At 68.0% G+C, this 45,422-nt stretch carries 38 protein-coding genes; 17 read left to right on the plus strand and 21 right to left on the minus strand.

Translation table 11 applies throughout. The features are described 5' to 3' along the window. Positions 1 to 142 precede the first annotated feature (142 nt). From E0W80_RS16240 to E0W80_RS16255, 4 genes are all read right to left on the minus strand, one after another. Positions 143 to 2,641, minus strand: coding sequence for a hypothetical protein (locus E0W80_RS16240; protein WP_131494068.1), 2,499 nt, complete (start codon positions 2,639 to 2,641; stop codon positions 143 to 145). Then, entirely contained in the window at positions 2,634 to 3,155 is a 522-nt protein-coding gene (locus tag E0W80_RS16245) for a hypothetical protein (protein WP_131494070.1), read from the minus strand. The genes E0W80_RS16240 and E0W80_RS16245 overlap by 8 nt, the downstream gene beginning before the upstream one ends. A gap of 367 nt (positions 3,156 to 3,522) precedes the next feature. Next, positions 3,523 to 4,986: an NAD-dependent succinate-semialdehyde dehydrogenase gene (locus E0W80_RS16250; RefSeq protein ID WP_131494072.1), complete on the minus strand. Its 1,464-nt coding sequence runs from the start codon at positions 4,984 to 4,986 to the stop codon at positions 3,523 to 3,525. 173 nt (positions 4,987 to 5,159) lie between these two features. Continuing rightward, positions 5,160 to 5,792 (minus strand): AmiS/UreI family transporter, encoded by a 633-nt coding sequence (locus tag E0W80_RS16255; protein ID WP_240740572.1) that lies wholly within the window; start codon positions 5,790 to 5,792, stop codon positions 5,160 to 5,162. A gap of 173 nt (positions 5,793 to 5,965) precedes the next feature. Between E0W80_RS16255 and E0W80_RS16260 the strand changes: the two genes are divergently transcribed. Both E0W80_RS16260 and E0W80_RS16265 read left to right on the plus strand, forming a co-directional pair. Further along, positions 5,966 to 7,381 (plus strand): PucR family transcriptional regulator, encoded by a 1,416-nt coding sequence (locus E0W80_RS16260; RefSeq protein ID WP_131494074.1) that lies wholly within the window; start codon positions 5,966 to 5,968, stop codon positions 7,379 to 7,381. Positions 7,382 to 7,711: 330 nt separating this feature from the next. Next, entirely contained in the window at positions 7,712 to 9,049 is a 1,338-nt protein-coding gene (locus tag E0W80_RS16265) for a permease (protein ID WP_131494076.1), read from the plus strand. A 61-nt stretch (positions 9,050 to 9,110) separates the two neighbouring features. Here E0W80_RS16265 and E0W80_RS19435 read toward each other — a convergent pair whose 3' ends face one another. Further along, entirely contained in the window at positions 9,111 to 9,959 is an 849-nt protein-coding gene (locus E0W80_RS19435) for an MFS transporter (RefSeq protein ID WP_276320549.1), read from the minus strand. Between E0W80_RS19435 and E0W80_RS19520 the strand changes: the two genes are divergently transcribed. Together E0W80_RS19520 and E0W80_RS19525 are read left to right on the plus strand one after the other, a co-directional pair. Continuing rightward, positions 9,908 to 10,099 (plus strand): hypothetical protein, encoded by a 192-nt coding sequence (locus E0W80_RS19520; protein WP_276320551.1) that lies wholly within the window; start codon positions 9,908 to 9,910, stop codon positions 10,097 to 10,099. The genes E0W80_RS19435 and E0W80_RS19520 overlap by 52 nt on opposite strands. Before the next feature lie 21 nt (positions 10,100 to 10,120). After that, complete coding sequence (locus E0W80_RS19525) at positions 10,121 to 10,375, plus strand: hypothetical protein (protein ID WP_276320550.1); 255 nt, start codon at positions 10,121 to 10,123, stop codon at positions 10,373 to 10,375. A 293-nt stretch (positions 10,376 to 10,668) separates the two neighbouring features. On the opposite strand, the gene E0W80_RS16275 is transcribed toward E0W80_RS19525, so the two are convergent. Then, complete coding sequence (locus E0W80_RS16275) at positions 10,669 to 11,934, minus strand: Glu/Leu/Phe/Val dehydrogenase (RefSeq protein ID WP_240740573.1); 1,266 nt, start codon at positions 11,932 to 11,934, stop codon at positions 10,669 to 10,671. Next, positions 11,931 to 13,295: a 4-aminobutyrate--2-oxoglutarate transaminase gene (gabT, locus tag E0W80_RS16280; RefSeq protein WP_131494078.1), complete on the minus strand. Its 1,365-nt coding sequence runs from the start codon at positions 13,293 to 13,295 to the stop codon at positions 11,931 to 11,933. Before gabT ends, E0W80_RS16275 begins: the two co-directional genes overlap by 4 nt. Positions 13,296 to 13,418: 123 nt before the next feature. On the opposite strand from gabT, the gene E0W80_RS16285 reads away from it, so the two are divergent. From E0W80_RS16285 to E0W80_RS16300, 4 genes are all read left to right on the plus strand, one after another. After that, positions 13,419 to 14,972 carry a PucR family transcriptional regulator ligand-binding domain-containing protein gene (locus tag E0W80_RS16285; protein ID WP_131494080.1) on the plus strand — a complete coding sequence of 518 codons (1,554 nt, stop codon included), beginning with the start codon at positions 13,419 to 13,421 and terminating at the stop codon, positions 14,970 to 14,972. A 162-nt stretch (positions 14,973 to 15,134) separates the two neighbouring features. After that, entirely contained in the window at positions 15,135 to 17,174 is a 2,040-nt protein-coding gene (locus E0W80_RS16290; protein ID WP_165875495.1) for a hydantoinase/oxoprolinase family protein, read from the plus strand. Between the two features lie 3 nt (positions 17,175 to 17,177). After that, a complete protein-coding gene (locus E0W80_RS16295; protein ID WP_131494083.1) occupies positions 17,178 to 18,932 on the plus strand; it encodes a hydantoinase B/oxoprolinase family protein in 1,755 nt (584 codons plus the stop codon). A gap of 90 nt (positions 18,933 to 19,022) precedes the next feature. After that, complete coding sequence (locus tag E0W80_RS16300; RefSeq protein ID WP_131494085.1) at positions 19,023 to 19,601, plus strand: hypothetical protein; 579 nt, start codon at positions 19,023 to 19,025, stop codon at positions 19,599 to 19,601. 14 nt (positions 19,602 to 19,615) lie between these two features. Here E0W80_RS16300 and E0W80_RS16305 read toward each other — a convergent pair whose 3' ends face one another. Further along, positions 19,616 to 21,412: an ABC transporter substrate-binding protein gene (locus E0W80_RS16305; RefSeq protein WP_131494087.1), complete on the minus strand. Its 1,797-nt coding sequence runs from the start codon at positions 21,410 to 21,412 to the stop codon at positions 19,616 to 19,618. A 196-nt stretch (positions 21,413 to 21,608) separates the two neighbouring features. On the opposite strand from E0W80_RS16305, the gene purU reads away from it, so the two are divergent. From purU to E0W80_RS16325, 4 genes are all read left to right on the plus strand, one after another. Then, complete coding sequence (gene purU / locus E0W80_RS16310; RefSeq protein WP_131494089.1) at positions 21,609 to 22,475, plus strand: formyltetrahydrofolate deformylase; 867 nt, start codon at positions 21,609 to 21,611, stop codon at positions 22,473 to 22,475. A 35-nt stretch (positions 22,476 to 22,510) separates the two neighbouring features. After that, positions 22,511 to 24,973: an FAD-dependent oxidoreductase gene (locus E0W80_RS16315; protein WP_131494090.1), complete on the plus strand. Its 2,463-nt coding sequence runs from the start codon at positions 22,511 to 22,513 to the stop codon at positions 24,971 to 24,973. Positions 24,974 to 25,177: 204 nt separating this feature from the next. Next, positions 25,178 to 26,059, plus strand: a complete 882-nt coding sequence (locus E0W80_RS16320) for a bifunctional methylenetetrahydrofolate dehydrogenase/methenyltetrahydrofolate cyclohydrolase (RefSeq protein WP_131494092.1) — start codon at positions 25,178 to 25,180, stop codon at positions 26,057 to 26,059. Positions 26,060 to 26,096: 37 nt separating this feature from the next. Continuing rightward, positions 26,097 to 26,555 carry a GNAT family N-acetyltransferase gene (locus E0W80_RS16325; protein ID WP_131494094.1) on the plus strand — a complete coding sequence of 153 codons (459 nt, stop codon included), beginning with the start codon at positions 26,097 to 26,099 and terminating at the stop codon, positions 26,553 to 26,555. 59 nt (positions 26,556 to 26,614) lie between these two features. Here the strand turns inward: E0W80_RS16325 and E0W80_RS16330 are convergent, their stop codons facing one another. The 6 genes from E0W80_RS16330 to E0W80_RS16355 all read right to left on the minus strand — a co-directional run bounded on the left by E0W80_RS16330 (position 26,615) and on the right by E0W80_RS16355 (position 34,085). Further along, complete coding sequence (locus E0W80_RS16330) at positions 26,615 to 27,706, minus strand: sugar ABC transporter substrate-binding protein (RefSeq protein ID WP_131494096.1); 1,092 nt, start codon at positions 27,704 to 27,706, stop codon at positions 26,615 to 26,617. Positions 27,707 to 27,785: 79 nt separating this feature from the next. Beyond that, on the minus strand, positions 27,786 to 29,282 hold the full coding sequence (locus tag E0W80_RS16335; RefSeq protein WP_131494098.1) for a sugar ABC transporter ATP-binding protein: 1,497 nt from the start codon (positions 29,280 to 29,282) through the stop codon (positions 27,786 to 27,788). Then, positions 29,279 to 30,256 carry an ABC transporter permease gene (locus E0W80_RS16340; protein ID WP_131494100.1) on the minus strand — a complete coding sequence of 326 codons (978 nt, stop codon included), beginning with the start codon at positions 30,254 to 30,256 and terminating at the stop codon, positions 29,279 to 29,281. Before E0W80_RS16340 ends, E0W80_RS16335 begins: the two co-directional genes overlap by 4 nt. Then, positions 30,256 to 31,572 carry a Zn-dependent hydrolase gene (locus E0W80_RS16345; RefSeq protein ID WP_131494102.1) on the minus strand — a complete coding sequence of 439 codons (1,317 nt, stop codon included), beginning with the start codon at positions 31,570 to 31,572 and terminating at the stop codon, positions 30,256 to 30,258. Before E0W80_RS16345 ends, E0W80_RS16340 begins: the two co-directional genes overlap by 1 nt. Positions 31,573 to 31,575: 3 nt before the next feature. Continuing rightward, on the minus strand, positions 31,576 to 32,499 hold the full coding sequence (locus E0W80_RS16350) for a cyclase family protein (RefSeq protein ID WP_131494104.1): 924 nt from the start codon (positions 32,497 to 32,499) through the stop codon (positions 31,576 to 31,578). Positions 32,500 to 32,555: 56 nt separating this feature from the next. Beyond that, on the minus strand, positions 32,556 to 34,085 hold the full coding sequence (locus E0W80_RS16355; RefSeq protein ID WP_131494106.1) for a GMC family oxidoreductase N-terminal domain-containing protein: 1,530 nt from the start codon (positions 34,083 to 34,085) through the stop codon (positions 32,556 to 32,558). A 150-nt stretch (positions 34,086 to 34,235) separates the two neighbouring features. Here E0W80_RS16355 and E0W80_RS16360 point away from each other — a divergent pair, with 150 nt between their 5' ends. After that, complete coding sequence (locus tag E0W80_RS16360; RefSeq protein ID WP_165875496.1) at positions 34,236 to 35,573, plus strand: PLP-dependent aminotransferase family protein; 1,338 nt, start codon at positions 34,236 to 34,238, stop codon at positions 35,571 to 35,573. 133 nt (positions 35,574 to 35,706) lie between these two features. Continuing rightward, a complete protein-coding gene (locus E0W80_RS16365; RefSeq protein ID WP_131494109.1) occupies positions 35,707 to 35,922 on the plus strand; it encodes a dodecin in 216 nt (71 codons plus the stop codon). Positions 35,923 to 35,940: 18 nt separating this feature from the next. Here E0W80_RS16365 and E0W80_RS16370 read toward each other — a convergent pair whose 3' ends face one another. The 3 genes from E0W80_RS16370 to E0W80_RS16380 are packed head-to-tail and all read right to left on the minus strand — an operon-like array spanning position 35,941 to position 37,310. Continuing rightward, complete coding sequence (locus E0W80_RS16370; protein WP_131494111.1) at positions 35,941 to 36,441, minus strand: HAD domain-containing protein; 501 nt, start codon at positions 36,439 to 36,441, stop codon at positions 35,941 to 35,943. Next, the gene (locus tag E0W80_RS16375) at positions 36,438 to 36,827 is read right to left on the minus strand and encodes a hypothetical protein (RefSeq protein WP_131494113.1); all 390 of its coding nucleotides are present in this window, start codon (positions 36,825 to 36,827) and stop codon (positions 36,438 to 36,440) included. The genes E0W80_RS16370 and E0W80_RS16375 overlap by 4 nt, the downstream gene beginning before the upstream one ends. Before the next feature lie 42 nt (positions 36,828 to 36,869). Continuing rightward, entirely contained in the window at positions 36,870 to 37,310 is a 441-nt protein-coding gene (locus tag E0W80_RS16380) for a hypothetical protein (protein WP_131494115.1), read from the minus strand. A 191-nt stretch (positions 37,311 to 37,501) separates the two neighbouring features. Here E0W80_RS16380 and E0W80_RS16385 point away from each other — a divergent pair, with 191 nt between their 5' ends. From E0W80_RS16385 to E0W80_RS16395, 3 genes are all read left to right on the plus strand, one after another. Next, the gene (locus tag E0W80_RS16385) at positions 37,502 to 37,786 is read left to right on the plus strand and encodes a helix-turn-helix transcriptional regulator (RefSeq protein ID WP_131494117.1); all 285 of its coding nucleotides are present in this window, start codon (positions 37,502 to 37,504) and stop codon (positions 37,784 to 37,786) included. 94 nt (positions 37,787 to 37,880) lie between these two features. Beyond that, complete coding sequence (locus E0W80_RS16390; RefSeq protein ID WP_131494119.1) at positions 37,881 to 39,011, plus strand: XRE family transcriptional regulator; 1,131 nt, start codon at positions 37,881 to 37,883, stop codon at positions 39,009 to 39,011. A 6-nt stretch (positions 39,012 to 39,017) separates the two neighbouring features. Beyond that, positions 39,018 to 39,560, plus strand: a complete 543-nt coding sequence (locus E0W80_RS16395) for a hypothetical protein (protein WP_131494121.1) — start codon at positions 39,018 to 39,020, stop codon at positions 39,558 to 39,560. Between the two features lie 26 nt (positions 39,561 to 39,586). Here E0W80_RS16395 and E0W80_RS16400 read toward each other — a convergent pair whose 3' ends face one another. The 4 genes from E0W80_RS16400 to E0W80_RS16415 are packed head-to-tail and all read right to left on the minus strand — an operon-like array spanning position 39,587 to position 45,325. After that, positions 39,587 to 40,006 (minus strand): hypothetical protein, encoded by a 420-nt coding sequence (locus tag E0W80_RS16400; RefSeq protein ID WP_131494123.1) that lies wholly within the window; start codon positions 40,004 to 40,006, stop codon positions 39,587 to 39,589. Further along, complete coding sequence (locus tag E0W80_RS16405; protein ID WP_131494124.1) at positions 40,003 to 42,096, minus strand: tyrosine-type recombinase/integrase; 2,094 nt, start codon at positions 42,094 to 42,096, stop codon at positions 40,003 to 40,005. Before E0W80_RS16405 ends, E0W80_RS16400 begins: the two co-directional genes overlap by 4 nt. Continuing rightward, positions 42,093 to 43,853 carry a hypothetical protein gene (locus E0W80_RS16410; RefSeq protein ID WP_131494126.1) on the minus strand — a complete coding sequence of 587 codons (1,761 nt, stop codon included), beginning with the start codon at positions 43,851 to 43,853 and terminating at the stop codon, positions 42,093 to 42,095. Before E0W80_RS16410 ends, E0W80_RS16405 begins: the two co-directional genes overlap by 4 nt. Continuing rightward, positions 43,850 to 45,325 carry a site-specific integrase gene (locus E0W80_RS16415; RefSeq protein ID WP_165875497.1) on the minus strand — a complete coding sequence of 492 codons (1,476 nt, stop codon included), beginning with the start codon at positions 45,323 to 45,325 and terminating at the stop codon, positions 43,850 to 43,852. Before E0W80_RS16415 ends, E0W80_RS16410 begins: the two co-directional genes overlap by 4 nt. Positions 45,326 to 45,422 lie beyond the last annotated feature (97 nt).

Genomic DNA, 45,422 nt, shown 5'->3' on the forward strand with positions numbered 1-45,422 from the left:
TACTTTCTCTTCTCGAGAAGGTGTTGTTGTTGCGCTTCACCGCAGGCGCCGAGGGCAGCAGACCCCATTTCGTAGCTCGTGGCGCCATCGAGTCGGGCCGCCGTGGAGCCCCCGATAGTCCCGGAGAGAGCGACCGCGTCGGCTATTCCGCCACGGTCTGCCCTTCGTCGTCGTCAGAGCGGATGAGGTCGTCGACCAGGTCGATCGCGATGTCAGCATTGTCGCCCGCCATCGCCCGCACCGCCTTCTCGTAGGCCTTGCGGACGCGAGCGAGCAGCGCCGGCGGCAGCTCGAGCAACTGGAAGACCGCCTGCGCGAACCCAAGAGACTGTGTGACGCGGTACATCTCGCCCTCGCTATGCAGGTCGCGCCGTCCGCGAGCTTTGCTGGCTGCTTCCAGCCCGAGGAGGACGCTGTATGCCAGCACGGTGCCCGCTGCGTGGGCGTGCCCGCGCCTCAGCCACGTGAGCCCTGGCAGATGGAGCTTCTCTACGAATCCGAACTGGGAACCCGTCTTCTGCGCAGACCGGGCGAACCTGTCCAGCTGGCGGCGGAACCGTGACCAATCCCCGATGTTCGCAAGGCTGTCGAGAGCAAAGGCTTGGTATTCTCCGACCTCCCGCTCTTCAGCGAGGTCGATGCAGCGAAGCCACGCTCGGTACGCCGCTTCGTACTCACCGCGTGCGTATTCGACGCTGGCGTGCACGCTCTCGGCGCGAGCGAGCGCATCGCCGGAGCCGCTTTCCTGCGCAAGACGGTCGGCGATTCCTGCGGCGCTCTCGGCCTCGTCCAGCGCGCCCTCATCAACGAACGTGTTGGCGAGGGAAGCGGCCGCGGACGCGGCGCGCTCGAGATCACCAATCTGCTGTGCAAGCGACGCCGCCACGTCGAAATGCGCTCGCGCGCGTTCCTTTTCTCCTTGCCGCACCAGCGTCTCGCCGAGATTCCCCTCGACAAGGCACTGCAGAACGCGGTCGTGCAGCGACTTGGAAACCTCGAGGGCACGCTGCAGTCTCTCGGCTGCCGCATCGAGGTCTCCGGATTCTGCGGCCACGATCGCAGAGTCGTTCAGGACGTTGCCCAGTGAAGAAAGCTCGCCATTTGCCTCCGCGTGGTCAAGCGCTTCGTCAAAGAGCCGCATCGCGGACTCGTACTGCAGTCGTGCTCCGAGAGCGCCTGCATCTCGTGCGAGAGCCCAGATCTGCTCCGCGGCGTCAGCGCTCGCGAGCTTGGCCGCATCGACCAGTTGCTGTTCGGCCTTCGCGGAATCCGACGGTGCCGTGCTCAGCAGGAGCCATGCGCTGTTTCGCAGCAGCTCGGCCGCGTAAGTGGGCTCTGTCTGGCGAAAGCGCTCTGCGTCAGTCGTGAACGCGGCAGCCCCACGCTGCTGCTCCCCGGTCCGGTTCCACAAGATCCGAAGGTTGCGCACGACTTGTTCGGCCCACTCGAGGTCTCCGAGGTTCTCGAGTTGCGCACGTGCCTGGTGCAAGCTCGACTCGGCTTGCGCCATCTGCGCGGCGAAAGACGGATTCGGCTCGCCGTCGTCAGTGCTGAGGGTGGACTCAAGTGCAGCCGCCCCGCGGTCCGCCTGAGCCCGCGCCGCCATGAGCGCGTCGACGGGGGCGGCGTCCTCGATTACCGCGTCGAACGTCGCGATCGCTTCCTCGAAGCGCGCTAGCCGGGCGAGGGCGAGGGCGCGCGATGCCTCGCTCTCGCGCCAGCCTGGACTGTCGTCGACTGCGAGGGCCTGTTCGGACGCGATTTCCCACCAGTGGACCGCACGGCGGTCAGCGCCGCGTCCTTCGGCCATGAGAGCGAGGTTGACGGCGGCAATGCGCGCCTGTGGGTGATCAGCGCGGCGCTGCGCACTTCTCAGTGCCTTGGTCAGGAGCGGATATGCTGCGCGCTCATCGCCGTCGTCGAGACTCAGCAACGCGAACTCGAGGTCGATGCTCGTCGTGAGATGCCCATCACGCCCGTAGCGCACCGCCCGTGCCTGCTCCAGCAGGTCGCGGGCGCTCGCCACGTCCCCGTGCCGATTTCGCGCCTTCGCGAGATTGACAAGCGCAAGGGCTTCTCCGCGCGGGTGTGAGAGCCGCCGGAACGTGTCCAGCGCCCGAACCATCGCGACTGCGGCTTCATCGTCTTTCTCGCCGACCTGATCACCGGCGACGCCGGCGTGCAGAGTCGCGAAGGCGGCCTCGACGCCTGCATCGTTATCCGTGTAGGCCCTCGCGGCGCGCGCGAACAGGTCTCGGGCCTGTTCGTAGCGGCCTTCATGAACCGCGACCCGGGCCGACGCGTCGACCGCCGCGGCCCACAGCAATGTACGTCCCTGCTGCTTGAGCCCTTCCGCCAGGACGCCGATGTACCGTCGCTCGTCTGTGAATGCCGCGACCGCCTCAGGGTCTGACAGAGGCCCAGCCGCGATTCGAGAGAAGGCGGCCACGATGATCGACCGCGCGACACTCAAATAGCCGCCGTCGAGCAGTGCATCCACTTCGTCCAGGACGGAAACAAGGCCTCCGTCACCGTCCGCGAGAAGCGCCTTCCCGAAGTTCTCGCCAAGCTTCTGGAACGCCCTCGAAAGCACCTCATCATCGGACGCCGCGGCGCCGGCAGGCTTGTCGTTGTCAGACATGGCGTTGCCTCGTCTCCCGGCGTCTCATCAACTGCACTTCGCGCATCGCCCGCACCGCCGTCATATTCAGTGCGTCGTGGAGCAAGGACTCCAGCTCGTTCGCGTTCTTGAAGTTTCTCGTCACAACAGACCCGCGTTCTCGGCGGATGAACTCCCGCACCTCCGACGGAAGCTCATCGAAGTCGCCCCGGATGAGAATGTAACGCTCCGCCTGCGCTTCCTTCGCCGCTTGATACTCCTGGTAGATCACGTCGCTCAGGGGACCAGCCACGATAAGCAGGAGCCCATCGCTTGTTCCCGCGAACTGGGCGCACTCCTTCACCGAGTGAAGAACGCCAATGGGCGCGTCCCGCTCCCACCACCAGGCCGTGTGCGTCGGCCGCCGTTCGATCACCGCAGCAGCCCTTTGGCGCTCCTCATCCAATGACCCATCCATCTTCGAACTCACGAAGATGCGCACGCTGCGATGATCGCGGCCATAGCAAATCTCATCATCGAGGCTTTCCGTCGACAAACGACCCCCTCACGACGAGCAACGGCAACTCGGTCGGACTCCCCGCCTCACCGCTACTGGCGACGCAGGGTGCCCGACGACATTTCAAGGTATTGACGCGCATCGGGGCGCGTCACCGCACGGCCCGCCATTTGTTCATCCTATTGAGTCACCTCAGCCTCCGCGGATCAGCCGAGCCGTCGCTGGTGCGCCTCGTGTCGCAATGCCGATCAGGCTCGTGCCCTCCGCGCACAAGACGCCCCATCCCATCGGCATCTCACGCGGGGCGACGACCCCACAATCCCGCTGGCAACCGCCATCTGACCCCCCGAGCCCATCCTCAGGTGAATTGCTCAACGTCTGACAACGGCGCCGCCGAGTACACACTTCACGCGTTCGGAACCAGCGTGTACTTCGTGGAGAGGTACTCGTGGATGCCCTCGGCGCCGCCCTCGCGGCCGACGCCGGACTGCTTCACGCCGCCGAACGGGGCGGCGGCGTTCGAGATGACGCCCGCGTTCAGGCCCATCATGCCCGTCTCGAGACGCTCGATCATGCGGTGCCCGCGCTGCAGGTCCTCCGTGTAGACGTACGAGACCAGGCCGTACTCGGTGTCGTTGGCGAGGCGCACCGCCTCGTCCTCGGTCGAGAACGTGGCGATCGCGAGCACCGGGCCGAAGATCTCCTCGCGCAGGATCGCGCTGCCCGGCCGCACGCCGGTGACGACGGTCGGCTGATAGAAGGTGCCGGGGCCGTCGAGCTTCTCGCCGCCCGCGACGATCGTCGCACCGCGCTCGGTCGCGTCGGAGACCAGCTCGGCAGCCTTGGCGACGGCGTCGGCGTCGATGAGGGGCCCGATCTCGACGCCCTCCTCGGTGCCGCGGCCGATCTTCATCTTCTGGACCCGCTCGGTGATCCGGTTCGCGAACTCCTCGGCGACCGACTCGTGCACGATGAACCGGTTCGCCGCCGTGCACGCCTGGCCGATGTTGCGGAACTTCGCGAGCATGGCGCCGGTGACGGCCTTGTCGAGGTCGGCGTCCTCGAACACGACGAACGGGGCGTTTCCGCCGAGTTCCATCGACACCCGCAGCACGCCGTCCGCGGCCTGGGCGATGAGCTTGCGGCCCACCTCCGTCGATCCGGTGAACGACAGCTTGCGCAGGCGCGGATCGGCGATGATCGGCGCCGACAAGGAGGCGGCAGCGCTTGTCGGCACCACGTTGACGACACCCGCGGGCAGGCCCGCCTCGACGAGCAGCCGCGTGAAGAACAACGTCGTCAGCGGCGTCAATTCAGCCGGCTTGATCACGACCGTGCAGCCCGCGGCCAGGGCGGGAGCGATCTTGCGCGTGACCATCGCGAGGGGGAAGTTCCACGGCGTGATGAAGAACGACGGCCCGACGGGGCGCTGCGACACGATGATGCGGCCGGTGCCCTCGGGGTTCGCGCCGTAGCGGCCCGAGATGCGCACGGCCTCCTCGCTGAACCAGCGGTTGAACTCGTTGCCGTAGGTGACCTCGCCCTTGGCCTCGGCGAGGGGCTTGCCCATCTCGAGGGTCATCAGCAGGGCGATGTCGTCGGCGCGCTCGCGCACGATGTCGAACACGCGACGCAGGATGTCGCTGCGCACCCGCGGCGGCGTCGCCGCCCACTCCTCCTGTACGGCGGCCGCGGCGTCGAGCGCCTTCACGCCGTCCTCCGCGGTGGCGTCGGCCACGTGCGCGATGACTTCGTTCGTCGAGGGATCGCGTACCTCGAAGGTCCTGCCCGACGAGGAGTCGGCCCATTCCCCGCTGATGAACAGCCGGGTCTCGACCTCGGCCAGCAGTGCCTTCTCGCGTTCGTTCATGTGGTTCTCCGGTCAGGTTGAGCGGCGCTAGACAGCCAGGGGGTCATCCGATCCAGACATGACCGTAGAACCCCATCAGCGGGTGGCGGAATCGTACTGAAGGAGGAATCGTGGTGAAGATTCATCCTGAGGAATAGCCAACACAGAGCGCAGTCGACGGGTCACGGCGCAGCTCATGCGGCGGCGGGGTGTGCCGCGTCATCAGGTCGCTTCGCTCGCCCGAGAACCCAGGACACGAGCAGCAGGATGAGGCCGACGCCGAGCGCGATACTGCCGGTGAGCGGGGTGTCGGGGAAGCCTCCCGCCAGTTCGAGGAATCCCGGCACGCCAACGGTGAAGATGCCGAGCAGGAGCGTGAACCATCCGCTGAAGCGATCGATCCCCTTGGTCTGGATCGCGAGCATCAGGAAGAACAGGAACCACAGCGCGCCCCAGAAGAGCCAGAGGACCGCGTAGACGAATCCGCCCGACAGGAACTCGAGCAGGCTGAACACCACGGCGCAGGTCGTCACGAAGAGGGAGAACCAGCCGAGGCCCTCACCGCTCGCGCCCGTGAGCGCGTTGAGCCCGACATAGAGATAGGTGAAGCCGAAGAGGTAGACGGACGACGCGCTGAGGATGGCGTCGGTGTCGCCAGCAGCCTGGATGAGCGCCACGGTCGGGAAGATGACCTGCATGCTGCCGACGAGCAGATTGAACGGGGCTGCGGCCCTGCCGGATACGACGCCCAGCAGCACGAGCCCGTTGATGATGAGCGCGGCGGCCGAGTAGAGGAGCCCGACGTTGCTCACGGGTTCCCCCGACATCCGTGGACGCGAACGGGGTGATCCACCATGGACGGGCCTCCTCAGCATCGGCGTCAGCAGCGATCGGACGGCCAGCGTCTCGGCACCGTCCACCATGCGGCAACTGGACACCGATACGAATCGAACCGCACCATTCGTACGCTCGTCTGAAAGATGATCGCTACGATGCGTGCATGACCGACTCGCAGGGGATCCTCACCGTCGACGACATCCTCTCGACGGTGAGCCTCGACGTCCGCCTTCTCGCCGGCCGCGACGGCCTGGCGCGAGAGGTCCTCTGGGCGCACAGCTGCGAGCTGCCGGATCCGGCGCGCTGGCTCGGCCCCCATGAGCTGCTCATGACCGTCGGCCTGTGCGTGCCGCTGGATGCGGACGAGCAGGTCGCGTTCATCCGCAGCCTGGATGACGGCGGCCTGGCGGGGCTGATCGTCGGCGACCATGAGGAGACCGCGCCCCCGCTGACCGATGCGATGCTCGCGGAGGCGGATGAGCGTGGCTTCCCGGTGCTGCTCGCCGCGCCGCACACCCCGTATGCGGTCGTCGCGCGCCACGTGGCTGCCGCCAATACGTCGTCGCAGACGCTGATGGTCCTCAAGCTCAGCAAGCTGTACCACCTCGCCGCGAACGCCGACGACGACGTCGACCGGCTCGCAGGGGATCTCGCCACGCTGCTGGGCGTCGGGATCCGCATCGAAGAGCCCACGACCGGCGTCACCGTCATCGATGCGGGTATCCCCGGTGGCGGACGTGAGAACGACGCCGCTCGCAGCTACCCGCTGCGGGGCGCGCACCCGGCGAGCCTGATCATCACCGAGCATCCCAGGGAGGAGCTCGACAGCTTCCTGCTGGTGCACCTGATGAAGGTCCTCGAAGTCGCGGTGGGGAGGATCCTGCACGCGGCCGAGCGCCGGCGCGAGTCGAGCGAGCAGGCGATGAGGTCGCTGCTCAGCGGCGTCACCCCGCGCAATCTCGACATCCTGCTCGCGCCGCATCACGCATCGGACGGCTATCAGGTCGCCGCATTCTCGTCGACGGAGGCGGACCGTGTCGCCCGCACCGCAGCGCTGCGCGGGCTGCCCGTCGTCGTGGGCGCCGGCAGCACGGGCCACCTCGTGCTCGTCCCGATCGAGGCCGTCCCCGAGATCCGGGCGCTGGCCGAGACCGGCGACGTCAGATTCGGCGTCTCCTCGACGTTCACCAGCTACGCGGACGTGCGCGTCGCCGCGGACGAGGCGGCGAAGACCCTCGCCGGCGCGCATCTCTCGGATCGTTCGTGGGTCGAGTTCGAAGGAGCGCGGATCTCCGTGCTCACACGCTCTCGGAGGGAGGCGGAGGAGATCGTCGCCGGCGTGCTGGGCGGCCTGCTCGAGGAGTCGGCGTCCGCGACCAACCTGCGTGAGACCCTCTTCGCCTACCTCCGTCACGACCGCAGCTGGCAGGTCACCGCTCATGAGCTCGGCATCCACCGTCAGACCCTGTCGTATCGCCTGAAGCGCATCGAGGAGGTCACCGGGCTCAGCACCAGCAAGTCGGCGGACCTCTCCGCCCTCTGGGTGGCGTATCAGGCCTGGGAGTCGCTGCGCGGATGACGGATCGCGCCGCGAAGCACGTCGCCGCGGGCGTGATCGTGGGCACGTGACCGGGAACGGGCGGTGACGAGACCGTAACGAGGCCTTTACGTTTCGTACGTAGTTCGACCGATGTCGCCGCATTCGACGTGGCCCTAGCTTGCCTCCAAGCGCTCAGAGCTACCCGGCCGGGAGAAGGGCTCGAACCCCGGTATGAGCGTGGACCCGCACTCATCCATCGACGGAGATGAGCGTTCGCATCGGTGCCGAGACCCGTGGCACCTCTGCCGACGTGCGCGCTTCACAGGGATGCCACACGCACCTCTCCGTCTCCTGTCCCAAGGAGTTTCAGTGAGCTATTCGGACTACGTTCTCCCCGCCACACAACGCGTCGGCAGATGGTCTCTCGCCATGGCATGGTGGGCGCTGTTCTCCGCGATGTTCTGGCTGTACATCGCGGTCGCCTCGGCGAACCTCGTCGGCGTCACCGACACGATCATCGGCATGGCGTTGTCGATCGCCGTCTACGGCATCATCAACGCGGTCCTGTCGAAGTACGGCGCACGAACCGGGCTCACGGTCGAGCTGTTCTCGCGATCCCTCTTCGGGATCGCGGGCTCGGCTCTCGCGACGCTCATCTTCGCTGCCACGGCGATCTACTACATCGTGTTCGAGGGCTCGATCATCGCCGTGGCGTTCCAGCAGTTCTTCGGCGGCGACATCAACCTCTGGTACCTGGCGGTCGTCGTGTACATCCTGCCGCTGGTCATCGGCGGCATCCACAACTGGCTGGATCGTCTCAACGGCTACCTGCTGCCGATCTACTTCCTCGGGCTCATCGCTGCCGTCATCGTGACGATCGTCGCGCACCCTGGCGCCCAGGTCGAGTGGCCGGCCGCCCCCGCGGAGAGCGGCCCCGTGCCGGGCTGGCTGACCACGTTCCTGGTCTACATGGGCGTGTACATCATGATGATGTACACGTTCGACTACGCGCGGCTCGGCAAGAAGAAGGACGAGAAGTTCCACGCCCACGTGTCCTTCGGGTGGGTGTTCTACATCTTCACGTTCGCGTTCAACGGTCTGATCGGCATCTACCTGACCGCCGCGTGGGGCACGGAGGGCACCGAGACGGGCGTCGTCAACGCGATCATCCAGGCGCTGGGCGTGGTCGGTCTGCTGGTCATCGTCGTCTCCCAGACGCGCATCAACACGGCCAGCTACTACCTCAGCTCGACCAACCTCGACGCCTTCGCGACCAGGATCTTCCGGCTCGCGCTGCCTCGATGGGTGTGGGTGATCGTGACCAGCGCGATCGCGTACCTCGTCATGCTGACGAACGTGCTCTCATGGATCCTCGTGGCTCTCGCCTGGCAGGGAGTCTTCGTCACCGCGTGGGTCGCGATCGCGCTGGTCTACATTCTGCGCTCCAAGCGCGATACGTCCGACCTCCCGGAGGTGCGGCGCGATCACCTCTCCGCCATCGCTCCGGGCGCACTCGTGTGGCTGGTGTCGTCGGCGATCGGCATCTTGCTCACCGAGCAGGAGGCGATCCCGGTGCTCGCGCAGCTGGCGCCGATCATCACCTTCGTGCTCGCCGGCGGCGGATTCTGGATCACGTCCACCGTGTGGCCGCCCCGGGTCCTCAGCGTCACCGAGGACGTGCACGTCGACGAGCAGGCGATGGCGTAGCCGCAGGAACGACGTGAGGGCCGGGACGCCTCCTCTGAGCGTCCCGGCCCTCACCTTTCACTCAAACTCCGACGGTGCGGATGGTCGCGGTGTCGGCGAGCGAGCGTCCCTTGGTCTCCGGCGCCCAGGCCCAGCAGATCGCGAGAGCGCCGAGGGTGACCAGGGCGAAGATGCCGAGCGTCCAGTTGACACCGATCGTCGCGATGCCGATCGGGACCAGGTACGTGCCGGTGGCGGCACCGATCCGACTGAAGCCGACCGCCACACCCACCGCGGTCGCACGCACTTCCGTGGGGAACAGCTCATTCGGGTAGATCCACTCGAGGATGCTCGGGCCGCCGGAGACGAAGGCATACACGAGGAATCCAGCGATCACGAACCACGCGGGCGCACCGACCCAGAGGGCGAGGGCGCCCAGTGCCGCGGCCATCAAGGCGAACGGCAGGAGCGTCATCGGCCGACGACCCCAGCTCTCGACGAGCTTCAGAGCCGGAACGACACCGATGGCGAACAGTGCCGCGATCAGCAGCTCTCCGAGTGTGCCGGCCGCATCGCCGGTGATGCCTGCGGAGGTGAGGATCACTGCTCCGAACGTGTAGAGCGCGTACTGCGGAGTGATCTGCGCGAAGTAGAGCACGCCGCACATGATCGTCCGCTTCCAGTAGCCGTTCTTCAACAGCATCGACAGGTCGCGCAGGGTCGACTGCTTCTCGCGGCTGTCGACGGTCGACAGGTCGACCTGCGCGGGCGGCGTCGGCGCCGTAGACGTCGGTGAGCACCTTCCGCGCTTCGTCGATCCTCCCCTTGCCGGCCAGCCAGCGGGGAGACTCCGGGATGCCGCGGCGCAGCAGGACGACGATGAGTCCGAGGATCGCGCCGCTGCCGAGCATGATCCGCCACGGGTGCTCACCCGTCGCGGTGACGAGGATGAACCCGAACAGGAACGCCGTCATGGCACCGAGCGACCACGCGAAGCCCGACAGCCCGATCATGAAGCCGCGACGCTTCTTCGGGGTGAACTCGGTCAGCAGGGATGTCGCGATCGGGTAGTCGGCGCCGATGGCGAGGCCGATGACGAACCGGAGGACGATCAGCTGCCAGGCGGCGCCGACGAACGCCGTGAGTGCGCACGCCGCGACAAGCACGGTGAGGTCGAGGGCGTACATCTTCTCGCGGCCGATCTTGTCGGTCAGCGCGCCGAAGACGGTCGCGCCGAAGAAGATGCCGATCAGCCCCGAGGCTCCGATCAGCCCGAGTTCCACCGGGTTCGCGGGGATCTCCGCGAGGAACCCGGCCATGGCGACGCCGATGAGGCTGATGATGTAGCCGTCGAGGAACGGCCCGCCACAGCAGGCGATCAGCAGCCGGCGATGGAACTTCGTGACGGGTGCGTCATCGATGACGGAGAATCCGCTCACTTGTACTCCTTACGTAGTGGGCGCGTGGCCGTGTTCAGCGCGAGGCTAGGACAGCGCGCCGCGGGCACGGCAACGTGCTCGGGGATGAAATCGCACCTCAATTCATCCGCTGGGCTAGTGAAGGCCGACCGGCGGAAGACGACACGAGGGCCAGGACGCCTCCTCGGAGCGTCCCGGCCCTCACCTCTTTCTCGGTGGCGATCAGGGGTACAGGCCGCGCAGCCGGTGCGCCTCGGTGACGCGCTCGACCGCGAGAGCGGTGGCGGCCTGTCGCAGCGTGAGCGAGCGGCGCTCGGCGTATGCGAGCACGGCGTTCCACGCCGCGGTGATCCTCTCCGACAGGCGCAGGGTGACCTCGTCCTCGGTCCACCGGTACGCCTGGTTGGCCTGCACCCACTCGAAGTAGGACACGATCACGCCGCCGGAGTTGGCGAGGATGTCCGGGACGACGAACACGTCGCGCTCGGCGAGGATCGCGTCGGCATCCTGGGTCGTGGGCCCGTTGGCGCCCTCGACGATCACGCGAGCCTTCACTCGCGACGCGTTCTCGGCGGTGATGACGCCTTCGATCGCTGCCGGCACGAGAAGGTCGACGTCGAGCAGCAGTAGCTCGGCGGGGTCGAGCGGTTCGGCATCGGGGAACCCGACGACGCTGCCGGTGCGCTCTGCGTGCCGGATCAGCGCGGGCACGTCGAGCCCGGTGGTGGAGTACACGGCGCCGTCCACGTCGCTGACGGCCTGCACCCGGATGCCGGCCTCGGCGAGGAAGCGTGCGGCGTCGCGGCCGACCTTGCCGAAGCCCTGCACCACGGCGGTCGCCTGGTCGACGCGGATGCGCCGGTGGCGCAGCGCCAGGATCGACACGTGGGCGACGCCCCGGGAGGTGGAGCTGGCGCGGCCGAGAGAGCCGCCGAGGCTGATCGGCTTGCCCGTGACCACCCCCGGGACCGTGTGGCCGACGTTGACCGAGTAGGTGTCCATCATCCACGCCATGGTCTGCTCGTCGGTGCCGATGTCGGGTGCGGGGATGTCGATGTCGGGCCCGATGATCGGCAGGATCTCGCTCGTGTAGCGGCGCGTGACCCGCTCGAGCTCTGCCGTCGAGTGGGCGCGCGGGTCGATGGCGATCCCGCCTTTCGCGCCGCCGTAGGGCACGTCCACGAGCGCGCACTTCCAGGTCATCCACATCGCGAGCGCGCGGACCTCGTCGAGGTCGACGGCGGGGCTGAAGCGCAGGCCGCCCTTGGCGGGCCCGCGCGACAGGTTGTGCTGGACGCGGTGGCCGACGTAGACGGCGACGGATCCGTCGTCCCGTCGCAGCGGCACGCTGACGGTCAGTTCCCGCCGCGCGGTGGCGAGCATCCGGTGCAGGCCTTCGCCGTAGCCGAGGTGGGCCACGGCGGCGGCCAGCTGCGCGTGCGCGTCCTCGAGCGGGGTGCGGGTGGCGAGGGCGAGCGGGGTGCTCACACCGTCTCCAGAGCCTCGGCGACGACGCCCAGGCCCTCGCGCAGCAGGTCGTCGCCGATGCTGAGCGGCGGCAGGAAGCGGATCACGTTGCCGAACGTGCCGGCCGTGAGCAGCACGACGCCCCGAGCGTGCGCATACGCCGCGATCCGCGCGGTGAGTGCGGCGTCCGGATCGCCGGTGGCGGGGTCGACGAGCTCGATGGCGACCATGGCGCCGCGACCTCGGACGTCGCCGACGCGCGGGTCGCCGTCGCGCAGCGCGTCGAGCTGCTCGCGGAGGATCGCGCCGATCTGCTGGGCGCGCTCGACGAGCCCGCCGTGCTCGAACAGGTCCAGAGAGGCCAGCGCCGCGGCCACCGCGACGGGATTGCCGCCATAGGTGCCGCCGAGCCCGCCGACGTGGACGGCGTCCATGATCTCCGCCCGGCCGGTGACGGCCGACAGCGGCAGGCCGCCGGCGATGCCCTTGGCGGTGGCGACGAGGTCGGGGACGAGGCCCTCGTGGTCGCTGGCGAACATCGCGCCGGTGCGGGCGAAGCCCGTCTGCACCTCGTCGGCGATGAACACGACCCCGTTGTCGGCGGCCCAGCGCGACAGGGCGGGCAGGAACCCCTCGGCAGGGACGATGAAGCCGCCCTCGCCCTGGATCGGCTCGATGATGATCGCGGCGAGGTTGGCGGCGCCGACCTGCTTCTCGATCATGGTGATCGCCCGGCGCGCGGCCTCCGCGCCGGAGAGCCCCCCGTCGCGGTACGGGTACGAGAGCGGCGCGCGGTACACCTCGGGCGCGAACGGACCGAACCCGTTCTTGTACGGGTGCGCCTTCGCGGTGAGAGCCATCGTGAGGTTGGTGCGGCCGTGATAGGCGTGATCGAACGCGACCACCGCCTGGCGGCCCGTGTGAGCGCGGGCGATCTTGATGGCGTTCTCCACCGCCTCCGATCCGGAGTTGAACAGCGCCGTCCGCTTGTCATGGTCACCGGGGGTGAGACGGTTGAGCGTCTCGGCGACCGCGACGTAACCCTCGTATCCGGTGATCATGAAGCAGGTGTGCGTGAAGCTCGCCGCCTGCGCCGACACCGCTGCGACCACCTCCGGCGCGGCGTTGCCGACCGTGGTCACCGCGATTCCCGAGCCGAGGTCGATGAGGCTGTTGCCGTCGACATCGACGATCACGCCGCCGCCGGCGGCGACGGCGAACACCGGCACGGAGATGCCGACACCGCCGGCCACCGCGGAGGTCTTGCGGGCGAGCAGGTCCTTCGATCGCGGTCCCGGGATCGATGTGGCCAGCAGTCGTCGCTGAGGCAGCTCGGGGCCACCCTGAATCTGAGTCGTGGCGTGTGGGGAACGTGCGGTCATGGGCGAGCCTCCTGTCGAGTGTGAGGCCGAAGTTAGCCCGATGCCGGCCGGGCGGTACAGCGCCAGAGTGGCGTTCTTGCGCAAACCCGTGCCAATTTGGCAGGCAAGGCTTACGCTGGGGCGATGAGCGCGACTCTCCGGGAGCTGGTCGGGGCCGGATTCGGCATCGACCTGCTGGTCTCGCCCGAGGAGGACGTCGAGCTCTCATGGGCCCATGCCTCCGATCTGGAGGACCCGACGCCGTTCACCGAAGCCGGCCAGCTGCTGCTGACGACCGGTCGGCAGTTCGCCGAGGACTGGGGCCCGGCGCAATACGAGGCGTTCGTCGCTCGCCTCGCGCGCGCCCGCGTCGCGGCGGTGGGCTTCGGGACCGAGGTGTTCCGCGCCGGCACCCCTGCCGAGCTCGTCACCGCATGCGAGGGCGTCGGGCTGCCGCTGGTGGAGGTCTCCTACGGCACGCCGTTCATCGCGATCGGACGGTGGGTCGCCGATCGACAGCAGGCCGCGGCCCGCGCCCGGCTCGAGTGGGCCCTGAGCGCCCAAGCGGCCATCTCCAGCGCGGCGATCGGGGCTGGAGGGCTTGCGGATGCGGTCGAGCGTGCTGCCCGCCTCCTTCGCGCGAAGGTTTCGATCCTCGACAGAGACCTCGTTCCCATCGTGCGGCCACGGGGCGGCACCGGCACGCTGCCGCAGCCGGTCGCTCAGCAGGCGCGTCGCGTGCTTCGCGGGCGTCGGCGGGCGAGCCTTCAGCTGGAGGACGACGGCACTGTGCTGGTGATGCACACCCTCGGCCGGGGCGAGCGGCTGCGCGGAGTGCTCGTCGCCGAGCGCGACACGATCTTCGACGAGGCCGAGCGCTCGGCGCTGACGACGCTGATTGCGCTGGCGGAGGTGTCGCTCGTGCACATGGAGGACGTGCGCGAGAGCGTCCAGGCGCTGCTCGCGGAGCTGTTCGTCTTGCTCCGGGACGGTCGCATGGACATCGTGCGCAGTGCGATCGCGGGGCTTCCCGCCGGCCTGCCGGAGCGCCGCTTCCACGTGGTCGCCTTCGACGCCGGGGATACGGACGATGCGCTCCAGTCGAGCCTCGCCCAGCAGGCCGCGGATCCGGCCCATCGCACGTTCCATGTGCAGCACGGGGACCGGATCCTGTTCCTCGTCGACGTACGCCGTTGGGCAGCGGTTCGCTCTCAGATCGAGGCGGGCCGCACGCGAGCGGGCTTCTCGGAGGAGGTCGGCTGGGCGGCGCTGGACGCCGGCGTCCTGCAGGCCGTGCGATCCCTGGAGGCCGCGCCGCCGGGTACCGTCCGCACCTTCCGGGACGTGCTCCGGACGAGCGTCTCCGGGCTGCTCGCCGCGTCGTCGGTGCGAGAGGTCGCGCAGGCGCGGCTCGCGCCGGTCGTCGAGCGGACCGATGGTCGTCGCCTGCTCGCCGACGCCGCGATCTGGCTCGCCCGGAACGCCCAGTGGGATCCGGCCGCGCGCGAGATCGGGGTGCACCGGCACACGCTCAAAGCGCGGATGCAGGAGCTCGGCGGCCTGCTCGACATGGATCTGCAGCGGTTCCCCGCGCGCGCCGAGCTGTGGACCATGCTCGACGCACTGGGCGTCGTCGCCGGGGTGCAGACGTCACGCGACCGGGACGGCGTCGAGACGTCCGACCGGAACGTGCGGTGACGAGAACGTAACCACGGCTTTACGCGGCATACGTAATTCGACCGATGCCCGCGGATCGGCCCGCTCCTAGCTTTCATGCAAGTGCTCGGAGAGGTGCGCCGCGGTCGACCCGTCCCGGCGTGGACGCTGGTCCACCCTCTCCGCGATCAATGGAGAAGATGTATGTTTCGCATCGGAGTCGACATCGGCGGCACCTTCACGGACTTGTACGCGCTCGACGAGTCGAACCCCACGGCCGCCGGCGTCCGTACCGCGAAGGTGCTCTCGACCCCTGAGGATCTGTCGCTCGGCGTGCTGAACGCGCTGCGCACAGCGGGGATCGCCCCCCACGAGATCTCGACCATCGTGCACGGCACGACGGTCGCGACCAACGCTCTCATCGAGCGCAAGTACCCGGAGCCGGCGCTCATCACCACGGCCGGGTTCCGCGACGTCCTGGAGATCGGCCGGCAGCGTCGCCAGGCGCTCTACGACCCGTACCAGGTGAAGCCGCGGCCGCTCATCAGCCGCGCCAACCGCTACGCGGTCTCCGAGAAGCTCGGCTCCGACGGCGCTGTCGTGAAGCCGCTGGACGAGGCGGACCTGCGCGCGAAGGCGGAGGAGATCCGCGACCGCGGCATCCGCAACATCGCCATCGCGTTCATCAACGCCTACAACAGCGGCGCGCACGAGCGCCGCGCCCGCGACATCATCCTGGAGGTCATCCCGGATGCCACGATCGCGCTGTCCTCGGAGACGCGACCCAAGGTGCGCGAGCTCGGCCGGTTCGTCACGACGGCCATCCGCGCCGCCATGATGCCCGTCGTCGGCGACTACATGACCCGCCTCGAGACGAAGCTCGCGGAGGAGGGCTCGACGGCGCCGCTCTACATCGTGAAGAGCAACGGCGGCATGATGAGCGCGGCCAACGCGAAGGAGCACCCGGAGGAGCTGATCGAGTCGGGCCCGGCCGGCGGCGTCGCCGCAGGCGCGTATCTCGCCACCCTGCTCGACTCGCCGAACCTGATCGTCACCGACGTGGGCGGTACCAGCTTCGAGGCGGCGCTCATGGAGAACGGTCGCGGTCTGGTCACCGACGAGTACGAGCTCGAGTGGGAGATGCCCGTCATCGTGCCGATGCTGGACATCCGCAGCATCGGCGCCGGCGGCGGATCGATCGCGTGGATCGACTCGGGCGGCTCGCTGCGCGTCGGGCCGCAGAGCGCCGGGGCCGTTCCCGGCCCCGCCTGTTACGGGCGCGGGGGCGACAAGCCCACCGTCACGGACGCCAACCTCGTGCTCGGGCGCATCAGCCCCGATCTCAGCGGGAAGTTCACCCTCGACATCGCGGCGGCCGAGAAGGCGATCGCGACCGTCGCGGAGCCGCTCGGCATGACGATCCACGAGTGCGCCGAGGGCATCCTCGCGATCCTCTGCGAGAACATGGCCGGCGCGATCCGCATGGTCTCCAGCGACCGCGGCCGCGACCCGCGTGACCACGCGATGGTCGCGTTCGGTGGCGCCGGCGGCCTCAGCGCGTTCGAGACCGCTCGTGGCGCGGGCGTCGAGAAGGTCGTCGTCCCGCCCTACGGCGGTGTCGCCTGCGCGTTCGGCGCCATCACCATGGACGTCCGGCACGACCTCGACTCGACCTTCTACCACCCGCTGGCCGAGGTCGACATGGCGGCGTTCAACACGGCGCTCAACGAGCTCGAGGAGCACGCCCGCGAGCTGCTCGCAAGCGACGGGGCGAACTCCGAGTCGGTGACCGTGGATCGCTTCGCGGCGATGCGCTACATCGGACAGTCGTACGAGGTCACCACCCCGCTGCCTGACGGCGAGCTCACGGAGGCCTCGCTCGAGGAGATCAAGAAGGCGTTCTACGTGGCGCACGAGCAGGAGTACGGCGTCTACTCGGAGGAGTTCCCTGTCGCCGTCGTCAACCTGCGCATCACCGCGGTCGGCGTCACGCACAAGCCGGCGGCCTCCGCCATGGCCGGTGCCGCCACCAGTGGCGAAGGCAAGCCGAAGAAGCGTCAGGCGTACTTCGGTGGTCAGTTCGTCGAGATCGACGTCTACGACCCCGCCTCCACCAGCATCGGGCTCCAGGTCGACGGGCCCGCCATCATCGAGCAGGATCACGGCGGGGTCGTCATCCCGCCGGAGGCCAAGGCTCACGTCGACCAGTTCGGCAACATCATCGTCGAGAGCAAGGAGAACTGAGCCATGACCGAAACGACTCTGGACCGCAAGCTGGACCCGGTCACCTTCGAGGTGCTGCGCCGAGGCTTCGACTACGCGTGTGAGCGAATGTCCCAGGTGCTGCAGAAGGCGTCCTTCTCGCCGATCATCTACGACATGGTCGACTTCTCGAGCGCCGTGTTCGACCCCGATGTCGAGCTCATCGGACAGACGGCGAACTGCCCCGTGCACATCGCCGCCATGCACTACAGCGCCCGGGCGTCGCTCGCCAAGTTCCCGCGCGAGACGCTCCAGGACGGCGACGTCGTCGTGCTGAACGACCCGTACCTCGGCGGCACCCACACCCCGGATGTCACCCTCACCACGCCGATCTACCACAACGACGAGCTCGTGGCCTACGCCGTCAGCCGTGCGCACTGGACCGATGTGGGCCAGACGATGGACACGCACATCGCGGGCGAGGGATTCCGTCTTCCGCCAGTGAAGCTGGTGGCGGGCGGTGTCGTGAACCGCGACCTGATGGACATCATCAAGAACGGCACCCGCACCCCGCAGTACATCGAGGGCGACGTGCAGGCGCAGTTGGCCGCACTGTGGGCCTGCCGCGACGAGATGCGCCGTCTGGCCAACCGCTACGGTGTCGAGGTCATGCGCGAGGGCATGCGCGAGATCCTCGACTACACGCAGCGCCGCACCCAGAAGGCGATCGAGCAGATCCCCGACGGCGTGTACGAGGGCGAGGACTACATCGACAGCGACGGGTACAGCGATGAGCCGGTGCGTATCAAGGTCAAGCTCGAGGTCAACGGGGACCGCGTCCACGTCGACCTGACCGGATCCGACCGGCAGGTGCTCGGGCCGATCAACTCGCCCCTGGCCAACACCGCCTCGGCGATCTACTACTCGCTGAAGTTCTTCCTCGACCCGCACGCTCCGGCCAACGCCGGCATGTACCGCCAGATCGACTTCACGATCCCCGAGGGGACCTGGCTCAACCCGATCTGGCCGGCACCGACGCTCGGCTGCACCACCGCCGCGTCCTCGAAGGTCACCGGCGGGATCTGGTCGGCGATCGCCAAGGCGATCCCCGAGCGCAGCGTGGCGTCGACCTACGCCGACGCCAACTGGTTCACCGCGAGCGTGATGGACCCGGAGACCCGTGAGAACCACGTGTTCTCCGACCTGCCCGCCGGCGGCTGGGGCGGCACGCCGTTCAACGACGGCATGCACGTCACGATGGACCCGCTGGGCAACTGCCAGAACCTGCCCGCCGAGACGGCAGAGATGCTGTTCCCGCTGCGCTACAACTCGTTCGAGATGATCGAGGACTCCTCCGGTGCGGGCAAGTACCGCGGCGGCGCCGGCGTGCGCATGGAGGTGCAGTTCGTCGGCGACGGCCAGATCATCACGATGGAGTCGTCGCGCACCCGCGAAGGATCGCCCGGCACGAACGGCGGCGGATTCGGCAGCCGACAGAAGCAGCTGCGCCGCAAGGTCGACGGTTCGCTCGAGACCGTCGGCGGTCTCGACGACGAGGGCAACTGGCTCCCGCAGATGCTCGGCGGCATCCAGTTCAAGGCCGGCGAGTCGTTCGTGTTCGAGAGCGGTGGCGGTGGCGGCTGGGGCGACCCGCTCGAGCGCGACGCCGAGCTTGTCGCCCAGGACGTCCGCAACGAGCTCGTGACGCGTTCGCGTGCCGAGAGCGACTACGGCGTCATCCTGACCGACGACCTGCAGGTCGACGTGGCCGCCACGGAGCGGGCGCGCGCCTCGCGCTGACGTCGTCATCGGTTCGAGGGCCGGTGCATGTCTCCACGGGGCATGCACCGGCCCTCGACGCGCGGATCGAAGAACGTGAAGGATGTGAGCATGACCAATGGAACGGCGCTGTGGAAGGGCGACACCTGGAACCCGGGCTGGGGAGAGCTCTCGCTCGGACGGGATGGTGCTCTGTCGCTGAGCACGCCGGACGGCGTCGCCGAGACGCGAGTGGAGCTGGGCGCGTCGGCGTTCGTGGACACGTACGCGACGGAGGACTGGCTGGCCGCGGTGGGAGCGTCGGCGCACGAGCTCGTCCTCGGGCACCGCGAGGGGCCCCGGCTGGATGTGGCCGGGACGATTCCGCGGCTGGATCGCACGGGACGCGCCGGGTTCGATGCGCACGCGGTGCGTTTCCATCCCCGGGCGGACGGGGGCCAGTGCGTGCTGGCCTGGGAGATCGGGATCGCGTTGATCGACCCCGGGCAGGGTGTGGTGTGGAGCTTCGTCCACGACGATGTCGACCAGCGGGTGTTCGCGGTGACAGATCAGACCGTCGAGCTCGCCGGGGTGCGACGGGCCTTCTCGGTGGCGCTCGCGGACGGATCGGCGACGGTGCGGGTCGTGCACAGCAACCTCGACGTCGACCCGGAGGTCATGGCGGAATGGCGACGCGGCATCGGCCGCTGACGACGGGCGACCGATCAGGCGCGCGGCCGGCCCGCTGAGGTCCACGGCGGCGGTCGAAATCGACCCGAGGCGTACGGCTGCGGCGAGATCAGGATGTCTCGCCCGCCCTGGATCTGGAACGTCGCGTGCGCCTGTGCCAGGGACGGGTCGACCGATGTCTGGCCGAGGCTGCGCGTGCTGTGACCGAAGGTGTCGAACGTGTACGCCCCGTTGACGCCGCGATAGCGGGTCTCCAGCAGTCGCGCGCTCACATCGTCGCAGTCGTGCGGGTTCTCGACCTGCCCCCATGCCTGGGCGAGGATGTGGATCCGGTCGTAGGCGATCCCCGCGTGGGAGCGCCCCGGCGCCCTGCTGAAGCGCTGCTCGTACCGGCGGGCGAAGGCGATGCCGACGCTGTCCGAGTACGTGCCCGTCGTCGTCGCCCAGAGCACGCCCTCGGCGGCGTCGCGGAGCATCGCGTGGAAGATCGGCACCGACGGCGCATAGCTGGAGTAGATGAGCGCTTCGCCCGGCGCGGTCTGGAACGCCCGGATGAACTGGGCGTTGTCGGACGGGAAGTAGCTGCCGATCATCACGGCGGCGAGGTGCGACCGCTGCGCGGTGTGCGCCGCTTCGGCCCACGAGTCGTCGGGGTCGAGCCGGTCCCTCACCGGGATCGTCTCCAGCTCCCAGCCTGCCGCCACGGCGGCCTGCTGGGCCGCGCGGATGCCGAGATCCACGATCTCCCATCGGGACTGGTGCACGATGGCGATCCGTGACGATGACGGCACCCACTGCCCCGAATCGCGCAGCTCTGTGAGGAACGAGATGTAGCTGGGGGCGTAGTCGGAGTCGTTGGGGCTGAACTGGAATGCGCCGCGGAAGCGGTTCTCGTCGCCCGCGACCAGGCGCGCGAGGCGCACCGACGCGGAGGCGTGGAGGAATGGCATGCCCTCGCTGCTCGCCGCCTCGAGCGCCGTCGGCTGGTCGGCGAGATACCCGGAGGTGATGGCAGCGGGAGCCTGGCGGAGCAGCCGCTCCACGGCCTGGCGGATGCTGTGGCTGTCGTCGGCGTCGACCTCGGCGACATCCATGCGCAGCTCGCGTCCCTGCACGCCGCCGCGCCGGTTGATCTCCTCGAGCGCCAGGGTCGCTCCGTTGAGCATCTCGACGGCATCGTGGTGAGCCCGTCCCTGCAGGGGAATGAGGGCGCCGATACGCAGAGGCGGAGCGGTGAGCGAGATGCGCACGCCGTGGGGCCGGCGGGGCGCGCGCTGGCCGGCCGACCGCACCATCCGCCCGACGCGGAGGCGCTCGAAATCGGAGGCGGGGCTGAGGAACGGGAGCACCGTGAGGCCCATGTCGAGGGCGGCCGTCGCCACGGCCGAGCGACTGGAGACGGCGAACTTCCGCATGATGTGGTCGACGTGGGTCGTGACGGTGCGGCCGCTCACACCCAGGGCCTCCGCGATGTCGGCGTTCGAGAGACCGCCGACCAGCAGGGTGGCGATGTCGAGCTCCCGCCTCGTGAGGCCCAGCGGAAGCACGTCCACGCGGTGCGCGGACACGTGCGCGGCCTCGTCGTCGCCCCGAGTCGACTTCTGGATCGTCACGCCCAGCAGCCGGGACGTCCCGTCTCCCGCCCACAGGAACTCGACGCGGGTGAGGCCCTCGGCGAGGAAGCCGAGTGCGAGGTCGACCAGCTCGGCGGGCAGCGCGGCGGAGGCGGTCGTGGACTGCGGGGCGGCGTGAACCTCGCCGTCCGACGATACCCGCGCCTCGAACGCGCCGGACGCCCGGCGGTCGAAGGGACCGTCATCCGGGTGGTTCATAGCGTCCTCCGCAGGCGGTTCGGGAAGCCGGGGCCGCGGTTCAGGCCTGACGAGACCTGAACAGTATCGCGGTGAGGCGCACAGACGATCCTGTTTCACAGTACGAAGATCGACTGAACATTGTTCTACAGGCGGATTCTCTGACGGGGTCGGCTCTCCTACCTTGGTGCCAACTGACCCGTGAGAGAGGTGACAGATGGCCGTCGAAGGCGTCGAGTCGAGGATCGTGCTGACACTCGAGTGTGCAGACCAGCTGGGGATCGTCCACGCGGTGACGGGGTTTCTCGCAGAGCACGGATGCAACATCACCGACAGCCAGCAGTTCAACGACGCCCGCGCCGAGCGCTTCTATCTGCGCATCGAGGCGACGCACCCCGCCACGGTGACCGTCGACCAGCTGCGGACCGGCTTCGATTCCCTGGCCGGGCAGCTCGGCATGACCTGGCGGCTGGACGACGCGGCCGAGCCGACGCGGACCATCGTGATGGTCTCCAAGACGACGCACTGCCTCAACGAGCTCCTGGAGCAGTGGCACGATGGGCAGCTGAACATCGACATCGTCGCGATCGTCGGCAATCACGACGACCTGCGGCCCATCGCGGAGCAGCAGGGCATCCCGTTCCACCTGATCCCCGTCACCCCGGAGACGAAGCCGGCCGCCGAAGCGACACTGCTGGGCCTCATCGACGAGCTCGACGCGGAGCTGATCGTCATGGCCCGGTACATGCAGATCCTCAGCGATGACCTGTGCGCTCGACTGCCGCAGCGAGTGATCAACATCCACCACTCGTTCCTGCCCGGCTTCAAGGGCGCGCGTCCCTACCACCAGGCGTGGGACCGCGGCGTGAAGTTCGTCGGCGCCTCGGCGCACTACGCCACGGCGGACCTGGACGAGGGCCCGATCATCGAGCAGGAGGTGTTCCGGGTCGATCACCGCGCCACCCCCGAGGACCTCGTCGTCGCGGGCCGGCAGGCCGAGCGCGCCGCACTCGCTCGCGCCGTCGCGTGGCACGCCGAGCGCCGGATCATCGTCACCGGCCGCCGCACCGTCGTCTTCAGCTGAGCAATCGGCTGCTGTCTGCAAGCAAAGGAGTTCTCATGGAACGCATGGTCGACCGCACCATAAGCGCGGCCGCATTCACCGACTCGGCGCACGGTCCGCTGCCGGCGCGCGCACGCGTCGTCATCGTCGGCGGTGGCGTGGTCGGCACGAGCATCGCGCATCACCTTGCGGAGGCCGGCGAGAAGGACGTGCTCCTGCTCGAGGCGAACGTGCTGGGCAGCGGCACCACGTGGCATGCCGCCGGGCTCGTCAACGGCGCGCGCGCGTCGACGACGCTCACGCAGCTGTCGAAGTACAGCCGAGACTTCTACACGCGTCTGGGCGACCTCGCCGACGTCGACCTCAACTGGGTGGAGTGCGGGTCGCTCTCGATGGCCCGCACCGACGGCCGTGTCGACGAGCTGCACTACCAGCTCAACGTGGCACAGCAGGGCGGGGTGGAGGCTCGCTTCCTCGACGAGAAGCAGCTGCTCGAGCAGTGGCCGCTCGTGAACCCCGCCGGGGTGAAGGCAGCGCTGCTGATCCCCGGGGACGGAACCATCAACCCGGGATACGCGGCGATCGCGTTCGGCAAGCTGGCTCACGCCGCCGGCGTGCAGATCCGCGAGGGCGTGCGCGTCGAATCGCTGATCGTGAAGGACGGACGCGCGGTCGGCGTGCGCACGTCGCAGGGTGACGTCGAGGCCGACACGGTCGTGCTCGCGGCAGGCCTGTGGACGCGGGATCTCGCTCGCACGGCCGACGTCTCGGTGCCGCTCTACGCCGCGGAGCACGTGCACGTGCGCACGAACCCGGTCGAGGGTTCCGTGCCGACCCTGCCGATCCTGCGCGACCTGGACGCGAGCTACTACATCCGGCACGAAGAGGGACGCTTCCTCGTCGGCGCCTTCGAGCCGGACGGCAAGCCCGTCGCCGTGAGGGACATCTCGAGCGGCGGATTCGCCGAGTTCGACGCGGACTGGGAGCACTTCGAGTCGGTCCGCGTGCAGGCCGAGCGCACCGTCCCCGCCGTGCAGCGGGCCGGCTTCGAGCGCTTCCTCAACGCGCCGGAGAGCTTCACCCCGGACGCGAACTTCCTCCTCGGCGAGACCGGCGAGGTCGAAGGGCTCTTCGTCGCCGCCGGCATGAACTCGCAGGGCATCATCTTCGCGCCCGGCATCGGACGCGAGCTGGCCGCCTGGATCCTCGCGGGCACGCCGCAGTTCGACGCCTCGGCGGTCGACGCACGCCGGTTCTCGCGGCATCAGGACAATCGTCGCTACCTGCACGACCGCACCCGCGAGGGCCTCGGGCGCCTGTACGCCATGCACTGGCCGAACCTGCAGATGTCGACCGGCCGGAACGTGCGCCGCTCCCCGCTGCACCACCGCGTCGCCGCGCTCGGCGCCGTGTTCGGCGAGATCAATGGCGGTGAGCGTGCGAACTGGTACGACCCAGCCCAGGCTCCGGTGGAGTACAGCTACCGTCGCGCCAGCTGGTTCGAGCACGTCGCGGAGGAGCACCGCGCCGCGCGCGAGAACGTCGTCCTGTTCGACCTCAGCCCGTTCGCGAAGGTGTTCGTCGAGGGCCCCGACGCGCTGGACGTCGTGCAGCGCACGTTCACCTCCGACCTCGACGTGCCGCTGAACCGCGCCGTGTACACGCTTCAGCTCAACGAGGCCGGCGGCATCGAGCTCGACGTCACCGTCACCCGGCTCGAGGAGAGCAGGTTCCTCGTGGTCGCCCCCAGCGCGACACGCGACAAGACGCTGTCGATCCTGCGCCGCGCCGCGGCGGGAACCTCAGCCGCCGTCTTCGATGCGACCTCCGCGTTCGCGACGATCTCGGTGAACGGACCGAACGCGCGCCGGCTGCTCGAGAACGCCTCTCCGGAGGACTGGTCGGATGAGGCGCAGCCGTTCCTCGCAGGGCGCTGGGTCGAGATCGCGGACGGATACGCGTACGCGCTGCGCGTGAGCTTCACGGGCGAGCTCGGCTACGAGATCTACGTCTCGTCCGACCTCGCCGAGAACGTCTACGACGCCCTCTGGGACGCCGGGCAGGAGCTCGGCGTCCGACCCGCGGGGTACTTCGCGCTCGACTCGCTGCGCAGCGAGAAGGGCTTCCGCCACCTCGGTCACGACATCGGGCCTGTCGACGACCCGAAGTCGGCCGGGCTCTGGTTCACCGTCTCGCTCGACAAGAAGGCCGACTTCATCGGACGCGCGGCGATCAGCGGCGACCTCACACGAAAGCACCGCGTGGTCTACGTCGGGATCACCGACCCGGAGCCGCTCCTTCTGCATGACGAGACCATCTATCGAGACGGCACGGCCGTCGGTCGGGTGACGAGCGGCAACTACGGGCACTCGCTCGGAGGCGCCGTCGGCCTCGCCGTCGTCGCGCCCGGCACGCCCCTCGACGGCACGTGGGAGGTGGAGGTCGGCCCCACCCGGTACTCGATCGAGGTGTCGCCGAAGCCGTTCTACGACCCGACGGGCAGCCGCATGCGCGGGTGATGCTCGTGGTTCCGCCTGTCGCTCGGGCGGGGCCACGACCGACGTGGAGCTGACGGTTCTGCCTGGTGAGTTCAGCCCACGTCTCAGTGAGTGCGCCGAGGGGTCGGCGCACTCCGAGCGGGTCGCTTCGCCGGCTGTCTCCTGCGAAGCGACCCGCCTCGTCTTCCGCCCTCGGGCGGATCCGTCGACCGAGGTGAGGATCAGATGACCGCGCAGAAGCTGGATGGAGTCGCCACCGCGAAGGCGATCAAGGAGGAACTGGCCCAGCGCGTCGCCGCGCTCAAGGAGAAGGGCGTCACGCCGGGCATCGCGACGGTGCTCGTCGGCGCGGACCCGGCGTCGCAGCTGTATGTCGGGATGAAGCACAAGCAGTCGGTGGCGATCGGGATGAACTCGATCCAGCGCGAGCTGCCCGCCGATGCGACGCAGGAGCAGGTCGAGGCGCTGATCGACGAGCTCAACGCGGATCCGACCTGCCATGGCTACATCGTGCAGCTGCCGCTGCCGAAGCACATCGACACGGATGCGATCCTCGAGCGCATCGACCCGGCCAAGGACGCCGACGGCCTGCACCCGACCAACCTCGGTCGCCTCGTGCTGAACGTGAACCAGCCGATCGCGACGCCGTTGCCGTGCACGCCGCGCGGCGTGATCGAGCTGCTCACGCGCAACGGCTACGACCTCGAGGGCAAGCATGTCGTGGTGGTCGGCCGCGGCGTGACGATCGGGCGCCCGATGGGCCTGCTGCTCACGCGCAAGGACGTCAACGCCACCGTGACGCAGGTGCACACCGGCACGCCCGACATGGGCCCGTACCTGCGTCAGGCCGACGTGATCGTCGCCGGCGCCGGCGTCAAGCACCTGATCACGGCCGAGGACGTCAAGCCCGGCGCCGCCGTGCTCGATGTGGGCGTCACGCGCGAGGACGACCCGGAGACCGGCAAGCAGAAGGTGTACGGCGACGTCCACCCGGACGTGGCCGAGGTCGCGGGCTACCTGTCGCCGAACCCCGGCGGCGTCGGGCCGATGACCGTCGCCCTGCTGATGACCAACGTCGTCGAGGCCGCGGAGCGCGCACACCGTTAGGTTGTCGGCACACGGCGCGACGAGAAGAGGCGAGACGATGAGCATCGATGTCCGCGAAGTGACAGAGTCCGACGCGCCGCAGTGGCGCGGCCTCTATGCCGGGTACCGCGACTTCTATCACCTGCCAGAAGACGCAGACGCAGTCGAGACGACCTGGCGATGGGTGTCGCAACGCGAGCACGGCATGATCGGCCTGGTGGCCGTCGCCAAGGCTGACGGTTCGCTCCTCGGTCTCGCCAACCTCCGTCGCTTCGCGCGGCCGTCGTTCGCCGCGACGGGCCTGTACCTCGACGACCTCTTCACCGCGCCATCCGCCCGCCGCCGGGGCGTGGCCGACAGCCTGCTCCGCGCGGCACGGGAACGTGCGGCAGCAGAGGGAGCCAACGTCGTGCGGTGGATCACCGCGGCCGACAACACCACCGCGCGCAGCCTGTACGACCAGGTCGCGACGGCGACCTCTTGGGTGACGTACGACATGAAGCCAGAGGGCGGCTGACTCGGCCAGACGGCGGCCCTGAGAGGATCCTGTCAAGGCCGCCGTCTGCATGGGGCCTCTCAGCAGCCTTCGAGGAACTGAGCGGTGAGATCCTGTGTCAGATCCGCATCGCCGATGTTGTCCGCCGTGTAGATGTTGCTCGGCACGATGTACTCGGCGTCGACCTCAAGCCCGCTCAGCGCGCGCAGCGCGACGGCGGCGCCGAGTTCGCCCATGTAGGCGGAAGGCACTCCGGCCACGAGAGGCACCTGCCCCGACTCGACCAGTTCGATATCGCTGCAGGATGTCAGGATGCCCGATCCGACGAGCACCTCACCTGTGGCGCCGGCGGCCTGAATCGCATTGACGGCACCGACGGCTTGTGACACCACCGAGGTGAGCACACCCCCGACATCAGGCTGGGCTACGAGCGCGTTCTGAACGATGTCCTGCACCTTCGTGGGATCGAAGTCGGACGGGCACTCGGAGACCGCGATGCTCAGCCCCGGCATGTCGGCGACCGCATCCTCCGCCCCCTTCTGCAGGTCGCGCTGGTACTGACCTCCACAGCCTCCGAAGGCAGTGACGAGCTGCCCTTCGCCGCCGAGCATCGTTCCGATCGCGGTGGTGAGGTTGTAGGAGTCCTGGACGAAATCCGTCTGGATCGTGCTGATCGCACCCTCGAAGTTGGTCGTCTGAACCCAGTTCAGCACCTTGATGCCCTGCGCGTCCGCCTGCTGGAGCGCCGGCACCACGGCGTTCGGGTCGGTAGCCCAGACGATCATGATGTCCGGATCGGTGGTGATGGCGGTCTGAATCTGGTTGATCTGCTTGTCGATCTGCGAATAGCCGCCCGCATCGTAGAGATCGACGTCCAGGCCGTGCTCGGCGCCGAACGCGGCGAGAGCCTCCGTGTACGAGATCGCGTCGCCCTGCTGCTGCTGTGCGACGAAGACGGCCGCCTTGAACGGTTCAGCGGGCGTCTCGGGGACCTCGGGAAGCGTGCGCTCGTGAAGCACGCCGACATCGGGCACCTCCTCGCTGGAAGCGGCGCCCGTGCCGCCCGATCCGGGCGAGGAACAGCCCGCGAGCAGCAAGGCGGCGGCGATGCCGCCGACGGCGAATGCACGGACGGCAGCCCGGGCGGTATGGGTGGGTGTGGTGGATCGCATGAGCACTCCTGTCGAGTCGGGTGATGCGGGGTGGGGGTCTCTTGAATGGGTTGCCTGGATCTGACGGCGGCGCTCTCCGTCACACCTCGGAGTGCGCCGGAAGCTGCGCGGCCAAGAGCTTCTCCTCGGTCGCGTCCTCGGCAGCGAGAACCGTCGAGATGCGGCCCTCCCGGATGACCACGATGCGGTGGCACATCCCCATCAGCTCGACCATGTCCGACGACGAGAGGACGATCCCGAGGCCGTCTGCGGCCAGCTGTGCGAAGTGACCGTAGATGTCCGCGCGTGCGCCGACATCCACGCCCGCGGTCGGCTCGTCGCATACGAGAAGAGCGGATGCCGCGACGAGGGCCCGCGAGAGGATGGCCTTCTGCTGATTGCCACCGGACAGCGTCAGAATGCCGTTCCGGTAGTTGTCCGTCTTGACACCGAGTCGCGTGCCGGCGGCCACCGCCTCTCGCATCTCGGAGCGGGCCTTCACCCAGCCGAGACGTGAGAACTTCCAGATCGACGACTGGCTCACCGTGCGGGCGATCGAGTGCTGGTCGATGACCGCCTGCCGCCGCCGATCCGGCGGCACGAAGGTGATCCCGGCCTTGACCGCGCGGGCCGGGCTGGGATTCTCGAGGATCACCCCAGCGAGCTCGAGTGACCCCTCCATCGGCTTCTCCACGCCGGCGAGCAGCCGGGCGAGTGTGTCGCGCCCGGAGCCGTCCAATCCGGCGATCCCGACGACCTCGCCGGCCATGACCTCGAACGATGGCACGTCGACGAGCCCGTCCACGCTCCGCAGGTTCCTGGCGGCGAGCAGGACCGACTCCCGGGGTGCGGCGAGAGTCGGGAACAGCGCCTCCGGCTCCCTGCCGATCATCAGTCGGATGATCTGCTCCTCGCTCTGCGGCTCCGTACCCGTGTAGGTGAGCCGACCGTCCTTCAGCACCGAGAGCCTGTCGCACATGCGCTGCACTTCGGCGATTCGGTGGCTGATGTACACGATCCCGATGCCCTGCGAGCGCAGCGTGTCGATCTGTGCGAGGAGATGCTCGGTCTCGGCGTCTCCGAGGGCCGCGGTCGGCTCGTCGAAGATGAGCAACCGCGACTCGTTCGAAAGCGCCTTCGCGATGGCGACCAGTTGCTTGCCCGCGATGGTGAGCGATCCGGCAAGAGCGTCTGGGGAGATCTCGGCCTGGATGGCCTCGAGCCAACGCCGGGCCACGCGGCGCGCGTCGCCCCCGAGCACACCGGGCATGACGCGCCGCTCGTGTCCGAGCACGATGTTCTGCGCGACGGTGAGCTCGGGAACCAGGGCGCTGTCCTGGTGGATCGTGCCGATGCCGTGATGGATGGCATCCGCGGGGCCGGCGAACGACGCCTCCGCGCCGTCCAGGAGCATGCGGCCGCCGGTGGGCCGGATCACGCCCGAGAGCAGCTTGACCAGGGTCGACTTCCCACTCCCGTTCTCACCCATCAGCGCGTGGATCTCGCCGCCGTGGAAGTCGAGCGACACCTCGCTGAGCGCACGTGTCTCGCCGTAGCTCTTGCTGAGCCCCTCGACCGACAACGTCAGGGGACTCATCGGGTGACCGATCGTCCGCGCAGCATGCCGAGTGCCACCGCGGCCGCCATGAGGAGGCCGGTGATGATGACCTGGATGTGGGAGTTGACGGAGTTCAGGTCGAGGCCGTTGCCGATGATCCCGATGAGGAGGACGCCGAGCAGAACTCCGAGGATGCTTCCTCTTCCGCCACCCCAGGCGACACCGCCGATGAAGACCGCGGCGATCGTGGTGATCTCTATGCCTGCGCCCAGGTCAGGCAAGCCCGACCCGGTGCGGGAGGACAGCGCGATCGCCGCGACGGCGACGAACACGCTGTTGAGCACGTAGGTCGCGACCGTGTACGGCTTGACCTTGATGCCCGAGAGGCGAGCGGCCTCGCTGTTGCCGCCGATGGCGATCGCGTAGCGGCCGAGAGCGGCGCGATTGAGCAAGAGGGCTCCGAGGATCATGACCGCGGCCGCGAGCAAGGCGATCGACGGGATGCCGAGGAACGAGCCCGTGCCGAGCGCGGTGTAGGCGGGGTCGAAGTTGCGACGCGGTTGACCGCCGGTGAGAACCAGACTGAGCCCGGTGAGCACCTGGAGCATCGCAACCGTTGTGATGATCGGAGACACCTTCACCCAGGCGATCATGATGCCGTTGACAAGCCCGATCAGCGCTCCGAGACCGACCACGAGCAGCAGAGCTGCACCGTACGGCACGGCATGAGACAGATCGACGGCGACGATCGAGAGGAACCCGACCTGTGCGGCGATCGAGATGTCGATGCCCCCGGAGATGATGACGAAGGTCTGCCCCACGGCGAGGATCGCGAGTACCGCGATCGAGGAAGCCAGGTTCGACACGTTCCGGCCGCTGAGGAACACCGGTGCCGTGATCGCGAAGTAGGCGATCACGAGGACGACGATGCCTCCGAGCACGGCATGCTCGCCGGTGACGAGCGCCTTGAATCCACCAGGGAGGGTTCGAGTGTTGCCGGTGAGTGCGGACATCAGGGCTTCCTTGCTGTCGTGGATGCGCGGCGCACCTCGGACTGGCGTGGCGGCGACTGCTCCGCGGCGGAGGTCGTCTCTTCGGGATCGTTCGCCAGCGCCAGAGTGGCGTCGGCGAACACCGCCGCCGTGGCGAGGATGGCCGGCCAGGGTGCATGTTCGGACTCCGCGTGGGACACGCCATCGGTGGTTCGGGTGAACAGCATGGCTGTCGGTCCCATCGATGCGAGATGCAGGCTGTCGTGTCCGATGTGACCGCGGGTGGTGAGCCAGGCGACCTGCCGTTCCTCGGCGATCCAGCGGAGGAGGGACTGGATGCGGACGTCGAACGGCTCACTGCGCATCGCCCAATCGCGATGCACTCGGATGGTGGTGCCCTCTTCTGCTGCAATCGCGTCGAAGAGGTCGATGATCTCCGCGACGTGTCCTTCGAGCTCATCGTCGGAGCCGCTTCGGATGTCGAGGCCGAAACGCACGATGTGAGGGATGACGTTGTTCGAGCCGGGTTCCACCTCGACGCGTCCGACCGTTGTCTTGAAGCCGCCGGCAGCGACGGCACGGTCGCGGGCCGCTGTGATCATGCGCGCTGCGGCGACGACCGCTTCTCGGCGCCCTCCAGGCCCGGGCCCTCCTGCATGACCACCGATTCCGTGGACCTCGATCGTGCACCATCGGACGGGCTCGATGTGCGGAACGATGCCGACATCGTGGCCCGTGCCGTCGAGTTGGACGCCCTGCTCGATGTGCGCCTCGAGGGCCGCATGGAAGCGCGTCAGGCGGTTGCCCGCCTCACCGAGATAGCCGATGGCCGCCAGCGCATCGCCGACCCGCACACCGCTCGCGTCGACACGATCGTGCAGATACGCGACGTCCCAGGCACCCGAGACCAGACCCGACCCCAGCATCGCAGGAGGAAATCGAGCGCCCTCCTCGCCCATCCAGTTGACGATCTCGATGGGACGTGGCGTCGTGAGGGACGCGTCGTTCAGCAGCGCGACGGTCTCCAGCGCGATGGCGATGCCGAGGATGCCGTCGAAACGACCGCCCGGCACCACGGTGTCCAGGTGCGACCCGATCACGACGGGCGCGAGCCCGCGGACGGTCCCTTCCCGCCGCGCGTACATGTTCCCGGCGTCGTCGACGCGTATGTCGAGCCCGAGCGTCGTCGCGACGTCGGCGAAGCGGTCGCGAGCCACCTTGTCGAACTCGGAGAGCGCGGGGCGCGAGACCCCGCCTGCGGGGGTGCCGCCGACGTCCGGAGCAGAGAACAGGTCGAGCCAGTGCTGGAGACGGGTCTCGTCAGGGTGGAGCGTCATGCCTTACTGCTTCGCGAGGGGCATGGCGATGACGCGGATCGGCGATGCGGACGCTCCCTTGAGCTTCAGCGGCAGCGCGACGATCGCGAACTCGTAGACCTTCTCGGCCGCGAGCTCTTCGCAGTTCACGACCTCGATCACGGTGACCCCGGCCTCGTTGAAGAGGTACATGTGAACCGGGATCCACGTCGACTCGTTCGCCGAGGGAAGCTGCTCGATGGCCACGTTGTCGGATCCGATGAGCATGGCGCCCTGCTCGACGAGCCATTTCGCGCCCTCGAGATTGAGACCGGGCTCATCGGAGAGGAAGGCTGCGGAGTCCGGCCACTTCCGGTACTGGCCGGTGCGCACGAGCACGACGTCGCCCGTCTGGATCGTGACACCCTGCTTCTCGGCCGCGCCGCTGAGGTCCTCGGCGCCGATGCCGTACGACGGCGGCAGGATGTCGACTCCCTTGTAGCCCGCGACATCGAGCAGCACGCCACGCGCGACGATCGGCGGGATCGTGTCGACCCCGCACTTCTCCCACGTGCGGTTCCCGACATGCTCGTGCGCGTGGTAGCCGTTGTAGATCACGCCGTGGCAGCCGAAATGGTTGAGCGCATCGATGTGCGTGCCGGAGTGCGTGTACATCGAAATCGCATCACCGGTGTAGCTGGTGAGCTTGTTCGCCTCGTCATCCAGGCCAAGCGGGTTGGTCACCACGTCGCCCTCGGGATCGTGCGTCTTGTAGATCTGATAGGCCGGGTCGCCCAGCGAGCTCCAGGTCGGCATGCCGACGAAGTAGTCGCAGGACAGATCGAAGACGCGGCTGCCGTCGACGCGCGACATGACCGCGGCTCGCGACTCCGGGGTGATGTGGTTGAGGGCGCCGATCTCGTCGTCGGGGCCCCAGGGGCTGGTCGCGACGGTGAACTCGTGGGACATGGTGTTGCCTTTCGCTAGGTGTTGGGTGGCGCGCGTCGCCGCGCTCTCGGTGTGGTTCAGCTGGCCGCGTCGAAGGCCTTCGCGAGCTTCTCGGCGATGAGGACGGTGGTCGGATTGATGGCGACCCGCGGGAGGACGGGGATGATCGAGGCGTCGATCACGGACAGCCCGTGGAGACCGTGGACGCGCCCCGCGACGTCGACGACGGCGCCTGGGTCACCGGGGACGCCCATCCGGCACGTGCCGGACGGATGGTTGTAGTGGGTCACCGCCCGTTGCACTGCGTCGACGAGGTCGGCGTCTTCGACCGTCGCGCCGGGGGCGCGCTCTTCGACGAGATAGTCCGCCAGAGGTGTCTGCTGCGCCAGTCGGCGTGCCAGGCGCACGCCTTCGGCCACGATCTCCGCATCGGCCGGGTCGCCGTAGAGGTTCAGCTCGATCTGTGGAGCGGTGTTCGGGTCAGCATCCGCGAGACGCACTCGACCACGCGACCGTGGCCGCATGTTCGAGACGAAGATGACGAAGTCGAAGCCGGTCGGGTGATCCGCTGCGGGCGGAACGTACTGCGGCGGGACGTCCTCGGCGGGCAGGAGCGAAGACGGGATCAGGTGCAGGTCGTAGTCCCGTTCCTCGTCACGGATCCTGTAGCTGAGGCAGCTCTGGAAGATCGTGTCGACCTTCGCGTCCGAGGGTTTCGCGGCGTAGATGTTCCAGAACACAGGGTGTTCCATGAGGTTGCGTCCCACCCCGGGAAGCTCGTGACGCACTGCGATCCCGTGCTCGGTCAGATCGTCCGCAGCGCCGATACCGGACCGCATGAGAATGGCCGGGGAGTTGAACGCCCCCGCCGCGAGGATCACGTGCCCGGCGCGCAGTTCCTCGCCGGACGAGAGGACGACTCCGACGGCACGGTCGCCTTCCAGGAGAACCCGATCGACAAGGGTGCGCCCGCGGATCTGGAGATTGGGACGCTCACGGACCGGATTGAGATAGGTCAGCGCGAGGCTCTCGCGCACACCGTCAGCCTGGTTGCGAGGAACGATTCCGAAGCCCGGCGCCGTGGGTGCGTTCACGTCGTCGACCACCGGTATCGAGAGCGCTCGACAGGCCTCCGCGAATGCCCGCGCAGTTGGGGCGACTTCGTCCCACCCAGGCCGCGTCACGCGGAACGGACCGTCCGTGCCGTGCCAGGTGGCGTCCCCGCCGAGATCGGTCTCCATCTCCTTGTAGAGCGGCAGCACGTCCTCCCAACCCCAGCCGGTGAGCCCGCGTTCCGCCCATTCGTCATGGTCGGCCGGTCGCGCTCGCATCGCGAACGCGTAGTTCGTGGCAGAGGATCCGCCGATGAGCTTTCCGCGAGGAAGGAAGACCGGTCGCTCTGGCGTGCTCTGGTCCGCGGCCACGTAGCCCCAGTCGTGCGACATCGGAGGGAGTTTCGCGTCGAGGATCTCGACGGGGGTCGTCTCGGGCGTCGAGTAGTCCGGGCCGGCCTCGAGGAGCAGAACCGACCGCTCCGGGTTCTCACTCAACCTCCGGGCGAGCACGCACCCCGCGGTGCCGCCGCCAACGATGATCACGTCGATCATTTCCACGCCTCCTTGCGTCCAAACCAGTGGACACGCTGTATTCGACTTTGTCAATGATTAATCTCGGTGATGTCGTGATCAATGCGGCGAGGTTACAAGTCGGTTTCCCATGAACGCGGCGGCTCGGCCCGTCGGGCATACGATGAGCTGGTGGATACGCTCGATCGGATCGTCGGCAGCGTCGAGGACAGATCGGCGAGGGGGGTCGCGAGCGCTGTCACGCAATTGATCGCGGCCGGCATCATCCCCCCGCGAGAGCGGATGCCCACCACGCGGGTCATCGCAGATCGGCTCGGCTTGAGCGCCGGCTCGATCAGTGATGCGTGGAAGATGCTTGTGGCAGATGGGCTACTGGAGACCCGCGGTCGCCAGGGCACATTCGTCGTAGACCCGGAGGCTTCGACCCCCTGGCGCCAGTTCCGCGGGGTGCAGGGCGCGGAGATACGGCTCGATCTCTCCACCGGTTTTCCCGATCCCGAGCAGCTCATCGACATCCGTCCACACCTGCGACAGCTCGCCGATGGTCCCGCGTATCGGGGCTATCCCGCCGACGAGCTCGACCCACTGCTCGCCGAAGCGCTGCGACCGCACGTGCCCTTCATGCCTGCGCCTGACAACACGCTCCTTGCAACGCACGTCCTCGGCGCTCTGTCCGAAATCTTCCCTGTGATCGGCCCGCCCTCGACGAAGGTCATCGTCGCCCAACCCGAGTTCGCGCCGTACGTCGACCTGCTCGAGCGCTACCGGCTCGAGCCGGTAGCCGTACCACTGACCGACGAGGGGCCAGAGCTGGCGGCCGTGGAGCGAGCCGTCAACGCCGGAGCGCGAGCCATCATCCTGCAGCCCCGCGTGCACAACCCGTCCGGGATCGTGACATCACGGCGCCGCCTTCGCGCCATTGCAGAGCTGTGCGCGATGCATGACGTGTGGATCTTCGACGGCGACTTCTATGGCGATCTGCTGCCCGTGCCTGCGATGAGCGCCGCCGAATGGGCACCCGCTCACACGTTGTACGTCAAGGCGTTCTCGAAGGACATCCATCCGGACATCCGCGTGGCCGTCCTCATCGGCGCCCCGAAGCTGATCCGTGAAGCACATCGCAGACGCGTCGGCGGTTACGAGGTCAGCCGCCTCAATCAGGATCTCCTTCGGCTGCTCCTCAACGATCCGATGCGTCGCGCCCACCTGAAAACCGTGAAGGAAGAGTACGCGCGACGCCAGCAGACGTTCGTCGACGTCCTCGCCGAGCACGGCATCCAGATCCCGCACGGCGGGGGCTTCAATGTCTGGGTGCCGGTGCGATCTGAGGGAGACGCCCTCGTCTATCTCGCTTCGAAAGGCATCGGTGTGGCTCCAGGAAGCGCCTTCCAGGTCGGCGGAGTCAACGATCCCCATATACGCGTATCAACGGCTGCGATCACCGGCGATGTCGCGGACGTTGCGCGCGAGATCGCGGTTGCGTCTCAGGTAGGTCGCACGAAGCGCTGAGACCGATGCGAGCACGCGACGCACAGCCAATCGCTGCTCATGCGAAGCCCACCGGCCTACCGCCTGGCGCCGTGCGCGAGCAGACTGAGCGTGGCCGCCACCCCACACGGCCCTTCGGATGAAGGAGACAATGATGTCGCATAGGACCTATAGCGTGAGCGAGATTGTCGGAACGTCGCCCGACGGCACCGACGCGGCAATCCGCAGCGCGCTGGAGCGCGCGTCGGCGACGGTTCGCAACATCGAGTGGTTCGAGGTGGTGTCCACGCGCGGCCACGCAGACGAGAGCGGTGTGTTGCACTTCCAGGTGACGCTCAAGGTCGGCTTCCGCCTCGAAGACCCCTCGTGAGCTGAGCACCGAGCGGCCTCACTCGAGATGGGCGTCGATGAAGTCCCGGATGCGTTGGACGTGCTCGCACGTGAGCCCGACGTGCAGCTGCGGGCGCAGGATCAGGTGCGGGATGCCGAAACGCGTCTCGACGCGGCGTGCCGTGCCACTGGCGGCTCGGTCGTCGGCCCAAATCACGGCCTGGGGTTGGATCTGCTCGACGTAGGCGAGGAGGCTACGGCTGCGCCAGCCGCTGCGCGGCCAGTCGACCCACGGCACGAGCGCACCGCTGAGGCGGCCACGTAGCGGCGACTCGTTGGCGAGCCAGTCGAGCTCAGCGTTGCTCGAGGCCCACGAGGTCAGCCAGGCGACCTCGACCCCTGGGCGTCTGGCCTGCTCGTCGAGCGCGTGGATGACCGGCTCGTCCAACGGCAGCACGCGTGCCCAGCCGGGGTCGTCGCGGTGTTCGTCGTACTCGTGGTCGCGGAGAACACGTGAGATCGTGCCGTCGACGTCCAGCACCATGAGAACGGAAGTCACCGTTCCTCCTGCTCACCCGATTCGACGATCTTCTCGTGAAGGTGCGTCTCGCACAGCGTCCACGTCCACATCCGGATCGTGTATTGCTTCGCCGGCGCCCCACACTCTTCGCAGGTCTCGATGCTCTCCCACGACGCGGCGAGGATCGCTTCGTCGAACGCAGGCAGGTGCAGCGACCCGTCCGCGGACGGATACGCGTAGTACGACAGCGAGCCGAACTTCGACTTGCACTGGTGCAGCACGTAGTCCGGGGCAATGGCCGCAAGCTGCTCGTCGAGACGCGCCAGTAGCGAATACCAACCGGAGCCGACATCGATCCACGCGGGCCAGCCCGGCGCGAACCGGTCGACGATCCGACGGATCGCGGGCGGGAAGTCCTCAGTCATGAGCTCACTCTCTCGATGCTCGCGGGGCGGGCGAACGCGGTGTCACGCGGAACGATAGATCTCACGACGGACACCAGCACGTCCGCGGGCGAGCTGGCGCTGCCGGGATCGTTCCCGGAATTGTCGCCCGACGCGAAGGCTGCCGGTGACGTCCTTGTCCCAGCTGATCAGCGCACGACGCCGCCACTCGATGGTCACGTGTCCGCGGAAGCCGGTGACGGCGCGCCGGCGCGCGAAGAAGTCCAGCCCCGGCGGGAACGGTCCGGGCAGCCCGTTCGAGTCGGGGAGCAGATGTGCGAAGAGCTCCGAGAACGTCGGCCCGGCACCGGTACGACGCCGGGTCTGGGCGATGAAGATCGCCGCGGAGAGGGCCCATTCGTCGGCGGTGTCGTCGCCCGTGAACTCCTCGAAGAGGTAGACCCATTGCGCCGGTGGCGGGGCCGAGATCCCCCGCCACCAGATCGGATACGGGTCAACAGCCACGTCCACCATCACCTTCGCGGTCGCACGCACGGGCCGGGCCCGCGACGCGACCGAAGGCCATCGGGACCGGCAGCACACGTGCAAGGGCAGCGGAGAGATCCGACGGAGACGATGATTGTTTCGTATGGCCTCACGAATTATGCCATACCGAATAGGCCATACGAACGAGCATCGGTCTCGAGCCTTGATGGGTGGCCAGGCGTGACGATGACATCGATGCGCAATGGAGTGCATACGTCCAGCGGCTCGCGACCGCCCTCCGCCGCGCACGCGAAGAGGCCGGCCTCAGTCAAGAGGACGTCGCATACCGCGCCGGACTCACGCGCTACACCTACCAGAAGTACGAGAAGGGCGAGTCGCGGCCGGCCACCCCTGCCAATCCGACACTTCGCTCGATCCTCGCCTTATCCCAGGTCCTCGACATCCCCCTCGCGGATCTCGTCCCCGACGACGCGCCGGACCTCCGCAACCGCTGACCGAAACGCATCACCGCGGGTTCAACGAGCTGGCCGCGCTTGCGCCGTTACCACGGAGTTGCGATTTTCGCAATCTTCTGCGAAGCTGGGAAATATGGAAGCGGGGGGCCTCATCGGGCGTGTCACAGAGGTGCTCACACGCAGCGGTCTCAGCAAGAAAGAGTTCGCCGATCGAATCGGGATCGACGGTTCGAAACTTGCGAAGTCGCTCGCCGACAGGCGTCGTTTCACGTCGCTCGAGCTGGCACTGATCGCGGAGCTCGACGGGACGACAGTCGATTGGCTGCTGACGGGCGATGCGACGCGGGAGATCGTGTTCGCTCATCGTGCGGCCGAGCACGCCGTCGAAGCCGGCGACCTCGTGGGCCGCGAGGCGATCGAGCAGTTGGTCGAGCGCGCTGAGGGCCTGACGTTTCTGGGGCGTGAGCTCCCGGCGCCCGATCTGCCGCGGCCGCCGTCTGGTCGTGGCTGGCTGAAGCAGGCGAACACCCTCGCTTCGCGCTATCTCGAGGCCTTCGGCGGGCCAGTCGGTGGCTTGTCGAACACGGAACTGATCGGTCGCATCGAGGATCGGTTCGGAATCGATGTCGTCGTCACCGATCTTCCGGATTCATGTGACGGTCTCTCCTTCTCCGATGGCGGCGCGCGCGCGATCATCCTCGCGACGACTGAGGCGCCCTTCCGCCAGCGGTTCACACTCGCCCATGAGCTCGCGCATGTGGCGTTCGGCGACTCGCATGACGAGGTCATCGAGGAGCGGCTGTACGCGACGAAGACGACAACGGAGAAGCGGGCGAACACCTTCGCCGCCACGTTCCTCGCCTCGCGTTCGGAGATCCTCGACGTCTGCGGTGCCCGCAGCCCGGTGGACGCGTTCGATGAGCTGGTGCTGCATTTCCAGTTGTCGCCCGATTCGATGTCGTGGCGGCTATTCAACGAAGAGATGATCGATGCGCCCACGCAGCGGCGACTTGCCGGCACGACCGCGCGGTCGATCGCGATGCGCGCGGGACGCGCTGCTGAGCACACGGACCGGGCACGCCTCGCCCAACACGCGCGACCGGCGCAGCGACTCGTCGACGCCTACCTGGAGGCCTACCGCGACGGGCTCACGACACTTCGCCCAGCCGCCAGCCTGCTCGGCATGTCCGTGGACCAGCTCGCCGCATACTTCGTCGAGAGCGCATCGGAGGACGACGTCGCCGCGTTCGAGGTCGACGACTGAGCGGCCGTGTCGAAGTTCCTGTTCCCCGACAACTCCGTCGTCGTCAGTTTCGCGCATGCGAATGAGCTCGCCATCCTTCGCCAGTACCTCGGCGACAGCGGGCGCGTGACCGAAGCCGTGTCGCACGAGATCGCGATGTCGGCCAGACTGACTCCGCACCTCGCTGAACTGGATCAGGCCGAATGGTTCGGTGAACCGATCGAGATCTCCGGGCCCAAGAGCATCCGCGCGGTCGAAGGCCTGCGTGTCGCGGTCTTCGGTGGCACGAAGGCGCAGCCGCTTCAGCACCTGGGCGAAAGTCAGACCCTCCACCTGCTGAAGGAACACACCGAGTACCGGGAGTCGTATTGGCTCACGGAGGATCGTGACGCGTACAACTTCGCCGTCGCACAGCAGATCACTACTCGGGACATCTTTGGTCTCCTGGGCGACATGGTTGGCTTCACCGAGCTCAGCGCAGATCGAGCATTCGAAGTCGCACAGGCGATCCTCGATTCCGACCGGCACCTGTTGCGCGTGCCGACGTCACCGAACGACTTCATCAAGTAGACCGGCCCGGGGCTGGTGCCTCTGTTTCAGGCGTTACCGTCGGCAGTGTCGATCACAGGGATGGAGCGGATGTCGACGACCTTGCCTCGCTGGCCCAGCGTGCGCAGAAGGCGGTCGCGCTCGTCGGTGACCAGCATCAACGCCGTCGCGTAGGCGTCTAGGCGACCCCTCAGCTCGTCCCGCTCCGCCGTCACGCGGCGTCGACGAGCGCTCTCGGCCTCGAGCTCACCGCGGAGGCGGTCCACCTCGGGCTTCGTGCGATTCAGCTCACGGGCGCGTCGCTGGAACTCGGTGTTGATGTCCGGATTGTCGTGCGTCAGGCGGTGCCGCTTCACGCCGGCCACCTCCACAAGCCGGACGCCAGTGAGTGGGCCCGGAAGTCGCCCTTCCAGAAGATCCTCGGCGGCACGCTGCAGCGCAGCGCGCGTCTCGTCTGCGGTCGTCATCTCGCGGGGGTCCTCTCGTGTTCAGCAATGGTGGCGTCGTGGTGGGCGATGAGCGCCTGAGCGCGTTGGTGCCGGATAGGCGGCGCGAGCCGGTCGGCTTGAAGTTGGGCGGAGATCTGCTTGAGTTGCGCGATGTCGTCGTCCGTTCGGGCGATGTTTCGACAGGCGGATCGGCAGTTGCCGAGGACAGGCTCGGCGCTGTCGCGCGCGCACAGCGCGGTCTCAGCGTTGTAGACGCAGTGCATGCCCTCACCGGGGTACACCTGCAGGTTCGGGTTGCGCAGGAGTGTGCGTGCCTGACGGTGTGTCGGCACCGGGCGACCCGCGAAACGGGCGGTCGTCGCAGCGGCACGATCGGCGAGTCCCGACGCGGCCGGACCGCTGATGCGGCCGCCGTCGATTCGGTAGCTGTCGATCTCGCTGAGGTGCTCGTATCTCTCGAGCCAACGCTCGAACGCGAGCTCGTCCGGGAAACCGGAGGCGTAGTTGCCTCCGTATCCCTGGGTGATGAGCGTCGCGATGTGTCCGTACTGGACGGCCGCCGCGACGAGCCCGCGGGGCCGGCGGACGATGTGCCAAGCGAGGGTCCGACGCAGTCGGCGCGCGTTCACCCGTCCGTGCGGGTCATCGGGGATCAGGTCTGCTCTGCCGTTCGCCGTCGCGTACTCGTTCACCCAGCGGGTGAAGTCGAGAATGTCCGTTCCCATCTGGCTGGTGGTGCGCGCCTCGCCATCGCGCAGGTTCGACTGCGGCGTGATGCCGCGCAGGGCCTGCGGTCTCACGTGGATCGGGAACAGCAGCTGGTGGTCGTTGATCTGCTCCAGGATCTGCACGGCTCGGGCGGCGGTCGGGTGCACGACCCACGGGTTCTCGCGGATGCGCCCCTCGGGTTCCTTGCTACCCGTGCTGTCTCGAACGCCTTTCCAGCGCCGTCCCTTGATCGTCCAGATGTTGCTCTGGGCGTCGAAGTCGAGGCATCCGCGCTCGAGGCTGAGCACTTCGCCGGCGCGCATTCCGGACAGGTAGCCGATCACGAGGAAGCAGGCGGTCTGCAGCCAGGTCGCGAAGCGTGGGGCGTCGGCCCACGCGATCGGCTTGTCGCGCCACGGCCTGCCATCAAGCGATCCGGTGCAGCGGATCGGGAGGTAGGCGTCGTCGTCGATCGGAAGCCCGAATCCCTCGATGAGCGACCGCGCGGTGCGCACCCGGGTATCGCTGACGCGTGCGATGCGTCCGATGTGGGACCAGTTCACCGACCGCGAACCGCCGGCGGCGACGCGGCCAGGTAGTCCGACGCCGGCATCACGCAGCAACTCGAGCGCGCGGACGATGTTGGCACGGCCCTCCGCGTGAGACAGGATCTGCGTCGGTTCGCTGTTCACGGGGCGATGCCGGTACTCGCGGACGATCAGCTCACGGTAGAGGCGGAACGCCGCGACGATGTCGTCGCTGAAGTCCTCGACGAACCGTCCTGCCCATGCGATGAGCGGAACCAGTGTGGCGTCGCTGATCCGTGGCGTCCTGCTGCCCGCTGTCGAGCGCGGTGGCGCGATCAGGTCGAACGCCCTGTCGCCGTTCCAGGGCATCTCATCCGGCATTCGCATCGGGGCGTCCAGCAGGTCGCGGTGCGCCCAGAGCCGGCGGATCTCGGTGAGCATCTTTCGTGCGCGGTCGAAGCTCAGCTCGCGTCCGAGGTCAACCACGAGCTCATCCAGTCGCAACGGATCGAGCTGCGCGAGGTCGGTGATGCCCATGAGATCGAAGCGGGCGAGCAGCGCGGCCAGGCTGCTCTTGATCAGCGAAACGCTGCGCATCGAGAGTCGAGCTTCCGGCACGGCGCCGGGGATACCGCGAGGGCTGCCGTTGATAAGCATCCAGAGGTAGGCGCGCACCGTGGGTTCCCACCGATCGTTGAACACCGCGAAGTTGATGCTCACGCGTGCGGAGTGGTCTTCGAAGACGGCGGGCGTCAGATCCCATACCGCGTCGTCGTATCGTGACAACGACGCGACATCGGTTCCAGGCCGATACGCGCGCTCCTGCAGCACGAGTGTCTGCGGCGAGATCGCCGCCGCGCTGATCCCCCTCATCGCAGATCCCACCGTCCGTCGAGCAGCTGATCGATCAGACCCGCCGTCTCAGAGGCGGCACCGTCGTCTTGGGGAGCCCCCGGCATGCGCTCAAGCAGGTCAAGGACCCGACCGTGCGCGGTGCCGAATCTAGCCTCCCACTCGACGGGGAGCATCTCCGCTCGACGAGCCTCGAGTCGATCGCGCAGGACTCGCTGGATCGGAACGTGACGAGGTTCGACTCTGGCGTTCGAGCAGCCCAGGCAGAGCAGGAACGAAGCGGTGCACGCGTCGCCGGCCCGGCTGTATGGACTCGTCGTGTTCGACACGCACGCGGTCGCAACGGTGTCGAGGCGCCCTGCGAGCAGATCGGCGAGGGTCTCGACGTCGACGCCGATCACCGCCGCGACGCCCTCCGGGTCGGTCGACGCGGCGGTGACTTGTTCGGGCGTCAGAGCCGTGACCCGCGCTGCCGTCTGCACTCGCTGCATCTCGTCGTCCAGTGCATCGGCGACCACACGCTGGTTCGAAGCGAGAGCCGCGGGGTCCTTGCTGAGGTACGTGTCCGCGAGGGTCGCCGGGGTGTGATCCACAGGCCGTTGCCGTAGCTCGAGGAACGAACGGCGAATGCGCATCGTGTCGACACCAGCGTGTGTCTGGCCCGAGTGCGACCAGATCAAGCGGCGGCGATGCCCCGCAAGCTCGGCAAGCGGCCGGCAGAGCGCCGATGTGCGCGCGCCAGAGAAACCGACGAAGAGCCTCCGACTGCCCGCGATATTGCGCGAGCGGCTGCCGAGCTCGAGGACGATCCGGTAGATACCCGCGGGTGAAGCGAAATCGTCATCGCCTGCCGAGGTTTCTTCCCAGACGTCACTCGCGTCGAACGCGAGGTTGAGCTCTGCGCGATAGCGCCCTCGTCGCGGCTTGCGCGCGTCTGTGAGAACCATCGCGGACTCAGCCCGTTGGTCGTCAGCTCGATGATGATCGGCTGTCAGCTCAAGGAGGGTGCCGATGTTGTGGCCGGTTAGGCATTGCATCAGCACGGCGGCGGCGGCCATCTCTTGCATTGAAGGCAGAAGTTCCCGCGCGATCATATGAGACCGCGGTACTGCTTGGAGGCCCTTGGCTGTGCGCGGCACATCCCCCTTCTTTCCCAGCGTCCAGAGCACGAAGTCCCTATCCGTCTCGAGCACACCGGAGGACAGCACGCCGGCAACTTCGGCTTCGGCGGCCTGCACGCGCGTGAGAGCCCCGCGCACGATCGCACGCATGGAACGTCGAATCGAGCGGAACTCGGACGCGGTGTAGGCCTCAATCCGCTGCTTGTGCGGGACCGCGCGAAGCGGGCTGAGCAGCAGCTCTCGATAGGCTGTCGGCACGCTCGAATCGCCGCGCAGCACCACCCGCAATGCGAGCAGCTGCTCGTACGACTGCCTGTCCCGTTTGAAGCGCAATTCTCGCAGGTGGGCAGTCCGAAGCTCGGTCGGGCTGGAGGGGGCGTCCGGGTGGGCCGCGAGGTACCTCGCGTATGACCTGAGGGTGCTGTGTAGGAACATCGCCGATCCGATCGTGCGGCGGCTGCCACCGGGCCCCGTGGCGCGCGCGTACCCGCGCGCGAACGTCTCAGAAAGCGCTCGCGCCACCGGGAACTCATGGAAAGCGAACTCCTTCTTCCGCCCCGTGCGCTCTTCAAACACCGTCACGACGATCCGCTCGCCGTCGATGTGGAGCGTCTCGGGCCGCGCATAGTTGCCCTCCGGGAGCACTGCGCGGCTCATCGCACCGCCTCTCGCCGTTCATCATCGGAGATCAGGCGCACCCGCGAGTCGTCCCTCAGCACTTGCAGCAGCAGTTCGGGGTCGAGATCCGCCCGCCCGTACTCGAGCAGTGCCCGCACGTCCAAGGAGCGGAAGGGCTCGAGGTAGATGGCGCGCGTCGTGTTCACATCGGCGTGGCCGAGCATGGTCTGCACGAAGCTCCATGCGTCGCCGAATTGCTCGCGGAAGTCCTTCGCGCGTTCGGCGCCCTCGGAGCCCCAGCGCCGTTCCCAGATCAGCCGCGCCACGGCGTACCAGCGCAGGGCGAAGCTGTGACGGAGCATGTGCGGCTCGCAGTGAAGGTTCTCGACGCCGGCCTTCGCGACGCGCGCGTTGGCCCGCCCGAACGCTGGATACCAGGCACGCTTCGCCCTGGGCGTCCCGTCCTCGTTCAGCCACAGTTGAGCCGGCTCGAGACCCTCTGGCGTTTCGATGAACAGCCGGAGGCGCTCCCGTGGGCGGATGTCGTGCAGCGGAACCACCCGTGCAGCGCCAGCCTCGCGACCGCGCATGCGGGCATACCCGCTCGGTGCCGAATCTACGATCGTCACTCCATCAAGCCGATCGTAAGCCCCCATGCGCTGCGCCTTCCGGACGGCATCTGCGCGCTCCGTCTCCCGATACAGGGCGATTGCGTCCACAGCCTCCCGGCCGATCCAGTACGCCCGGGAGCGGCTCGTCTTCGCACACGCTGCGGCAAGCCTCTGAGTGCCGAACCGTTGCCCCTCGCGCAGGATCGCGAGCTCGGAGACCAATACACTCGACAGCTCCTGGAGCCGCAGCCCCGTGCTGTACAGACCCTCGACGAACGCGGCATCACGTGACTGCGACCTCGGCCGCCACCTGGTGCGCTCCTTCCCCTCACGCGTCAGTCCATGCACCCCGAGGTCGCGCCAGAGCCGGAAGGCGCCCGGCGAGAGCCATTTCACGTCCGCCTTCCGCACCGTCGACGGGCGGTAATCCGGACTGATGCCGGTACGGCTCACACGCTGCGACCCCCACGCGACGCTACCCGCCACCTCGAAACCCAGCGACGGACCGTCGAGGTGTCGCGCCGCCCACTCGTAGAACGACGACATCGCCGCGAGGTCGACGGACCAGGTGCTGCCCGCGATCGGCCGAGGATTGCGCGGGTCGGTGCGCCGCCAGAACTTGAAGTCCAGCAGATCGTCCTCGGTGACATCTTGCCAGTCGATGCCCTGTCGACGAAGGAAGTTGATCCAGATGAGCAATGAGTGGGCGTACTTCCGGTTCGTGCCCTCGGAGCGGGTGCGCATGCGCGCGCCCGAGAAGAAGCGGTTGAGCGCCGAATGCAGCGTCCCGTGGTCGTCGACGAAGAACGGGCGGCCGACCGCCGCTCGGTGACGGTCGGTGATCTCAGGCACCGCGGCGAGCAGGACAGGGTCGTCCGCTCGCATCTTGAGATCGGTCACGAAGTGGAGGTTCCAGGCGGCGGTTCGAGGCACCCGGCCAGCCTCACTGCGATGACAGAATCCGACCCACGCAACACGCCGGAACGGGGGTCAGAAT

Origin of the sequence: Microbacterium sp. PI-1, assembly GCF_004337555.1 — a bacterium.
GTDB lineage: Bacteria > Actinomycetota > Actinomycetes > Actinomycetales > Microbacteriaceae > Microbacterium > Microbacterium aurugineum.

What these genes read in the sequence shown, in the direction of transcription:
- E0W80_RS16350 (WP_131494104.1), bottom strand. Translation starts at nt 32,499, where the DNA reads ATGTCCCACGAGTTCACCGTCGCGACCAGCCCCTGGGGCCCCGACGAC.
- E0W80_RS16290 (WP_165875495.1), top strand. Translation starts at nt 15,135, where the DNA reads ATGTTTCGCATCGGAGTCGACATCGGCGGCACCTTCACGGACTTGTAC.
- purU (WP_131494089.1), top strand. Translation starts at nt 21,609, where the DNA reads ATGGCCGTCGAAGGCGTCGAGTCGAGGATCGTGCTGACACTCGAGTGT.
- E0W80_RS16315 (WP_131494090.1), top strand. Translation starts at nt 22,511, where the DNA reads ATGGAACGCATGGTCGACCGCACCATAAGCGCGGCCGCATTCACCGAC.
- E0W80_RS19520 (WP_276320551.1), top strand. Translation starts at nt 9,908, where the DNA reads ATGAGTCCGAGGATCGCGCCGCTGCCGAGCATGATCCGCCACGGGTGC.
- E0W80_RS16405 (WP_131494124.1), bottom strand. Translation starts at nt 42,096, where the DNA reads ATGAGGGGGATCAGCGCGGCGGCGATCTCGCCGCAGACACTCGTGCTG.
- gabT (WP_131494078.1), bottom strand. Translation starts at nt 13,295, where the DNA reads ATGACCGCACGTTCCCCACACGCCACGACTCAGATTCAGGGTGGCCCC.
- E0W80_RS16340 (WP_131494100.1), bottom strand. Translation starts at nt 30,256, where the DNA reads ATGTCCGCACTCACCGGCAACACTCGAACCCTCCCTGGTGGATTCAAG.
- E0W80_RS16375 (WP_131494113.1), bottom strand. Translation starts at nt 36,827, where the DNA reads ATGACTGAGGACTTCCCGCCCGCGATCCGTCGGATCGTCGACCGGTTC.
- E0W80_RS16240 (WP_131494068.1), bottom strand. Translation starts at nt 2,641, where the DNA reads ATGTCTGACAACGACAAGCCTGCCGGCGCCGCGGCGTCCGATGATGAG.
- E0W80_RS16295 (WP_131494083.1), top strand. Translation starts at nt 17,178, where the DNA reads ATGACCGAAACGACTCTGGACCGCAAGCTGGACCCGGTCACCTTCGAG.
- E0W80_RS16320 (WP_131494092.1), top strand. Translation starts at nt 25,178, where the DNA reads ATGACCGCGCAGAAGCTGGATGGAGTCGCCACCGCGAAGGCGATCAAG.
- E0W80_RS16255 (WP_240740572.1), bottom strand. Translation starts at nt 5,792, where the DNA reads ATGTCGGGGGAACCCGTGAGCAACGTCGGGCTCCTCTACTCGGCCGCC.
- E0W80_RS16300 (WP_131494085.1), top strand. Translation starts at nt 19,023, where the DNA reads ATGACCAATGGAACGGCGCTGTGGAAGGGCGACACCTGGAACCCGGGC.
- E0W80_RS16335 (WP_131494098.1), bottom strand. Translation starts at nt 29,282, where the DNA reads ATGAGTCCCCTGACGTTGTCGGTCGAGGGGCTCAGCAAGAGCTACGGC.
- E0W80_RS16305 (WP_131494087.1), bottom strand. Translation starts at nt 21,412, where the DNA reads ATGAACCACCCGGATGACGGTCCCTTCGACCGCCGGGCGTCCGGCGCG.
- E0W80_RS16390 (WP_131494119.1), top strand. Translation starts at nt 37,881, where the DNA reads ATGGAAGCGGGGGGCCTCATCGGGCGTGTCACAGAGGTGCTCACACGC.
- E0W80_RS16250 (WP_131494072.1), bottom strand. Translation starts at nt 4,986, where the DNA reads ATGAACGAACGCGAGAAGGCACTGCTGGCCGAGGTCGAGACCCGGCTG.
- E0W80_RS16365 (WP_131494109.1), top strand. Translation starts at nt 35,707, where the DNA reads ATGTCGCATAGGACCTATAGCGTGAGCGAGATTGTCGGAACGTCGCCC.
- E0W80_RS16400 (WP_131494123.1), bottom strand. Translation starts at nt 40,006, where the DNA reads ATGACGACCGCAGACGAGACGCGCGCTGCGCTGCAGCGTGCCGCCGAG.
- E0W80_RS16355 (WP_131494106.1), bottom strand. Translation starts at nt 34,085, where the DNA reads ATGATCGACGTGATCATCGTTGGCGGCGGCACCGCGGGGTGCGTGCTC.
- E0W80_RS16325 (WP_131494094.1), top strand. Translation starts at nt 26,097, where the DNA reads ATGAGCATCGATGTCCGCGAAGTGACAGAGTCCGACGCGCCGCAGTGG.
- E0W80_RS16410 (WP_131494126.1), bottom strand. Translation starts at nt 43,853, where the DNA reads ATGAGCCGCGCAGTGCTCCCGGAGGGCAACTATGCGCGGCCCGAGACG.
- E0W80_RS19525 (WP_276320550.1), top strand. Translation starts at nt 10,121, where the DNA reads ATGACGAACCGGAGGACGATCAGCTGCCAGGCGGCGCCGACGAACGCC.
- E0W80_RS16330 (WP_131494096.1), bottom strand. Translation starts at nt 27,706, where the DNA reads ATGCGATCCACCACACCCACCCATACCGCCCGGGCTGCCGTCCGTGCA.
- E0W80_RS16285 (WP_131494080.1), top strand. Translation starts at nt 13,419, where the DNA reads ATGAGCGCGACTCTCCGGGAGCTGGTCGGGGCCGGATTCGGCATCGAC.
- E0W80_RS16260 (WP_131494074.1), top strand. Translation starts at nt 5,966, where the DNA reads ATGACCGACTCGCAGGGGATCCTCACCGTCGACGACATCCTCTCGACG.
- E0W80_RS16345 (WP_131494102.1), bottom strand. Translation starts at nt 31,572, where the DNA reads ATGACGCTCCACCCTGACGAGACCCGTCTCCAGCACTGGCTCGACCTG.